Genomic DNA, 56,595 nt, shown 5'->3' with positions numbered 1-56,595 from the left:
ACCGGCGCGCGGCGCCTTCAGCGGCCGGCTCCAGGGAGAACTTCGCGCCCGGTGGCGCAGCCGGCTTCCACCGCCCCGGCTCGCTCTCTGCGCCGCCCGGCGTTACTTTTCCCCTTCACAGCCATTATCCAGTGTGGCTTGGCAAAGAGCTTAGCACAAACCAGGCGTCCCTGTCAAGACTGTTTTTGCGCCACCCTTGTGCCACCTCATAAACCCGCCCGGCTCCTCACCGCTCCCGGAGCGGCCCGGGGATATAACACGGCTTTGGTGTAACCTTGGATCCGCCTGTCGAACTTGCCTTCACTTCGCCCGGGACAGCAGGCGGGCCCTGGCATAGGTGCGCGTCAACTTGGTGATCTCCACCCGCACCGTCTCACCCACCAGCCGCGCGCCGTCCTCGATGTCGATGACAAAGCCCTCCACCCGGGCGATGCCGTCCCGCGGATTGGTAAGGTGCTGCTCCTCCACCTTAAGCGTGAGGACCTGGCCGCTGTGCACGGGAAGCGCCGCGGCCAGCATCGCGTCGCGCGAGCCAAAGGGTTTGAGGGTAAAAGCCGTGCTGTGCAGGGCCTCCACCCCGCGCACATGGATGGGAATCTTGAGCTCCCGTTCCAGGGCCTCCAGCCCCGCGCCGCCCGGACCGATGAGCACCGCCGCCACGCTGGGGTGCACCTCCACCAAAAGGGCTGCCACCGGCTGCTGGGCGAGGAGGCGGCGCGTTTCCCGCCGCACCTTCAGGCTCACGGTTTCCTCTGACGGTATCTTCCCCCGCCCCTCGCAGTACGGGCAGGGCTTAAGAAACACGCTGTCCAAGGCCTGGCGCATCTTTTTGCGGGTCATCTCCACCAGGCCGAGCTTGGTGAGCCCCAGCACATGGGCCTTTACCTTATCGCGTTTCAGGTGTTCCTCAAGCGCCGCCAGCACCCGGGCCTGGGCTTCCGGGTCCTCCATGTCGATGAAGTCAATGACGATGATGCCGCCGATGTTGCGCAGCCTAAGCTGCCGTGCTATTTCCTGGGCGGCCTCCAGGTTGGTCTTCAGCACCGTCTCCGCCAGGGAGGTTGACCCCACATATTTGCCCGTGTTGACATCGATGGCCGTCAGGGCCTCCGTCTGGTCGATGACTATGTAGCCGCCGCACTTCAGCCACACCTTGCGGCGGAAGGCCTTCTCCAGGTCGGCCTCCAGGCCGTAGACCTGCAGGATGTCGTTACGCGGGTCAAAGTAGGTTACCCGGTCCTTCAGCTCCGGGCTCATGAGCTCCAAAAGCTCCAGCGCACGCTCGTACACCTCGCGGCTGTCCACCACGAAACGGTCGACATCGGCCGTGAACAGGTCGCGCACGATGCGGTAGATGAGGTCCAGGTCCCGGTACACCACCGCCGGCGCACTACTCTTTTTGATCCGCCCCTCCACCTGGTGCCAGAGGCGGCGCAGGAAATCCAGATCCTGCACCAGGTCCTCCTCCGCCATACCCTCCGCCACCGTACGCACAATGAGTCCCATCCCCTCGGGCTTGAGGTGCCGGGCAGCGGCGCGCAGGCGCTCCCTTTCTTTTTCATCCTCAATGCGGCGCGACACGCCCACGTAGTCCACCTTTGGCATGAGCACCAGGTTGCGGCCGGGCAGGGTCAGGTGCGTGGTCACCCGCGCGCCCTTGCCGCCAATGGGTTCCTTAGTGACCTGCACCACCACCTCCTGACCCTCGCGCAACACATCTTGGATGCTGAGCCCGGCCACCGGCACCGGTTCCTCTTCCTCGCCGCCGTTCGGCTGGCGTTGCGGCACCGCGTCCGCCACGTAGAGAAAGGCGTTGCGCTCCAGGCCGATGTTGACGAAGGCGGCCTGCATCCCAGGGAGCACGTTTTCCACCCGGCCCTTGTAGATGTTACCCACCAGACGCCGGCCGGTCTCCTGTTCCACGTAGAGCTCCACCAGCACCTGGTCTTCCAGTACCGCCACCCAGGTCTCTTCGGCCGCCGCGTGCACCACGATCTCTTTTTTCACTCGCTCTCCCCCGCTTCTTCCGGAACCCGCGGTTCCACCAGGGGCGTCATCAGCTCGCCCCAGCGTTCAATGTAGAGCCCGGTCCGGTGTATTCTCTCTATCTTCCCTTCCCAGCCTGCGGCAGCGAAAAAAGCCGTCAGCACCTCTTCCGGGCGCAGGTTCCCGGAGCTCCCGGAACGTAGGAGTAAGTCCCAGGTACCGCCTTCGTCGCAAGGGACCAGACGGGCCTTAAGGATAAGCGGCCGGATGTCGAGGTCCCGGCGCTTGTGCTTGGTTTCCTTACAGATGTAAATCCGCTCCCGGGCGAGAAACTCCTCCCAGGCGCGCGCCACCTCAGCCGCCCGCCGTCCCGGCAGGCGCGCCGCCACCTCCCAACCGGCCGCGTCGATCTCGGCCATGAGCGCCGGTGCACCCGCCGCCACCTCCCGGGCGGCTAAAAGGCGCAGCCCCTCCGGCAGCTGCGCGCGCAGCCGCCGGACAAACTCCGCAATCGGAAGGCGCTCCCTTAATTCAAAGTCGGCGTACTCCGCCGTACTAGTAGCCCCGAGAGCCAGGGCGGAAGCAAAGGCGATCTTGGGTCGGGGCGTAAAGCCCTCGGAATAGGCGATGGGCAGGCCGGCGCGACGCACCGCCTTCTCCACCGCCCCCGCCAGGTCCAGGTGCGAGATAAAGCGGGCGGCCTCGTCCTTGGCCAGTTTGACGCGAATTCTCATTTTGTCTCACCCCGCCGCCGGATGGGAATGTCGAGGGCCGGGCAGACGCCGCAGGCGCTGCAACGCTCCCGGCTGCAGTCCGGGGTGCGCTCGCCGCTTAGAGCGCGCTCCCGTTCTTGGAGGAGAAACTCCTTGCTCACCCCCGGGTCCAGGTGATCCCAGGGGAGAGTCTCGCCGGCCGCCGGCTTCCGGTTGGCATAGAACGTCGGGTCGAGACCGGTCTCCTGAAAGGCCTGCTGCCAAAGGTCGAAGCGGAAGTGCTCGCTCCAGCCGTCTAAGCGGCAGCCTAGGCGCCAGGCGCGTTCCAGCGCCGCGGCAGTGCGCCGGTCACCCTTGGAAAAGACGGCCTCGAGGAAACTCTGCTCCGGCTCGTGCCAGCGGTGCTCCAGGCGCTTGCCCTTCAACCGTTCGTGCACGAGCAGCTGGCGCCGCCTCAGTTCCTCGCGCTCCACCTGTCCTTCCCACTGGAAGGGCGTGTGCGGCTTGGGCACGAAATTCGAGGTGGAAACCGTCACCCGCGTAATACGGCCTCCCTGGGGCTTAAGGTTCGCTACCTTCCTTGCCAGCTCGACGATGCCGAGAACGTCGTCGTCCGTCTCGGTGGGCAGCCCCAGCATAAAGTAGAGCTTAAAGGCGTTCCAGCCCGCCTCGGCCGCCGTTTCCACCGTCGCCAGGAGATCGCCTTCCGTGACGTTCTTGTTGATCACGTTGCGCAGGCGCTGGCTCCCCGCCTCAGGCGCAAAGGTGAGGCTGGAGCGGCGCACCTCGTGGACCTTGCGCGCCTGCTCCACGGCAAAGCTGTCGGCGCGCAGCGAGGGCAGGGAAACCCGCACCCCCTCCGTGCCGTACTGGTTCACCAGGGCATCGATCAGCTCTGCGATGTGGGAGTAGTCCAGGCTGGAAAGCGAGGCGAGCGAGATCTCGCCGTACCCCGTATTCTTAAGCAGCTTTTCAGCCTGGGCCAGGAGCGTCGCCATGTCCTTCTCGCGCACCGGGCGGTAGATCATGCCGGCCTGGCAGAAGCGGCAGCCGCGGGCGCAGCCGCGGAAAAGCTCCAGCATCACCCGGTCGTGCACCACATCGAGAAAGGGCACCACCGGGCGCTCGGGAAAGGTCACCTTATCGAAGTCGCGCACCACCCGCTTGCGTACCCGCTCCGGCACCCCCGGGCGGTTCGGGCGCACCGCCGCCACCGTGCCGTCCAGCCGGTAGGCCACGTCGTAAAAGGCCGGGACGTACACCCCTGGAACAGCAGCCACCGCCGTAAGAAAATCCGCGCGCGCGCCCCGGCGCGCCTTCCAGTCCCGGGCCAGGTCCAGGATCTCTCCCAGGACCTCCTCGCCCTCACCCAGCACCACAAAGTCCAAAAAGGGCGCCAGCGGCTCCGGGTTAAAGGCGCAAGGGCCCCCGGCAAGCACAAAGGGATCCCCCTCGCCGCGCTCGGCGGCGCGGAGCGGGATGCCCGCCAGGTCCAGCATGTTGAGAACGTTGGTGTACGTCATCTCGTACTGCAGGGTGAAGCCCACCAGGTCAAACCCGGCCAGGGGCGTCTTGGTCTCCAGGCTGAAGAGCGGGAGGTCCGCCGCCCGCAGCTCCTTTTCCATATCCACCCAAGGAGCGTATACGCGCTCCATGAGGGCGTCGGACCGCGCGTTCACCACGTGGTAGAGGATCTTGGAACCGAGGTGCGACATCCCCACCTCGTAAATATCGGGAAAACACAGGGCCATGTGTATCGGGACCGCCTGCCAGTCCTTTTTAACCTGGTTCCACTCACCGCCCCAGTAACGAGCCGGTTTTTCCACCCGGGGCAGGATTTCCTCCAGGGTCTTCAGCAGCTGAGCCATGCCACGCCTTCATCTCCTTGTCCGGCCGGGCGGCAGAGCCGGGCAGCCGCCCTCCGCAAACCGCCGGCCGGGCCTCGTGGTTGTATTATAAAGAAATCGGGGCGGAAACATACTCCGCGTTCCCGCCCGGTAGACTTCTCCATCCGCCCGAAAAAATCCTCTTTGAGGCGCCCTTGAGGCCGCTCACTTGCGCCGCTCGAGCGCTTCCCCCAACGTCGCCGCAGGGCCCAAGTGCAAAAAGGCGGCGACAAACTCTTCCTCGCCTAAAAGGCCGCGCAGCCTGTGCCCTTCGCCCACCACCCAGATAAGCTGGTAGCGGCCGGCGGCGAAGGCGCGCACCACCTCCTTAAGGCGCGTGTCGGTCGTCGCCACCAGGGGCTGCCCGGCCAGCACCTCACCGGTGGCGAGGCGCGAGCGTTGCCGGGCCAGGTAGCGCAGCAGCGCCAGGCCGGCCCAGCGCCGCTCCTCGCCCGCCGCCGCCAAAAGAAAACCGCCCAAGAGGGCGGTGGTAAGCGCCGCCATCCTTTCGCGGTAGAACGCCGCGCCCAGGCACACGAGCAGCGCGCCCAGGGCCTGCCCCAGGCGCGCCGTGAGGTCGGTGGCCTGGCGCCAGGGCAGGTGGCGGCTGAGAAGGGCGCGCAACACCCGCCCCCCGTCCAGGGGCAGGCCGGGCAGGAGATTAAACAGCGCCAGCGACAGGTTGGCCCGCAGGAAAAGGCCGGCCGAGGAGAGATCCCACACCCCGTAACCGGCCAGCAGCCAGGCCGCCCCGGCCAGAATAACGTTCTCAGCCGGCCCGGCCAGCGCCACCGCCGTCTCCGTCTCCGGGTCCAGGCCGGCCAGGTCCAGGTCCTCGATGCGCGCCACCCCGCCGAAGGGCAGAAGTTCCATCTCCCGCACCGTCAGGCCGTAGGCGCGCGCCACCACCATATGGGCCAGCTCATGCAGCAGAGCCGCCCCGAACAACGTTAACACCTCCGGCAGGAGCCCCAGCCAGGCGTAAGCCAGCAGCGCCAGGAAGAAAAAGTTGTTGAGGACAATCCGGACGCCTAGGATGCGCCCTACTCTCAACCCCCTGCCCCCTTCGGCGCGCCCGGCGTCCGGCGCACCGTCGGGCCGGGCGAGGCTTTGTCTTCAGGGTCGGAGGTGGGCGCATCGTCGACGGGGGCCGGCGCCGGCGCCGCCGGCTCTTCCAGCACGCCCAGCTTAATGGCCGGGTCCACGTTCACCCCGCGCTCCTTGATCTCCAGGTGCAGGTGGGGGCCAGCGGTGACGCCGCTCGCCCCTACCTTGGCGATAACCTCGCCCGTGCGGACCACCTGCTTTTCCTTTACCAGGATCTCGCCCAGGTGGCCGTACAGGCTGGTTATACCGGTGCCGTGGTTGATCTCCACCACCTGCCCTAAGAGTTCGTCTTCCGCCACCCGGCTGACATAGCCTCCGTAAATGGCTTTCACCGGCGTCCCGCTGGGCGCCGCAATATCAATCCCCTGGTGAAAACGCTTGTCGCCGTAAACCGGGTGGAGGCGCCAGCCGTAACGGGACACAACCTTCCCGCCCTCCGTGGGAAAGACGTAACCGTTCAATGCCGCCGCCGGAGCCGTCTCCTCGCCGGTCCCCTTGAAGGTTGGCAGGGCCGGCAGGCGCCAGCCCTCCTGACTGTACGTGCGCAGCTTCTCCCAGTTTACCTTCGGCCGGTACTCGGCCACTGACCAGTGCACCAGCCGCACCACGCTGTTGGTAAACGGCAGGTTGACCTGCACCAGCCCCCAGACGGCAAAGTACAAAGCGGCGGCCGCCACAAGCTGCCGGACCAGAAGCGACTCCCCCACCTGCGCCGTTAGGCGCCGCCGCAGGCTGTGCCAGCGGTAGCCAAGTCCCACAGCCTTCCCCTCCCCGGAGCTTTGTCCCTAAATTATATGCCGGGTGCTCCGGAATATGAGAAGGGTTGTGAGAAAAACGGGCTCAGGTCTGACTTCTTTCCTCACTTGCGTAGGTAGGTGAAAAGCAGGTACGCCGAGGCCAGGATGAGGGTGAGGCCGCTCAGCGGGATCAGCACGTTGAAAACGCCCCTCCGCTTGGGCCAGGCCTTCTGGCCCAAGAGCAGCAGGTTGTTCAGCCCTACCAGGAACCAAATCAGCGTAAAAGCATCACGCCAGCCGTGCGCCCAGTTCCACAGCGACGTCCCCACCAGGATGAGGCCGACGGGCAGAAGAAAGAGCTTGTCGAGTGCGGTCAAGCCTTGCGGTAGCTGCATCTCATCCCTTCTTCCCAGCCGTTTTTTCATGACTTACGCCGTACAGGGAACGGCTCTGCGGCCCCTGCCGTTTCCTTGCACCTTACGCTTTCCGGCCTTTACTTATCGGCGTACAGCTTGCCGGCGTGGGCGAAGTTCTCTCGCGCCATGTCGCGCAGGATAATGCGCACGGCGTCCGGGGACACGCCCAGACTTGAGGTGACGGCCTCCGTCACCTTGGCCACGAGCGCCCGCTTTTGCTCGATGGTCCGTCCCTCCAGAAGCTCAATCTGTACGATGGGCAATGTCAACCCTCCTTCTTATGCTTTGCGGCCCCTGAAGCCGCTTTCTTTCCCCTATTCTCCGCCTGCGGTCCATTTCCTGCTCCTACCATTCACAGCGCGCAATATTACACACTCCGCTTATGCCGGTGGAGGATGAAGTTACCCGGGGTACGCGGCTTTTGCTCCCAGAGTGCGCCGCCCTGGGACACGGCGGCAGGCTTCAGTACCTTAGCACTTTATCTTAGTTGGTTGAATTTGTGCAAGTTGATACCTGACCCCGGGCCGGATGGCGGGGAAGTCTTCCACCTCGAGGCGGAAGATGGCCTCCGGCCCCAGGTCCGGGTAGGCCACCACCTCGGCCCGCTTGATGCGGTCGGCCAGGAGCACCCCCAGGCCGCCGTAGGTCACCAGGTAAAGCGCCCGGTACTTCTCCAGAGCGGCCAGCACCTCCGGGCTGCGCCGACCCTTGCCCACCGTGGCCTTGAGACCGCGGGCCAGAAGAAGCGGTGTGTACGGGTCCATGCGCCCGCTGGTGGTCGGCCCGGCGGGGCCGATCACCTCGCCGGGAGCCGCCGGGCAGGGGCCGGTGTAGTAGAGGATTTGTCCTGCCAGGTTCACCGGCCACGGCTCACCGCGCTCGGCCGCCTCCACCAGGCGCCGGTGGGCGGCATCGCGTGCCGTGTACATCACCCCGGAAATGAGCACCTCTTCCCCCTCCGCCACCGCGAGAACATCCGCCTCGGTCAGCGGGGCCTTCAGCACCCTCATGCTTCCACCTCCCAGCCCCGGCCCGGCCGCCACACGGCCGCAGCATGCCGGGCAGCGTGGCATTGCAGGTTCACCGCCACCGGCAGGCCCCCAATGTGGGTCGGGAAGGCCTCGACGGAAACTCCCAGGGCGGTTGTCCGCCCGCCCAGCCCCTCCGGCCCGATGCCAAGGTCGTTCACGCGCCGCAGCAGCTCCGCCTCCAGTTCACGCAGGTGCGGCTTGGGGTTCGGCTCATCCAACCGGCGCAGCAGGGCCTTCTTGGCCAGGTAGGCCGCACGTTCCATGGTGCCGCCCAGGCCCACCCCCACCACCAGCGGCGGACAGGCGTTGGGGCCGGCCTGGACCACCGTCTCCAGTACGAAGCGGATGACGCCCTCGCGCCCGTCGGCGGGTTTCAGCATGGCCAGCCGGCTCATGTTCTCGCTGCCGATTCCCTTGGGCGCCACGGTGAGCTTCACCGCGTCCCCCGGCACCAGTTCCACATGGAGGATGGCCGGGGTGTTGTCCCCCGTGTTCTCCCGGATCAGCGGGTCGCCCACCACCGAGCGACGCAGGCGGCCGTTCACGTACGCGCGCCGCACCCCTTCGTTCACCGCCTGCACCAGATCCCCCGCCAGGCACACCTCCTGCCCCAGCTCCACAAAGACCACCGCCAGGCCCGTGTCCTGGCAGAGCGGCCGCCCGCGCTCCGCCGCCAGGCGCGCGTTCTCCAAGATGAGCCCCAATGTCCGCCGCGCCACGGCGTCCTTCTCCCGCTCCTCGGCCGCCGCCAGCGCCTGCCGCACATCCTGCGGCAGCCGGCTCACCGCCTTAAGGCACAGCTCCTCCACCACCCCGGGGTCAGGTATCAACTTTTTGCTGTTTTTCGCAGCTCTGCGAACGTCTGCCTCTGCGTGCATCGCCGTATTCCCTCCCGTTCTCCCTCCCGCTTTTTCCATTTTACCTTGCCCTGCCTTTTACTACAAGAAAAAGCCGGGGAAATCCCCGGCTGCAGCAGCGTACGTCGCGCATTTTTCCCGGATCTCCACGAACCGTGGAGAGAAATACTCCTACCGCCCGCGGGCATCCCGTTGCGGCGTCAGTCGTGCTTCAGTTCCTCTTTCATCCGCTGGTAGTCTTCGCTGGAAATCTCGCCGGCGGCGTAGCGGCGGCGCAGGATCTCGAGCGGCGTCTCCACCCGCTCGGGCGCGGGCCCCATGCCCGAGTGCCTGAGAGCGCGGGCCACCAGGTAAACGCCCAGGGCGACAATGCCCACCCATAACACGGCATGAACCAGCATTAATACCCAGCCCCACACGCCAAAGCTGCCACCGTACCAATAGGGCCACATCACATTGGTTTCCTCCCTTGCTGTGCGTGCTCTCTAGAATTAGCTTTTCCCGTATCCAGCGTTTTTCTGCGTCTCAGGCCGCCCGGCCGGCCAGAGGCCGGTAGCGCCAGCGCCGCAGCCGCAGGGCGTTGGTGACCACGGACACGGAGCTGAAGGCCATGGCCGCTCCGGCGATGACCGGAGAAAGCAGCCCGGCCGCCGCCACCGGAATACCCAGACTGTTATAGGCCAGGGCCCAGAAGAGGTTCTCCTTGATGTTGCGCATGGTGGCGCGGCTGAGCTCGATGGCGGCGGCAATACCGCGCAGGTCGCCACGCATCAGGGTTATATCCGCCGCCTCTATGGCTACGTCGGTGCCGGTGCCGATGGCGAAGCCAACGTCAGCCACGGCCAGCGCCGGGGCGTCGTTGATGCCGTCCCCCACCATGCCCACTGTAAGTCCTTGCCGTTTGAGTTCTTCCACTTTACGGGCCTTGTCCTCGGGCAGCACCTCCGCCAGCACGTCGTCGATCCCTACCTGCCGCGCAATGGCTTGGGCGGTGCGCCGGTTGTCGCCGGTGAGCATGTAGACCTTGAGCCCCAGCCGCCTTAGTTCCGCAATGCCTTCGAAGGCGTTCTCTTTAACCGTGTCCGCCACCGCCACCACGCCCGCCAAGGCACCGTCCACAAGGAGCAGCATCGCCGTTTTACCGTCGTTTTCCAGTGCCGCGATCTCCTTTTCGTACTGCGTGAGGTCAAGGCCGCCCTCCTCCAGGAGACGGCGGTTGCCCAGCCGTACCTTCTTGCCGGCAACATCCGCCGCGATCCCTTTACCGGGGACGGCCTGGAAGTTCCGCGGCTCGGCCGGCGTCACGCCCGCTGCCTCCGCCCCCGCCACAATGGCCTGGCCCAGCGGGTGTTCCGAGGCGCGCTCGGCGCTGGCGCTCAGAAAGAGCACTTCCTCGCGCGTGAAGCCGTTCAAGGGTAGCACATCGGTAAGCTCGGGTTCGCCGCGCGTGATGGTCCCCGTCTTGTCGAGTACGATGGCCTGGAGCTTGTGCGCCTTCTCCAGGTACTCGCCGCCCTTAATGAGGATGCCGTTCTCAGCCCCTTTGCCGGTCCCCACCATGATCGAGGTGGGTGTGGCCAGGCCCAGGGCGCAGGGGCAGGCGATCACCAGCACCGCCGTAAAGTTGATGAGAGCGCGGGTGAAGTCCCCAGGGGCGAGGAGGAAGTACCAGAGGAGGAAGGTTACCACCGCAATGCCAACCACCGCCGGTACGAAGTAGCCGGAGATCAAGTCGGCCAAGCGCTGGATAGGCGCCTTGGAACCCTGCGCCTCCTCCACCACCCGGATGATCTGGGCCAGGACCGTGTCGCGTCCCACCTTCTCGGCCCGGAACTTGAAGCTGCCGTGTTTATTGATGGTAGCGCCTACCACGCTGTCGCCGACGCCTTTGTCCACCGGCAGGCTCTCACCGGTGAGCATGGACTCGTCCACTGCCGAGGCGCCCTCAATGATGGTGCCGTCCACGGGGATCTTCTCGCCCGGGCGCACCACCACCACATCGCCCACCTGCACCGCGGCCACGGGGATGTCCACTTCCCGTTCGCCGCGCACCACGCGGGCCGTCTTGGGTGCCAGGCCCATCAGCTGCTTGATGGCCTCGGAAGTACGGCCCTTGGCAATGGCCTCAAGGAACCGGCCCAGGATGATGAGAGCAATGATGAGCGCCCCCGTCTCGAAGTAGACGTCGGAGCGTCCCAGACGCGCACCGAAGAAAGTGACCACGGTGCTGTACCCGTAGGCGGCCGTGGTGCCCAGGGCGATGAGTACCGACATGTTGGCACCGCCGCTTCTTAAGGTGTGATAAGCATCACGGTAAAACTGCCAGCCGGCGATGAACTGCACCGGTGTCGCCAGTGCAAACTGGAAGTAGGGACTGAAGATGAAACGCGGCAGCCACATCCAGTGCAGCATCTCGCCGAACATGTAGACAAGAAGCGGCAGAGAAAAGAGCGCCGCAAAGATGAAGAGCCGCTTTTGCCGGCCGATCTCTGCTTCCCGTTCGGCCCGCTCACGGTCCCCGGCCGCTTCGTCGCTGGCCAGGAAGGCGCGGTAACCAAGGTCGGTCACGGCCCGGATCATGTCCTGGGGCGCAAGGTTGGTCCCGTCGTAGTCCACGCTGGCCCTCGCAGCGGCGAAGTTCACCGCCGCCCGCGCCACCCCTGGCAAGGAAGCCAACTTCTTTTCAATGCGCTGGGCGCAGGCGGCGCAGCTCATCCCTCCCAGGCCGAGTTCCACGTGATCCAGCACCACGTCGTAACCCAAGTCCCGCACCTTTTTTATCACCCGGTCCAGCCCGGCGGCGCCCGGCTCAAGTTCAAGCGCGGCTTGGGCGGTGGCGTAGTTAACGCGGGCTTCTTTAACACCGTCCACCTGCTTCAGGCCCTTCTCGATGCGCTGGGCGCAGGCGGCGCAGCTCATCCCGCTGATGCGGACGTGTACCATGATTTACACTCCCTTTCACCCCACCATACCCCGGTGGGGTACCTTTCGGCTCTATTGTACGCCCTCCCGGCAGCGTTGTCAAGACGGAATTTCGCCGGCACGCCGCCTGGGCAAGGGCCGCCAAAAGAGCACAAAAGAGGGCAGCGCGCCCGCTGCCCCGCTCCTACTTGATGAACTTCTGCACCACATCCATAAGTTCTTGAATCGCCGCATCACCGTGGTTCTCGCGGATGGCCCGCACCACACAGCCGCGGGTGTGACCCTCCAGGAGCATCAGGCCCACCTTATCCAGCGCCGCACGCACCGCCGCCACCTGCGTCAGGATGTCGACGCAGTAGCGGTCTTCCTCCACCATCCGCTGGATACCGCGGACCTGCCCTTCCACCTTGCGCAGCCGCTCCAGAATGCCGTCTTTATCCCGCTCGTAATGGGTGCCATGCCCATGCTGCCCTTCCAAGGTACCCCCTCCCTCCCTACCAGGTAAATCCGAGTTTTCGGGTAAAGCCTGCTACCCTTACCGGGTAATTACTACGCTTATTATACCACGGCCGGAAGGGAAGGCAAGGGGCCCGCCGGCGCATTTTAGCCCGGCCGCTCGCGTTTCTCTTGAGGGCGCTTGGTCGTTTTAGCCGGCAGGTCGTTGAGGAGGGAAATCCCGTAACCCTGGGTTTCCCCCGCTTCCCCAGGCAGTTTCCCCGCTTCTTTAGGCTTCTGGGGCTGTTTTCCCCTAGCTATTCCCGCGACCCCCTTTTCTTCAGGTGGGCCTAGTCTACCCCACGACAGCAGCGATTATAGCTGTGTATAGGCCTTAACTTGGGCGGCGGGGTGGTAAGTGCCGTAGCCTGGGTGCTGAAGACGCCGGCTACGCGCGTCGCCTGCAGCCGGTGGAGTACCGCGTGCAGGCCGCGCGCCGCGAGCGGCCGGCCCACGTACCGGAGGCCGGCCGGCGGGGATGGGGCTCTGGAAAAAGCGCGCAGGGTATGCGTCACCGCACGCAGCAACCAGGTCCCCACGTAGCATCATATGTCCCAGGCTGTCTTTTGGTCCACCATCCGGAGGCGGCCCATCCTCACCATCCCTTGCTTTTCCGTAGGCTGCATGGTACAATGTGGGGGTGAACATACGAGCCCGGCCGTGGCCAAGGGGGTGAAAAGTGAGTGGCTAACATTAAATCAGCCCTTAAGCGGATTAAGGTGGCGGAAAAACGGCGCCTGCACAATGCGGCCGTCAAATCGCGCGTGCGCACCGCTATCCGCCGTTTCAACGAAGCTCTGGACAAAGCCGAACCAAACGTGGTAAAAGAGACCTTGGCCAAAGCCTTCAGCGTCATCGACAAGGCTGCTGCAAAGGGCGTACTGCATAAGAACAACGCTGCCCGGAAAAAGTCACAGCTCAGCCGCAAGCTGGCGCAGTTCAAAGAACGAAAAGAACAGGTCGGTTAAGAAAAGGCGTGCATGCGCACGCTTTTTCTGTTACTCATTCCCCTTTGCCAAACCGAGGAGCACCTGCTCTAAAATAAGCTGGTGGTTCAGCCCGGTAGTCTTCATTTCCTGGTCCGCTGCTGCCAGGCTCTGGATCAAGCGGTACAGCCCGCTCCACGTGAAGCGCCGGCTCTGAGCTGCAACCTTGTGGGCCACAAAGGGATGAAGCTTCAATTTGACTGCTAGGGCATCCGGGCGGGTGCCCTTTTCTAGTTCCTCTTTCGCCAGTACAATTAAGCGTACCTGCCGGGCGAGCAGTGCCGTAAGGCCAATGGCCGTCTCCCCCTGCTCCAGGAGGTGCGCCAATACCTTGAGGGCCTTTTCCTCCTCCCCCGCTAGGGCGGCATCGATGAGGTCGAACACCCGGACGGCACTCGTCGCCGGAACCAGGAGTTCGATTTCCTGGCGCCCGACCCGCCCGCCCTGGCCGGCGTACGTCGCCAGTTTCCGAAGCTCCTGCTCCAGCTGCCGTAGGCCCTCCCCGGTACGCGCGGCCAAAAGCTGCACTGCCCCCTTTTCCCACTTTATCCCCAGCTCCACACCCCGCGCCTTTATCCACGCTTCAAGCTCCCGACCCCGCAGCCGGGGGAACTCCTCCACCACACCGATCTTAGCCACCGCCTTTACCACACGCCGCCGGCCGCCCACCGCCCCGGTCGCTGCCAGGACCAGGCAGGTGCTCGCCGGCAGGTGCGGCACCAGGTCGGCCAGCTCCTGCTCGAGACCGGCCGCCGTCCCGGTCGCCGGCTCCCCTTCTTCTCCGGCCCCGCTGTCGGTATCACTCTCTTTGCCCCTGCCGGAGAGGTTGAGTCCCGTCAGCACCACCAGACGCCGCCGGGCCAACCAAGGCAGGGCCTGCACCGCCGCCGCAAGGCGCGCCCCAGTTGTGGCCGCCGCCTCCAAACGCTCGTAATTGAGCTCGCGCAAGCCGCCCAGCTCCAGAGCGGCCTCGATCTTGGCTACCGTGGCGGCAATCAGGTACTCCTCCTCGCCGAAGAGGAGGTAAACCGGGGCCACCTCCTTGTGCTCCAGCCGTTCCCAAAGCTCCTGCCAGCTCACGGCTTGTCCTCTCCTCCCTCGCGCCGGGTAAACACCCGGAGTCTCTTGCCGTCGGCCAGGACGCGCACCTGGCCTACTTGGTCCGTGCGCAGCACTGTAGTGCCCGCAGCCGTAAGGCGCGCCAGGGTAGCCGGGCTGGGGTGACCGAAGTTGTTCTTACCCACGGAGATTACCGCCAGCTCCGGGTGTACCTTGTGCAGGAATGCTTCGCCCGTGCCGGTGTCGGCCCCGTGGTGGGCTACCTTGAGCACGTCGACGGGAGCCGGCAGCCCTTCCTCCATAAGCGCCTCTTCGGCGGCCGCGCCGGCGTCGCCCATGAAAAGAAACCCCGTATTGCCGTAGCGGAGGTAAAGGACCAAGGAGTTGTCGTTGTCCGGGCTTTCCGAAGCCAACGGCACCCCGGGCGGACCGTACACGGTGAGCTCCACCCCCGCACCCAGGTTTACCTTAAGGCCGCGCGTGCCGGCGTAGAGCGGCACCCCCTGGTCGTTAAGGCGGCTCAGAACCGGCGGCGGCCCCGCCTGAGCAAAGCCCGGCGGGGCGATAACGGCGCCCACCGGCAGGCCCGCCAAAATGGCAGGCGCGCCGCCGGCGTGGTCGGCATCGCCGTGGGTAAGGAAAAGCACCTCCAGCCGGTGCACGCCCTGCGCCCGCAGGTAGGGTAACACAACGCTTTCGCCCGCATCCCACACACGCCCTTCGTAAGCCTGGCGCGGTCCCGCATCGATCAGGGCTGCCTCACCCGAGGGAGAACGGATGAGGATGGCGTCACCCTGGCCCACATCTAAGAAATCTACACTCAGCGGCGCCGGGCCCGGTCCTGCCCCGCGCCAGGCCAGAAAGAGGAGCAGGCAGGCCACTCCCAACGCTCCTACCTGGCGCCACCGTGGCCAGCTCTGCCGGTGCTGCAGCACCCAGGGAAGTGCAAAAAGCAGCAGGTAGTAAAGCGTCAGAAAAGGCAGGGGCGGCTGTTTCAGGTACACGTAGGCCAGCGGCAGGCGCGCGAAGGTTTGTGCCACCGTCGTCAGCAGGGCCAAAGCCAGACCGGCAGCACCGAGGACCACCTTCCCCGCCGGCAGGTAAACGGCACCGCCCAGAAGCCCGGCCAAGCCCAGGCCCAAAGCGAGGCCCGCCAGCGGTACGGCCACCAGGCCGGCCAGGAACCCCACCAGCGAGACACCGCTGAAGTAATAAGCCGTAAGCGGCCACACTGCCAGCTGCGCCGCCAAGGAAACGGCGAGCGGTGCCGCCGCCCAGACCGGTACCTGGCGGCGCGCCGCCAGGAGGGGCGGCGTAAGCCAGATGATGCCGCCGGCCGCGGCAAAGGAGAGCTGAAAGCCGATATCAAAGAGCAGCAAAGGATTAACCAGGAGGATGATGAGCGCCGCCGCCGTAAGCGCCAGCAGGCCGTTCCGGGGACGACCGGAGAGCAGGCCCAAGAAGCCGAGGAGAAACATCAGGCCGGCGCGCAGCGCCGAAGCCGGAAGGCCGGTCCAGAAGGCGTAGAGGCCGACGACAAGTGCAGACAGCAGGCCCTGCAGGACCGGCGGCAGGCGCAACAGGCGGGCCGCTCCCAGCGCCAGGCCGGCCACCAGCGCCACGTGTGTGCCCGACACGGCCAGGAGGTGTACCGTACCGCTCGCCGTAAAAAGGTCGGTGACCTCCGGGGCAAGCCCGCGGCGCTCGCCCAGAGCAATTCCCAAAAGGAGCGCCTTCTCCCGGGGCCCCAGGAGAGAAGCCACCTGTGTGAAACGCTCCCGCCAGGCGTAAAGCCCGGCCGCCAGCGGGTTGCCGGCGCCGGCGGCCACGCGCGTGATTGCCTGCGGTTCGTAGAGCGGGAGCGTGTAGGCGATGCCCCTTTGCTCCAGGTAGGCGCGGTAATCGAACTGGCCGAAATTGCCCGCCGGGCGCGGCCGGGCCAAAACCCCCTTCACCCGCAGGACGTCGCCATAGGCATAGACCGGACGCCCCGGCGGGCGCAGGTCACGCACCAGCACCAGGCCCCGGGCGGGCGCGAGGGCCTCCCCTGCCCCGGCCAGGCGCACGGCCAGGACGTAATTCGTCCCCGCCTGGCCCTGCTCTGCCGGCCGGACCACCACCCCTTCCAAGGTAACGTGACTTCCGGCCAGCGGCGCCAGGGAGCGCTCCGGAAGCAGAGCCAGGCTTGTCCGTACGCCCCCGGAAAAAAAAGCCAGGAGCAGCAGCGCAATGAGAGCGCTGCAGCGCCTTTCCCGGGTGAGGAAGAACAGGCCCAGGACCAGGGCCAGAGCCGCCGCCCCCAGCCACACGGCCGACGGGAACGGCAGCTTTACCCGGGCCACGGTCCCGGCGATGAAGAGCAGGGTGAGCGTAACTAAAGGTGGCATAATGTCGCTCCTCAACTGATTAGGGCAGTCCTACTTTCTATGTTATTTCGACCCGCCCTGCCAATTCCCTTTCTCTGCGCCGAGAAACGCCGCTTTATTCCAGAATCTGCGCGGCGAGCTCACCCGGGCTGAGCTCTCCCTTCCAGAACTGCTGCAAAAGCGGCGCCAGGCGCGCCCGGCGTTCAGCAGCCGCCTCAGGCTCCACTTCCGCCGGCGCCGTGCCCCTTTCCAGCTGCGTCAGGAGAACCTTTCCCTCCCCCACCGCCCACTTCTTCGCCCACTCGGCTTGTGCCGGCCGGTACGTCGGCACCAGGTCCAGCCGGGCCGCCAGCCGCGCCGAGCTGCGGCTCAAGTGGCGGGCCAGCTCCATGGCCAGGCGGGTGTGATCATCGCCCTGGTAGCGGCGTTGCCGGAAAACATAGATTTGCTCTACCCGCCGTACCACTACGCCGCTTTCCCCCGGGCCGGGCGGCGGCAAAAGCGCCAGGGGAAAAGGCCGGGCCGCCCCCGGCTCCAAGCCGCCCCGGATGACGCGCTCCGCCCGCTCCGCCGCCGCCCGGAAGAACCAAGGGTGCACCGGGCCAAGAACAGCCGCCTGCCCGGTGAAAAAATCCTCGAGGGCGCTGTAGCCTTCCCTGCCGATGCTCCGCGGAACAGCGCCGTTTTCCCGAAAGGCCGCGGCGCGTTCGGCTGCAGCCCGCACGTTTTCCGGCGACCAGGGGGAACCGGACGCCGAGGCAGCGGCACCGCCCCGGCCCAGCTCGCCCCAGAGGCTGACCAGGTCAAAGCTGGTGAAGAGCGCCGGGCCCCCGGGGAGTGCCCGGACGCGCGCGGCCGCCCGGCTCAACTCTTCCCAGTTCCAGCCTGTGGCCTGAATCGCTTCCACCGGTACCCCGGCCGCCGCCAGCAGCGCCTTATTGCCCGCCCAGCAGGCCGGCTCCAACCAGCGCGGCCAGGCGACCAGCCCGCCTTTCCCGGTCCCACCCGTCCACCCCGGCACCAGGTACTCGTCCGCTTCACCGGGAGCCAGGTAAGGCCCACACGGCACCACGAGCGACCCCCAAGCACCGCCGGTAAGGGGCCCGGTAGCCAAAACGTCGGGCGGCGCACCCTGTTTCAGGGCCGTCGCCAGACGCTCGGCACCCTCTTCCTCAGACCAGGGAAGGAGCTCGATCGTGACAGTGGCATTGGGGTAACGCGTGCGGAAGGACTCGAGCGCTGCGCTCAGCTCAGCTTGGTAGGAAGCGCCCTCGCCGCCCAGGGGGCGTTCGAAGTCCCAGAGGGTGAGGGTATAGTGCCTGCCGGGATCGATTTCGGCCTGGGGATTGATCCGGCTGGGGGCGGGAATAAAACTGAGCCGCAGCCAGACCCCGCCGGCAAAGGCCGAAAGGAGGAGCAAGAAGAGGAGAAAATTAAGCCCCAGCCGCCTACCCACCGCACACTTCCCCTCCCATTACTTTCTGACGTTCCTCCGGGCTCACCATAAGCCCAGGAGATAAAGCACATTCCGGTCGGCTTTCCCCGTGACCGGCAGGCCCCGGTAGCGCTGCCAGGCCGCCAGGGCGCTTTGTGTGGCTTCGCCGCACACGCCGTCCGCCCGCCCGGGGTCAAAGCCCAGCTCCCGGAGGCGCCACTGCAGAAACACCACGTCCTGCCCGACGGCGCCCTGGTCGATCAGCGGCCGCACCGGCCCGTACGGACCGCGGCCCTTAAGAGTAACCTGCGTCCCTATTTCTATCCAATCGTAAAGCTCAATCACGTCATGGTTAAACATGCGTACGCAGCCAGCGCTGACCATCTGTCCGATGGAGCCTGGATTATTGGTGCCGTGAATACCGTAGCTCCCCCAGGGGTTGGAGAGGCGCATCCAGCGCACACCGGTGGCCCCGTGCCAGCCCGCGATCTTTTCCGTGATCACCCACTCCCCCATTGGGGTAGGCGAGCTCGCCTTCCCTACCGCCACCGGGTAGAGCTTGTAGGGCTCGCCATCAGTATAGACGATGAGCGTCTGGGCGTCGATGTCCACCAGGATGCTGATCTTACCCTCCGGCGGCGGGCTCTTAACCGCCGGCTTGGCTTCGTAGAAGGCTAGGGTCTCCCAGGTGCGGTTATCCACCACCCCGCTGCGCGTAAGACCGAGAAACTCCTGCAACCGCGCGACGGCCCCGGCCGTCTCCCGGTCATACACACCGGATATCGGGCCGTCGTAAAAGCCCAGCTTGACCAGGCGCTGCTGCAGCCCCGCCACATCAGACCCGCGCACCGGCGGCGTTGCCACCTGCAGCACGCGCACCGGTTCACAGCCGCAGGGTGAGGCAGGTGCCGTCGGCGCGCCCGCCGCCCCTTGGCCCGGCAGGGCGAGGAAAGCCGCCACCAGCACAGCCCCCACCGCTCGCTTCACCCCGGCAGGCCTCCTCTCTTCCTCTGTTGAGCCAAGCACGCCTCCTACCATCGCCACCTGCGATGCTCTATAGAATTTATGCCGCTCGCCTGCACGTTATGAGCAAGGCGGCGGCCATATGGGCCACCGCCTTGGGGAACAGCAGATATCCGCCATCCCAAAACTACTCCTGGGCCAGCAGTTCCTCCGGCTGGAAGAAGAGGCCCAGTTCCCGCGCCGCGCTCACCGGCGAGTCCGAGGCGTGCACCACGTTCGCCGTCACCGAAGTGGCAAAGTCGCCCCGGATGCTGCCCGGCGCCGCCGCCCGGGTATCGCCCACGAGCCGCCGCACCCGCGCGACGGCATCCTCGCCGGCCACCGCCGCGGCCACCACCGGTCCGGAGGTGATAAAAGCGACGAGCTCCCCGTAAAACGGTTTACCCCGATGCACCGCGTAGTGCGCCGCTGCCAGCTCGGGGCTCAACTTAAGGAGCTTCAGGCCGATAAGTTTCAGTTCCTGGCACTCCAGGCGGCGGAGCACCTCGCCCACGAGCCCCCGGCGCACGCCGTCCGGTTTTATCAGCACCAACGTCCTTTCCACTACCTGCCACCCCTTTCCCGTGCCGCCGCCACCTCGTCCGGCGCAAGGAAACCCAGGTAGACGCTGCGCTCCAGTTTGCGGTCCGCCGCCGTCCAGCCCTCCTCGTTCACCCCGGCCTGGAGCACCCCCTGGAAGTGGTTCAGCTCGGCACTCAAAAAATCGGCGTGGTGAAGAGCAAAGGCCGTGATGGTTTTCGGGGGCTGGGGTGATCCCCACTCCTGCGAACCGTGGTGGGCCAGGATCACGTGGAGCAGCTCTTCTTTAAGAGCCGCGGGAAAATCGTTGCGCGGCGCCAGGCGCTCTTCCACCATGCGAGCGCCCAGCACCAAGTGCCCGAAGAGGCGGCCGGCGGCGGTGAGGGTAAAACCGAGCCCCTCCACTCGATACTCCTCAACCTTGCCGCAGTCGTGGAGCAGCGCCCCGGTAAGGAGTAGGTCGCGATTGATGTACTCCGGGTAGCGCTGAGCGATGGCGCGGGCGAAGTAGACCGTTTCCAGGGTGTGTTCCAAGAGGCCGCCGATGTAGGCGTGGTGAATGTTTTTGGCGGCAGGGGCGCGTGCGAACGCGTTATAAAACGCCGGATCGGCGAAGAAGGCACTGAGCAGCCAGCGCAGCGGCTCGTTTTCAATGGCGGCGAGACACGCCGCCAGCTCCTTTTCCATCTCCGGGCGCGGGCGCGGAGAGGAAGGCAAGAAGTTGCCCGGGTCAAGCTCCTCTCTTGCCGGCTCCAGGGCTTCCACTACCACCTGCAGCTCCCCCTGGTAAGTGCCCACGCTCCCGCGCACTTTAACCACCGGGTTGCCCCTAAGGCGCGGGTAAACGGCCTCAGCGCCCTCCCACAGCACCGCCGGGAGCGACCCCTCCCGGTCCCGGAGCGTAAGCTTAAGGAAGCTGCCGCTGCGCCCGCCACCGTTGCGGAAGGAGCGCAGTGCCGGTTCGCAGGCGACAAAATAGTCGTCGACCCGCTCGCCCGGCTGCAGGCGGGCGGTAAATTGCTGTTTAAGCGGTTTCTCCTCCATTGGTTCCCCTCATTTCTCCTCACCTATGTTATGGTTATTCGCTGCTCCTCCTCTTAACCCCTGCCGCCCGCCAGGCCAGCGGCAAAAGGTGCGACAGGTGTTGGAGCGACCAGCGCGCCAGGTCGCGGTAACTCAGCCGCCCGCAGGCAACCTCCAGGGCCTGACGAAACCAGACGGGACTGGCAAAAAACGCCTGTTGCCACAGGCCCGGCCAGCGCCGCGCCAGGCGGTTCAGCGCCAGTGCCCAGGCCAGGTCGCGCCCAAAGGTCGCCGCACAGGCACCTTCGTAACGGCTCAGGTGAGCGGCGGTGAAAGGCAGGCCACGCGCTTTCAGGGCCAGCACCGTCTCAGCCGCCAGGTGCGCCGAACACAGGGCGTAGAGTATGCCTTCACCCGTCACCGGATCGGCGTAACCGGCCGCATCGCCCACCAAAAGAACGTGGTCGCCTACGCGCCGCCGGCGTTGCCCGCCCAGCGGCACCAGGTGGCCGCGCGCCGGGGTGGGCGTGAGGCCCAGGGAGGCGAGGAACCGTGGCCAGAGCGCTTTGAGGTTTTCTTTGCCGCCGTCCCAGCTACCCAGGCCCACCGACAAGTGGTCGCCCTTGGGGAAAACCCAGGCGTAGCCCCAGTTGAAGTAGCCCCAGTGCGTCTCCAGTGTTCCCTGCCAGCGTTCCCGGCTGCGCAGCCCTGGCGGCAGCGGTACATCGGCGCTCAGGCAGGGTGCCGCGGCCAGACGGCCCCGGGCGCCCAGTGCCGCCGCCACCCGGCTGGGAATGCCATCCGCCCCTATGACGAGGGGTGCCGTGAGCACCCGTTTGTCGCTGCGCAACACTGCCTGCCCCGCAGTAAGTTCCACGCTCCGCACCGCCTCGCCCGGGCAAAAGCAGGCGCCCTCTTCTTGGGCCGCCGCAATGAGCGCACTGTCGAAATCGGCGCGATCTACAGTGACAGCGTACGGTTCGGGGAACACTACTTCTTGGACGCGCTCGCCGAGCACCGCCCGGAAGGCCCGGCAACGCTCCCGTACCACACCCGGTGGCAGCGTAAGGTCCAGGTTCGCCAGCGTCCGAGCCGTAAGGCCGCCCGCACACGGTTTCGAGCGGGGGAACTCATCCTTGTCCAGCAGCAAAACCGCCAACCCCCCGGCTGCCAGGTCGCGCGCCACCGTCGCGCCCGCCGGACCGGCTCCCACCACAATGACGTCGGGCTCCTCCAGCAGCCCTGACATCCTACCACCTCCTGGGCCGTGCGCAGCCCGTGAGAGTACGTGCTAGTTTTCCCGGCCGCCCGCTCCCGGCATACAGGGCCAGGGTACATATTCGGCGGTTGGCAGGTTGTTCCTCCTTTCCCTTTCCTTGATCAAGAGCTATAATATATAGAAGTTTAACTTCGGGCACAAAGGGTGGTTTGATGACTGTGAACGACAAGCCGGTAATCGTGCAGCGCGACGGCAGCATCCTGCTCGAGGTGGGCGGGCCCCGCTACGAAGAGGCGCGCGACACCCTGGCGCGCTTCGCGGAGCTCGTGAAAAGCCCCGAGTACGTCCATACCTACCGCCTCTCGCCCCTCTCCCTCTGGAACGCGGCCGCCAGCGGTCTTAGCGCCGCTGCCGTTAAAGAAGGTCTCAGCGCGTACTCGCGCTACCCAGTACCCGATAACATCATGCGCGACATCGATGACTACCTGGCCCGCTACGGCAAGCTGAAGCTTGTCCGGCAGGGTGAGGGGCTTGTGCTCATTTCCGAAGACCCGCTCCTCATTACGGAAATCGCCAACAGCAAGGGCTTGGGCCGCCACCTGGACGGCTGGGCAGGGCCGAACCGCCTCCGAGTCGCCCCCGGCCACCGCGGCTATCTCAAACAGGCCCTGATTAAACTCGGGTGGCCGGTCGAAGATCTGGCGGGTTATACGCCCGGCGCCCCGCTGGCCGTCGACCTGCGCACCGTCACCCCCGGCGGGGCCCCCTTCGGCCTACGCTCCTACCAGGAAGAAGCCGTGGCCGCCTTTTGGGCCAGCGGCTCCGAACGGGGCGGGAGCGGCGTGATCGTGCTACCCTGCGGCGCCGGGAAAACAGTGGTAGGCCTGGGCGTCATGGCGCGCGCCCGCTGCCACACCCTGATCGTCGTCACCAGCACCACCGCCGTGCACCAGTGGCGCGACGAACTCCTGGACAAGACTACCCTCCGTCCCGACGCCATCGGCGAGTACACCGGCGACCTGAAGGACGTCCGCCCCGTAACCATCGCCACCTACCAGGTCCTCACCTGGCGGCCCCGCAAGACAGACGAGTTTCCCCACCTGGCCGTCTTCAACGCCCGGGACTGGGGCCTTATCATCTACGACGAGGTCCACCTGCTGCCGGCCCCGGTCTTTCGCATCACGGCCGACCTGCAGGCGCGGCGCCGCTTGGGCCTCACCGCTACCTTGGTGCGTGAAGACGGGCGGGAGGAGGATGTCTTCACCCTGGTGGGCCCCAAGCGCTACGATGTTCCCTGGAAGGTATTGGAAAAACAGGGCTGGATCGCCACTGCCGCCTGTACCGAGATACGCCTCCCCCTGCCCCAGGAGAAGCGCCTGGAGTACTCTCTGGCCCGCGATCCGCATACCCGCTACCGCATCGCCGCTGAAAACCCGGCCAAGCTCCCTCTGGTACGCCAGTTGATCGCCCGCCACCCTAACGAGCAGGTGCTGGTGATCGGCCAGTACCTTGACCAGCTGGCCGCGCTGGCGGCCGAACTCAAGGCGCCGCTTATCACCGGCCAAACCTCCACCGCCGAGCGCGAGGCCCTCTACCGGGCCTTCCGCGAAGGGCGCATCAAGGTGCTGGTGGTGTCGCGCGTGGCCAACTTCTCCATCGACCTTCCGGATGCCAGCGTGGCCATCCAGGTGTCCGGCACCTTCGGCTCGCGCCAGGAAGAAGCGCAACGCCTGGGACGGATCCTCCGGCCGAAGGCGGAGCGCAACCAGGCGCACTTCTACACCCTGACCACCCGGGACACCAAGGACCAGGAGTATGCCGCCAAGCGCCAGCTCTTCCTCACCGAGCAGGGCTACCGCTACACCATTTTGGACGCGAGTGAAATGGCGACCGGGGAAAGGAGCCGGCAGGTATGAAGTACCAGGAACTCTTCGCCCACACCACCGACAGCCAGGCCCTCTCGTACCTGGGCCGGCTCCACGGCCTGGATCTCAGCCCGCGCACCGCACCGGCCAAGCTGCAGGCGGCCGTGATAAAACGCCTCAGCGATACCGCTTATCTGGAAGCCTACCTTGCCCGGCTGCCGGCCGAGGAACGGCTGGGGCTCGAGGTGGCGGTGTTCGGCAGCCAGAGTTTTCTCCCGACGCCGGACAGTGTGCACCGCCGTCTCAATGAACTGAACAACAAGAACGGACGCCGCGGCGGTAAGATCATCGCCGCCCTGGTGAACAGAGGGCTGGTTTTCGCCGCCACCGACCGCCATTACCGCAGCGTGTACCTGGTACCGGAGGAAGTACGGGCCGCGGTGTTCGCCCTTACCGCGCGCCGCCTGGCCGGTGACGTGCCGGGCCTGCCCGCGCAGCCCGGCAGCGGCTTCGACCTACTCGCCCTCTTAAACGACCTGCACCTTTTCCTCGCCTGGCTCGGGCGCACTCCCATGCGCCTTACCCAGGCCGGGCTGATCTACCGGCGCGACCAACAACGCCTACTGGAAAACTTCAACCCGCCGGAGGAACTGCCCCCCACCTCCGGGCACGCCGCCTATCCGCCCCGCCTCAACTTTTTTCTCAACTTCTGCGAGAAACACGACCTGATCGCCCCGACTGTGACTGCCGACGGCTGGCCCCACCTGGCGTTGGCACCTGAGGCGGGTGAATGGATGCTCCAAAGCCTTGATCACCAGCTGCAGGAGCTTTTCACCTACCTGAAACAGTACCTGGAACACCCCGAAGGGACGCTCGGCATGCTCCTTGCCCTGCTCAGCAACGTGCCGGAAGCTGAGTGGCTGGACCTGGAAGCGTTGCTCGCGCACCTGGCAACCTGCGCGGCCGACCCCTGGTACCATCCGGGGCAAGAAGTTACGGCGGCTCTGGGCAAGCTGCTGAGCTTCCGGCTGGTCGAGGTCGGCGCCTGCGCCGGCAAACGGTATGTCCGCCTCACAGCGGGCGGGCGTAAGTTCCGCCTGGGCATTCTCCCGTCGGTTGAGGAGGAGGACACCTTTTTGGTACAACCCAACTACGAGGTTCTGGTCCCGCAGGAGCTCAAGCCGGCCCTGCGCTGGCAGCTCGAGCCCTTCACCGAGCTGGTGAAGAACGACCGCATGGTGGTGCTGCGCCTCAGCGCCGACAGCGTGTACCAGGCCTTCAAACGTGGGAAAGACCCGGGTGAGCTCCTTCCCTTCCTACGCCGACACTCCCGGACGCCCCTGCCGGAGAACGTGGCCTACTCCCTGGAGGATTGGTGTGGGCGCTGCGGGGCCCTTTACCTGGAGCAACCGCTGCTCCTCACCTGCCGCAGCGAGGAACTGGCCGACGAGGTGGCCGCCGACCCGCGCCTCAAGCGCTACCTGCGCGGCCGCTTCACGCCCCGCCACCTCCTGGTGGACCCCGATAAGTACAGTGAACTCTTGGCGGCCCTGGAAAAGGCCGGCTACTGGCCCCACCCCGGCGTGGCCCAAGAGGCGGAGCTCGAGGTTAAGGCGCAGGCCCGCCTCCGCGACCAGCTGGACGCTCTGCGCGACCTGATGTCTGCGCTGATCAAGGAAGCCGGCAGGAAGTAACTCCCCCCTCTGGTATTCCCCTTTACTTCACCTCGGCCGGGCCGGCCGCCGCAATAGCGGCAAAACCCCTGAACCGCTGGTCAGGGGTTTTGCCTGCTCCGCACGGGTAGTAGCCCGGCTGGTTGTACGCTCGGCTAGTCGAGGTCGCTCAGCACCGCACTCACGGCCTGGTCCATGCCCTGGGGTTTGTCTTTGCGCTCGTCGATGGTGATGTTGGTGACCACCCGCTGCGCGCCGGCCCGGAAGGGCAGCTGGTGCATCTCCTGCGCCACCTGGATGAGCTGGGGCAGATCCCCCTCGATGACCGTCGCCGTCGGCGTTACCTGGTACTCCAGGCCCCGGGCCTCCACCGCCTGACAGGCCTTGGTGATAAAGCTCGAGATGCTGGCACTGGTGGTTCCCACCGGGACAACGCTGATCTCTAAAAGCGCCACACAAACACCCTCCTCCGAGTGGTTTTCGGCGCTATTGTCTCCGGCCGGCGCCCTCCCTATGCGCCCACGCCTTGTTCGACTGCGGCTTCCCGGCGGCTGAAGCTCCCCCGGTAGATGAACAGCGCTCCCCAAGCGGCTGGAGCCTGCAAAACAGGACGTAGTACAGGTAAGCCTCCACCACCGGGACCGGGGCCGAGAGAGCCTCCGACGGAGTCGGCCCTGGCCCGGCCAGTGCTTCCTCGCTCACGCCCGCCGCCGCAGGGCCGCGCAGGAGCCGGGCCGGAATAACCGGGTTCAGCTGCGCTCCGGCGAAAGGATGCGGGGCAAAGCCGCTGCAATGCCGGGGGTTCCGGTGAGGATCATCGCCACCTTGAGTTCCGCGATCAGCTTCTCCACAGCCAGCTTGACGCCTTCGGCGCCTCCGCCCACCGCCGCCACCAGGAGCGGCCGGCCCACCAACACCTGGTCCGCCCCCAGAGCGAGGAGCTTAAGGACATCCGTGCCCGTGCGCACGCCGCCGTCCACCATAATCACCACCCGGCCCTTCACCCGGGCCGCGATGGCCGGCAGCACCTCCGCCGTGCCCGGCGTGTGGTCGAGCACCCGGCCGCCGTGGTTGGAAACCACAATGGCCTGGGCCCCGGCCTCCGCCGCCAGCTCCGCTTCATCCGGGGTCATGATCCCCTTGACGATAAAGGGCAGGCTCAGCTTCGCCGTGAGTTCACGCAGTTTGTCCAACGGTTTCGGCTCCACGTACATGCCCAGAAGGCGCATGTTAATAAGGCCCGCGCCATCGACATCGATGCCGAAGGCCCGCGCCCCCGCCTGAGCCGCTGCGTCGCCCCAGCGGATGATCTTCTCCTGCTCCCGGGGCTTGAAGATGAACACGCCCCGGCCGTCTTCCTCCCTCAAAACCTGCACCGCATCCTTGCCCGTGTCCCCGGCCATGCCCAGCGTGCCTGCCAGTCGGCAGCCTTGGACGATGGCCTTGGTCAGTTCGTAATCCGAGATCACGCCGCCCAGGTTGGGTTTAGTCCCCGCCATGGGCGCACCCAGGATGGGCGCCGCCAGCTTTTCCCCGAAAAGCATGGTTGTGGTGTCCGGTTCCGTCACCGCGTGCAGGGTGCGCAGGTTGAGGCGCCACTTCTTGAGCGCCGCCACATTATTCTGGAAAGACGCCCCGGTACCTATCCCGCCGAAACCCGGCACCTCGCCGGCACAGGCCCGCCCGTCACACACCGGGCAGAGGCGACAGCGCCCCTTAAGGAGCTCCTTCGCCTTAGCCCGCACTTCCTCCAACTTCACGCCCTTTGCCCCCCAATTTCCTCATGGCGCGCACAACTCACCGCGTCCGCGGCAGCGCAGCGCCTTTTCCGCCAATTGAAACGGCGGTTCTTCTACTCATTCGGCGCCACGTGAGGTTTTTCCTGCACACCCCGTCAAGTCGAAGGGCGGAATAAAGGCGGCGTCGGCGGCGGAAAGCTCCTGCGCCCAACCGTTCTCCAGGCCCAGGTCGAAGAAAGCAGCCAGGGCCAGGTTGTACTCGTCGGCCGTCAGGCGGCGGTTGAGAGGCGGGAAGCGCCGCGCCCGGTGGCAGGGCAGGTACTGGGCCATGAGGCTCACCGGTACGCTGTGGGGCAGGTTGTCCTTGATCCAGGAGAGCACGCGGTGCGTTTCCGGGAGGTGGCCGGGGAGCACCAGGTGGCGGACGATGAGCCCGCGCCGGATAAGCCCCGCACTATCAAAAACCGGCTCGCCCCCCACCTGCCGCAGCATCTCCTGGATGGCCGCCGCAGCCACCGGGAAGTAGTCCGGCGCGCCTGAGAGGCGCCCGGCCACCTCAGGGGTGGCATACTTAAGATCGGGCAGGTAGACGTCCACGTAGCCCGCGAGGAGCTGCAGGGTTTCCACCTCTTCGTAGGCGCTCGTGTTGTAGACCACCGGCAGGCGCAGTCCCTCCGCCCGGGCCCTGTCCAGGGCTTCCACCACCAAGGGCACGTAAGGGGCGGCCGTCACGAGGTTGATGTTGTGCGCCCCCGCTTCCTGCAGGCGCAGCAGCCCCGCCGCCAGCTCCACCGGCGTCATTTCCGTCCCGAAGCCCTCCCAGCTGATCTGGGCGTTCTGGCAGTAGATGCAGCGCAGGTTGCAGCCGCTGAAAAAGACCGCGCCCGAGCCGCGCGTGCCGCTGATGCAGGGCTCTTCCCAGGCGTGGAGCGCCAGGCGGGCCACCTTAATCCGGTCACCCGCACCGCAGACACCCTTGTCGCCCTCGCTCCGGCGTGCGCCGCACGCCCGCGGGCAAAGAAAGCAGGGAGAAAGGCTCGCCTTCATTGCCATCCTTCTTTCTCCCCTGATTGTAACGGTTTTTACGCGGCGGGGCAATCCCTTCAGCGGCCCGATCCGGCCCCAACATCTCGGGCGTCGACTTAAGCCCTGTTGCCCGGTCCGGCTTGGGGGCACAGCCCCGTCACCAATTCCCGCCGCAGCGGCCGCCTCTTCCTTCTACTGCTTCGCCCCTGCCCGGCGCTCGGCCAAAAGGCCGAGGAGAGCCCGGGCAGGCGCCTCTGACCCCTTGCGCTCGTAGCCCGGTACCCCTAGGCTGTCGAGGAATTTTCAAGGAACAATTGGTTCAACTCCCCCTTGGAAACGACGCGTGCGCTCTTCAGCATGGTATAATTGATGAGTGATACCCCCTGGGAGGTGGCGGTGTGAAAAACGGAAAAAACATCCCCGGTGGCGGCGCGGCCGCTCTGTTGGCCATTGCTCTGCCGCTTTTGATTCTCCTTTTGTCCTTGGAAAGCGTCGCTTTCTCGCCCCGTTTTTACCGCGAGCAGTTTCGCGCCCTCGGCCGGCCGGCGGCAACCGGCTTCACAGAAGAGGAACTCCTGCAGGCCAGCGAGGCCCTTTGGTCGTACTTTCGTGGAGAGCGGCCGACGCCGCAGCTTGAGTTCTCCCGGGACGGCCGCCTTACGGCCCTCTATGACGAACGCGAGCTGGCCCACCTGGCCGACGTGCGCAGCCTGTTCCGCCGTGGTTTTGCCCTGCGCACGGCTGCGGCCTGGACCTCCGGCCTTACGGCCCTTTATCTGGTCCGCCGTTACCAGAAGGCGGCCTTGCGCTGCCTGGCCCGAGCCGCCCTGGCCGGCAGCACCCTTACCCTCCTGCTGCTTGCTCTGGCCTCATTTCTTCTTCGCACGGACTTCAATCGCTGGTTTACCCTCTTTCACCAGCTCTCCTTCAGCAACAACCTCTGGCAGCTGGATCCCGCGCGGGAGAACCTCATTCGCATCTTCCCCGAGGAATTCTTTCTAGCTGCCGCCCGCACCGCCCTCGCCCGAACGGCGGCGGCGCTCCTGGCCCTGGTGGCCGCCGCCCGGATCTTCCTCCGGCGTAGCCGGCATCCAGCCGCTTAGCCCCCTCGCCAAGAAAGCCGTACGGTTCTCCCGTACGGCTTTCTTCTCGCCCGAGCCCACCGCTGCTCAGCTGCTGCGCCGTGGCGGCAACCAAGCTCCGCCGCTGCCGAAGCGGGTGTCCAGCACCGCCCCCAGGCCGATGATAGCCACCACCAAGCCGACCAACCAGCCCACCAAGGGAACGAAGCGAATGACAAACAGCACGAGGACCCCGAAAAGCAGTTCGGCAAATGGGCTCACCGAGTGGGTGATGAGGCGCTCGAGCAACTGACGCCCGACGAAGAGGCTCACCACCGTATAGGCCAGGAAACGCGCCGCCACCAGGGCCAGGGCGAGCAACAGGGCCAAAGGAATGCCGATGATGGTGATGGCCACCATGGCGATGAGAGGTATCGCCACCAGGTAGCCCAGAAAGCCGATCAGCGCAAAGCGGCCCCAGTTGTCCGGAAGGGCACCCACCATGTGTTCAACGTTGTTCGAAAGAAGTGCCAGGATGATCACGCCCAGGGCCAGACTGGACAAGAGTCCGGTAAACTGCCGCCCCCACCACCAAAACCACGGTCCAAAAGGAACCATAAGCCCCGGCCAGCGGTGGAAATCGGGCAGCCAGCGGAGGTTGCGCAGGCTACTGAGCCCTGGTACACCCATACTGGTAATCTGGCCATCCACCCGGGCACCCTCCGCCCGCTGCACACTGCCACCGATGGCCACGGCGTCGCCGTGCACCACCGCTCCCGGTGCCAGCACCACGGTACCGCCGATGGCCACCGCATCCTGACCCACAGTGCCGCTGACGTAGACATCACCCCCGATGGCCACCGCCGACCCTTCCACCCTGCCTTCCACGCGCACGGAACCGCCGAAGGCCACCGCTTCCTTGCTCACCGTGTTTGCCGGGACAACGGTATCCCGTCCGGCCCGGTCCATGAGCCCGCTCTCGCCCGGCGGGTTCGCCATTGCCGAAGCCGCGCCGGCAACAAACAGGGCCAGCGTTAAAGTCAGCAGCACAACCCCTGCACCCTTGGTTCCCTTTCCGGGCCACTTCATCATCCTGCACTCCTTTCCCTTTCGGGCGAGACGCTCCGAGGATGGCTTCTTCTAGTAGCCCAGATCCGGGTCCACGGGAGTGCTTAGGGGCTGACCGGCTAGAAAGAGCTTTAGATTGGTGCGGAATACCTCCAGACAATTGTCGTTGTAATCGGCCGCCCAACCGGCGATGTGCGGGGTGATGAAGACGTTGGGCAGGTCCCAGAGGGGGCTGTCCGCCGGAAGCGGCTCCGGAGTAAAAACATCCAGGCCGGCGCCGGCCAGGCGGCCCTCCCGTAGAGCAGCGATCAAAGCCTCCTGATCCACCACCGGACCGCGGGCGATGTTGATGAAGAAGGCGCTCGGCTTTAAGGCGGCTAATTCCGCAGCACCGATCAGCCTGTGTGTAGCTGGGGTGAGCGGCACCACCACCACTATAAAATCGCCCTCCGCCAGGGCCTCCCTGCGGCGGCTCGTAGGATACATCACCTCAAAGTACTCCGCCGGCCGCCCATCGCTGTTTACGCCCACCGTGCGCATGCCGAAGGCCTGGCCCAACCGGCCGATCTCCTGGCCGATATGACCTGCCCCTACCACCACCAAGGTCTTTCCCTTAAGCTCGGTGAAGGCGAAAAACCCCTTCGGGCGCTGCCACTCACGGCGCTTTTGGGCCTCCAGGAATTCCCGGGTCCGGCGGACAAAATTCAGCATGTACGCGAAGGCCTGCTCGGTCATAGACGTCTTGTGAATGCCGCTCACGTTGCTGATGAGAATGCCGCGGCGCTTGAGCTCCGCAAAGGGAAGCCGGTCGGCCCCGGCAGCGAAGAGCTGCACCCAGCGCAGCCGCCCGGCCGCCGCCAAAAACTCAGGGGTAAGCTCGTCGCCGACGAAGGTAACGAGCGCCTCGATCCCGCCCCAACGGTCGCGCAGCGCGCTCAGGTCCTCGCTGACGGCAATCTCCACACCCGGGAACTCCTTCTTCAGCGCTTCCAGCTTGTCTGGTTTAATCTTGACGGTGGACGCAACTAGCAAGGGAAAAGCCTCCTTCAAACTCGGTGTTATCAACTGCGGCCCTTCGAGGACGCAAACCTGCCTCGAAGGAGCGCCCTGGGTTGCCCGGGGACAAATCGCGCAAAAGAATCTTTTCCAGGACCGCGGCTCAGTTGTACGTGCCACTGAAGTCGGAGCACTTCCTGCCTGTTGCCAGCCAACCGATCTGACCCCTCTCTACTTTTCCCGGCCATAGGGGAAGGGCACGTACTCCACCGAGGGACGGCGCTGCGCCGGCTGCGGGTAGAGGTCCATCAAGGCGTAAATTTCCGGCGGCAGGCCCACCTTCACCGGCAGGCCCAGGCCTTCCAACCGCTCCGGCCCGAGGGGATAGTCGTGGGTCCAGCGGCCCTCGCTGAAAAAGCGCGCCACCTCACGCGCCTGTTCCGGTGGCATGCGTTCCTGGAGAAGGCAGGTCACGTAGTCCTGGACCTGGTTCATGGCCTTCTGGGCGATGTCGGCCAGGATGAGAGTTTTGTCGTCGATCTCGTCTTTGCTCTTTTCCGCCACCACCTTCAGGATGGAGGCCGCCGGCCACTCGCCCAACTGCGGGTCCACAGGGCCGAGCACGGCGTTTTCGTCCATCACAATCTCGTCGGCGGCCAGCGCAATGAGTGTCCCACCCGACATGGCATAGTGCGGCACAAACACGGTCACCTTGGCCTTGTGCTTGCAAAGAGCGGAGGCGATCTGCTCCGCGGCCAAAACCAGCCCGCCGGGGGTGTGAAGTACGATGTCGAGGGGCATGTCGTCGGGCGTCAGGCGAATGGCCCGCAGTACCTGCTCCGAGTCTTCCACGTTGATGTAACGGCTGATGGGGATACCGAGGAGGGTGAGGGACTCCTGGCGGTGAATCAGGGTGATCAGCCGGCTGCTGCGGCTTCGTTCCAGGCGCCGGATCAGGCGCACCCGCTCCTGCTCGATGCGCCGTTGTTTCAGAAGGGGCATGAAGCTTGAAATGAGAAGGAAGAGCCAGAAGAAATCAAAAAGAGAAAAGTTCACAACGTTACCTCCCCTCGTCGTTTCTCCTTCCAGTCTATTATTCCCCCGGCAGCGGTGTTTCCCCTGACTAGTTGTCTTTTCCATTATAGCAAGTCCTGCCAAGAGGAAAAAGAGGCAGGCCGCAAGTTTTACCCTGTTTTAACCGGGAGATACTACAGGAAGCAGGCAGGCTATACGCTTACCAAGCCCTGCAGCCTGCCGCGCCGCCGATTACAACGGAAAGCAAGGAGGCCGTCGTGTATGGACTTCAAGTTGAGCGAAGAGCAGGAGCTGCTGAGGAAAACGGTGCGCGAGTTCGCCGAAAAAGAGCTGGCGCCCCGCGACGCGGCCATGGACCGGGCCAACGAGCTGCCCCTGGACATAGTGCAGAAGCTGGTGGACGCCGGCCTCTTCGGGGTGTACTTCCCCGAGGAGTACGGCGGCGCCGGTGCCGACTCCGTCTCAGCCGTCATCGTCATGGAAGAGCTGGCCAAAGGAAGCGCCAGCATCGCCCTCACGCTGGACGCCCACTGGCTGGCGGTGGATCCTATCCTGCACTTCGGCACTCCTGAACAGAAAAAACGCTTTCTGCCGGACCTGGTAAGCGGTAACAAGCTGGCCGCCTTCGCCCTCACCGAGCCGGCGGCCGGCTCCGACGCCGCCGGCATCCAGAGCAGGGCGGTGAAGGACGGCGCTTCCTGGGTGCTCAACGGCACCAAGGCCTTCATCACCAACGCCGGCCCGGCCGAGGTGTACGTGGCGGCGGTCAAGACCGACCCGGAAAAAGGTGCCCGCGGCATCTCCACCTTTATCGTGGAAAAGGGTACGCCCGGCTTTACCATCGGCAAGAAGGAGGACAAGATGGGCTGCCGCGGCTCCGCCACCGCCGAACTCGGCTTCAGCGACTGCCGGATTCCGGCCGAGAACCTCCTGGGCGAGGAAAACAACGGCTTTCGCGTCGCCATGTCCACCCTGGACTTCGGCCGTACCTGCGTGGCCGCCATGGGAGCGGGCCTGGCCGGCGCCGCCCTGAAGGTGGCCGCCAAGTACGCCCAAGAGCGGCAGGCCTTCGGCCAACCCATCGCCCGCTTCCAGGCCATCCAGTTCATGATCGCCGACATGGCCATCGGCATCGAGGCGGCGCGCCTCCTGGCCTACGAGGCCGCCTGGCGCCGGGACGCCGGCCTCCCCTACTCCAAGCAGGCCGCCATGGCCAAGGTGCTGGCGGCGGACGTGGCCATGAAAACCTGCCGCGACGCCATCCAGGTGCTGGGCGGCTACGGCTACACCCGCGACTACCCGCCCGAGCGTTACCTGCGGGATGCTAAACTCCTTGAGATCGGCGAGGGCACCTCCGAGATCCTGCGCATGGTCATCGGCACCAGCACCATCAAGGAACTGGGGTGAGAAGGTGCAGGTCATCGTCTGCATCAAACAGGTGCCCGCCTCGCTGGACGTGCGGGTGGACCCCAAGACGCACAACCTCATCCGGGAAGGGGTGGAGAGCGTCATCAACCCCTTCGACGAGAACGCCATCGAGGCGGCGCTCGAGCTTAAGGGGAGCCACGGCGCTCTGGTGAGCCTCCTCAGCATGGGCCCGCCCCAGGTGAAGGAGGCGCTGCGCAAGGGCCTGGCCATGGGCGCAGACCAGGCCTACCTGATTTCCGACCGCGCCCTGGGCGGCGCCGACACCCTGGCCACCTCCTACACGCTGGCCCAGGCGATCAAGAAGATGGGAAGCTACGACCTTATCCTTTGCGGGCGGCACGCCGTGGACGCCGACACCGGGCAGGTGGGGCCGGAACTGGCCGAGCGCCTTAATCTGCCGCAGATTACGTATGTGAGCAAAATCGAGGCGAGCGGCAATAGGGTGCGGGCCGAACGGCTGCTGGAGGAAACGCGCGAGGTGGTGGAGGTGCCGCTCCCGGCTCTTTTGACGGTAACCAAGGAACTCAACACCCCGCGCTACGCCACCCCGCTGGGCATCATGAAGGCCGCCAAGAAACCCCTCACCGTCTGGACGGCCGCCGACATCGCCGCCGAAGCGAATAAGATCGGCCTGGCCGGCTCCCCCACCCGGGTGACCGATGTCTTCGCGCCGCCGGGGCGCGGGCGCGGCGAAATGCTGACCGGCAAACCGGAAGAGATCGCCGCCGCCCTGGCCGAGCGCCTGCAGGCGGCCAAAATCCTCTAGGAGGTGAGCGCATGGCCGAGGAGGAGATCTGGGTGTTCGCCGAGCAAAGGGACGGCCGCCTCCAGCGCGTGGCCCTGGAGCTCGTGGGCAAAGCCCGCGCCATGGCGGGCGGAAGCCGGCCGGTGGTGGCGGTGCTCCTGGGGAGCGGCGTGGAGGGACTGGCCGGCGACCTTTTCGCCGCCGGCGCCGAAGAGGTGCTGCTCGCCGATCACCCCGTGCTCAAGTTTTACCGGACCCGGCCCTACGCCGATGTGCTTGTCCCCGTGCTTCAGGAGCGGCAGCCGGACATCGTGCTCTTCGGAGCGACCGCGCTCGGGCGCGACCTGGCCCCGCGGCTGGCCGCCCGCCTGGGCACGGGCCTCACCGCCGACTGCCTGGACCTCGCCCTGGACCCGCAGGGCCTCCTGGTGCAAACCAAGCCCTCTTACGGCGGTAACGTCCTGGTGCACATCACCATCCCCCGGCACCGCCCCCAGATGACCACCGTGCGCCCGCGCGTTTTTCCTCTCCCGCCGCTCGAGCGCGCGCGGCAGGGCAAGCTCACGCGCCTTACGGTTGACCTGGTCGAGGACCAAATCCCCCTGAAGGTGCTCGAGGTTGTCCCCCTGCCTCAGCCCGCCGTTCGTCTCGAGGACGCGGCGGTGGTAGTGGCCGGCGGGCGCGGCATGGGTTCCAAGGAAAACTTCCAGCTGTTGGAAGAACTCGCCCGGGTGCTGGGCGGTGTGGTGGGGGCCACGCGGCCACCGGTGGACGAAGGCTGGATCGGCGCCGACCGCCAGATCGGCCAGAGCGGCAAGACCGTCGCCCCCCGCCTCTACATCGCCTGCGGCCTCTCCGGCGTGGTGCAGCACACCGTGGGCATGCAAAAGGCCGACGTGGTGGTGGCCATCAACAAGGACCCCCACGCCCCCATCTTCGACCTCGCCACCTACGGCATCGTCGGCGACGTAAAAGACATCCTCCCCGCCCTCACCGCGCGCTTTCGGGAGTTTAAGGCCAAGGGGGCCTGAGCACTACGAGGTCTGTCCCTGCGGTTGGGAAAAGACAAGGCTGTCGGTCGTAAGCGGCCGACAGCCTTTTGTGGCGCCCGGGAAAGGAAGTTGGACATCGGTGAAAGAAGATGGCCGCCTCGTGGCCAGGACGATGCTTTTGCTCGGCACTTAGCGGATCCGCCGCATTCTCTAAGCCGGCGAGGCAGCAACGGTGCTTTGCGGGGCGAGGCAGGCGAGGACACGTTCGGGATGTCCCATGGGAAAGAAGTGGATGCCGGCGCCCAGGGGAGCCAGGTCGGCGAAAAGCCGGCGCGCCAGGGACGGGCCGCAGGTGGGGTCTGCGTCCAGGTGCGCTAACACCTCATTGGGGATGCTGATGCCGGGGACGCGCACCACCAGGTTCCGGGCCATGGCCGCGCCGGTAAGCGGGAGGAACCCGAAGAGCACCGGGACGTGCCACGGCTCGACGGCGTGCGCGAAAGACTCCGCTACGCCCACTTCAAAGACAGGTTGGGTTTGGATAAAGTGTGCCCCGGCGGCCAGTTTCTCCTCCAGGCGCTTGAGCTCGCGCGCGCGGTCGCCTGCCCCCGGATTGGCCACCACGCCGATGAGAAAGCCTGTGCCCGGCAGTTCCCGCCCGGCCAGGCTCCGCCCGGCGTTAAGGCCGGCCGCTATGCGCACCAGGCCGGTGGAGTCTACATCGTAAACGCCGGTCGCCTGAGGGTGATCGCCCCGGGCCGGCTCATCGCCGGTTAAAGCCAGGATGTTGCGTACCCCCAGGCCCCACGCGCCTAAAAGTTCCGCCTGGAGGCCCAGCAGGTTGCGGTCGCGGCAGGTAAGGTGAAAGATGGTCTCAAGCCCGAGCTCCCGCTGCACCAGCGCCGCCACGGCAATGGGGCTCATCTTGAGGCGCGCCATGGGGCAGTCGGCGATGTTCACGGCATCCACCCGCCCGGCCAGCTCCCGGGCCTGTGCCAGGACGGGCGCCGGGTCGGCCCCGCGCGGCGGGTCGAGTTCCAGCGTTACCACAAACTGGCCGCGGGCGAGTTTTTCTTTAAGCGTGGGCATCTGTTTCAACCTCCTTACTTTGTTGCGCCCGGGCGATGAGCTGCCGCGCTAATGCCACCGCTCCCACCCCGTCAGCTGCATAGCCGTCCGCCCCGATACTCCTGGCATACTCTTCCGTCACCACCGCCCCGCCCACCATCACCGGCAGGTGCGGAGCGGCTCTTTTGACCGCCTGTACCGTTTGCTCGAGACTCGGCAGTGTTGTGGTCATGAGGGCGCTTAACCCCACCGCGTCGACACCGCCCGCAACCGCGGCCACCACCTCCTCCGGCGGCACGTCCCGCCCCAGGTCCACCACCTGAAAGCCGTTCGCCCTAAGCAGCGCCGCCACGATGTTCTTCCCGATGTCGTGGATGTCGCCGGCCACGGTGGCCAGGGCTACACGGCCGGCGCGGGCTACGCCGGCGGTGCCGATCGCCCGCTCGAGCAGCCCAAGAGCCGCTTCCATGGCTTCGGCGCTCAAAAGGAGCTGGGGAAGGAAGTACTCACCCCGGGCGTACATTTCACCTACCTGGCCCAGGGCCGGGAGGAGATCCGTGTTGAGCAGTTCCAAGGGATCGCGCCCGGCAGCCAGTTCCTCTTGTACACCCCTCACCAGAGCGTCTTTCTCACCCCGGCGCAGGGCCTGCCCCAGGTTTGCCCCTTTGCTGCGGTTCACTTCCCCTTCCCGGGCCACCTCCCCACCCTTTGGAGCGGCCGGCGCTTTTCCGGCCACGGTCTCAATGTACCTTTTTGCTCCCGGGTCACGCCCCGTCAGCGCCGCACCGGCGAGAAGGGTTTCCTTGATGCGGGTGCTGGCCGGGTCGGCGATCACGGCATCGAGGCCGGCCGCCAGGGCCATGGCCAGGAAGGTGCTGTTCAGAGTCTCCCGCCCGGGAAGGCCGTGGGAGACGTTGCTCACGCCGAGCAGCGTGCTGAGGCCGAGGTCTTTGGCCAGGCGTACAGCCCGCAGGGTCTCCCGGGGACCGGCCTCGGCCGCCCCGGCCGTCAGGGTAAGGCAGTCCACCAGCACGTCCTGGCGCGCAAGGCCCGCCTGCTCCGCCGCGGCCACTATTCGCCGGGCCACGGCCACCCTTTCCTCCGCCCGGGGCGGTATCCCCTGTTCATTCAGGGTGAGGGCCACCACCGCCGCCCCGTACTTTTTTGCCAGCGGCAGGACCGCCGCCAGGCTCTCCGGCCGACCGCTCACGCTGTTGATGAGGGCGCGCCCCGGATACTCCGGTAGAGCCGCCGCCAGGGCCTGTGGGTTGGCGCTATCTAGAACGAGCGGGCTCCCCAGTTGTGCGCCCAGCGCGCGCACGGCGTCCCGGAGGAGTTCGGGCTCCGGCCCGCCGGGAAGGCCGACGTTCACGTCCAGTGCCCCGGCCCCTTCTTCTTCCTGGCTGCGCCCCAGGGCCACCACCTCGTCCCAGGCGCGGGCCTTAAGGGCCGTGGCCAGGGCTTTTTTGCCGGTGGGGTTGATGCGCTCCCCGATGAGAAGCGGCGGGCATCCGCTCCCCACGAAGACGGTGCGGCTCCGCGAGCTCAGAGCCGCTCCGGGGATAACTGAACGCGCGGGTACGGCGCGCCCCTTCACTGCGGCTGTAAGTGCCGCAATGTGCGCCGGCGTGGTGCCGCAGCAGCCGCCGAGGAGCGCCACGCCCAGGTCGAGGAAGCGCTTCCCCCAGGCGGCGAACTCCTCCGGTCCCACGGGAAAGACGCTTTGCCCGCCTTCCGGCCGGGGCAGGCCGGCGTTGGGCTGCACCACCAGGGGAAGGGCTGTCGCCCGGGCCATCTCTGCCAAAACCGGCCAGAGTTCCTGCGCGCCACCCGAGCAGTTGGCCCCCACTGCCGCCGCTCCCAGGTGTGTGAGCACCACCGCCGCCGTGACCGGGTCCGTACCGGTAAGAGTGCGGGCGCCATTGCTGAACGTAAGGGTTACCACCACCGGGAGCCCCGTTTCCCGCGCCGCCAGGAGCGCCGCCCGCGCCTCCCCCAGCTCGCCCATGGTCTCGACCCACAGGATGTCCGCCCCCGCCGCAGCGCAGGCTTCAGCCTGCTCGGCAAAGACGGCGTATGCCTCCTCAAAAGTAAGGTCCCCCCAGGGCGCAAAGAGCCGCCCGGTGGGGCCGATGGAGGCGGCCGCCAGCGCCCGCCCCCCGGCCGCCTCCCGTGCTAAGCGCACGCCCGCCGCGTTAATCTCCCGCACCTTGGCCGCAAGGCCGTAGGCGGCCAGCTTCACCCGGTTGGCACCGAAGGTGTTGGTTTCGATGATCTGGGCACCGGCGGCCAGGTAAGCCGCATGCACCGCCTGCACGCGTTCGGGGTAGAGAAGGTTCCAACCCTCCGGGCATTCGCCCCGTGCCAGCCCCTGGGCCTGTAAGAGTGTTCCCATCGCCCCATCCACGATCACGGCTTTTCCCTCAACCAGTAAGTCAGCCAGATTCACTGCTCCTCCTCCCTCCGGTAGCGACAGCTCGTGCGCGGGCAGGCACGGCAACCACCGTTCACCGCCACGGGCTCCTTCATCCAGGCGATCACCGCCGTAACCGATTTTCGCGGTATTAGAAGGAGCGCCGCACTGAGGCTGATGCCGAGCCCCTCCGCCCCCGCCGCCTCAAGGAGCCGCGGCTGCACCGCCAGGTCCCAGTCGGCGTAGCCTGGACTCACCCGGGGAAGGAGGCAATACCCCCTCGCCCGCGCCTCAGCCGCCACCGAGTCGTTCACCTCGTCGGCCAGGGCCTCGGCCGCCGCCGAACCGGCCGCATCCAAGATGGCGCCTCGGGCGTACTCGCCGCGGGCAAAGGCCACCGCAGCCGCCTCCTCCAGCGCCGGCCCACACGTCACAGCGAGCGCCGTCAGGTGCTCCGCCCCGGCCAGGCGCCGCACCATGCGCGGCCCACTCACGGTAAGGTCCGTCCCGGCAAGGGTAATCTCGCCCTCCCCCACCTGCACCACCGGGTACGTCCGCCAGGAAAAGGCCGGCGTAAGGAGCTCTTCCGCTTCCGCCACCACCTCTTCAACACGCTCCGCCCACCGCACGTCTAGTTCCCGGCCACCCTTCAGGCCCAGGTAACGTGTAACCTCACGCCTGTCAATCCGCATCTTTCCTTCCTCCCCGGCGCTAAAAAAGGCCCCTTCCCAAAAGGAAGAGGCCTCTTGTGCGCTCCTCTTATCTTTCAGGAATCCTCCTGCTGGAATTGGCACCGGATCGGGCGCTCCCGATTGGTTGCCGGGCTTCATGGGGCCAGTCCCTCCGCCACTCTGGATAAGAGCATTTTTCAGTTGTGGTTAGCCATATTCTAGCCGCTGAAGCGGGCACTGTCAAGGGGGATGTCGTTTCGAACTACGGTTTTTGAGAAGGATTATCCGGCCGGTCGCCGAAGTTTTTACTATCCGTGGCCCAGCACAGCCGCTTGCCGTCCCGCAGGGCTTCATGCTCCTGGAAGCGCTGAACATCCTGAGCCATGGGACCCAAGCAGCCTCGACCCTCCCGGCCCGGAAAGCGTGCACTCCGCTGATTATGGCCGACCCCGAGACGACCCCTCAGGGGCGGGTCGGATCGCCGGGTGGAAGAACCGGCGCTCGGGTTCCGGCTACCTTCGCCGGTTGGTTGGGACAAGGCGGCGCGGAGCTGGCATAGATTTGCTTCCTATGTTATCCTATAGATAATCTGGCTTATTAAGGTAGGAGAGGGATGGTTTTGGGATGCAGGCGGGGGAGAGAGCGGGGAAGGCCCCGCTGAGCCGGTACGGGGAAAAGCAGGATAAAGGTAAGGCGTTCTTGCCTCCCACGCCGCTGCGCCTCTTTTGGTCTTTTTTCACCATTGGCGCGTTCACTTTCGGCGGTGGCTACGCCATGCTGCCCCTCATCCGTAAGTCTATTGTGGAGCGATCGGGCTGGATGGAAGATGAGGAGTTTGTGGACGCCATAGCCGTGGCCCAGAGCTCACCGGGCTCCATCGCCGTGAACATCGCGGCTTTAACAGGTTACAAGCTGAGCGGCCTGTCCGGCGCACTGCTCTCGGTGGCGGGGGCTGCCCTGCCCTCTTTCATCACCATTCTAGTGGTCGCATCTATCTTTCTGGGCGTCCAGCACAACCCCTATGTGCGCGCCGCCATGGCGGGAATGCGCCCGGCCGTGGTCGCGCTCATGGCCGCCGCCGTCTTCGACGTGGGTAAGACAGCCATCAAAAGCCGCTTCGGCGGCGCCCTCGCGCTGCTTGCCCTGCTGGCTCTCATCGGCTTCAACGTACACCCGGTGTTCGTCATCATTGCGGCAGCCACCGCCGGCGTAGCCGCCTGCCGCCTTGAGGTGGTTAAAGCGGAAAACGGTGCCGCTCAGGAAGAAAAAAAGGACAAGGAGGCCAGGTAAGACGTGATACTGCTTAAGCTTTTTGCCACCTTCTTCAAGATCGGCCTCTTTAGCTTCGGCGGCGGCTACGCCATGATCCCGCTGATCCAGCGGGAGGTCGTCACCCTGCACCAGTGGCTGACCCTGTCCCAGTTTATCGACGTGATTGCCATCTCGCAGGTGACGCCCGGGCCTATTGCCATCAATGCCGCTACCTTCGTGGGCTACAAGGCGGCCGGTGTTTGGGGTTCGGCTGCCGCCACCACCGGTGTGGTTATGCCCTCTGTGCTCGTGATCCTCGCCCTAACCTGGGTTTTCCTCCGCTACCGCTCGCTGGCGGCTGTGAAGGCCATGTTCACCGGCATCCGGCCGGCCGTGGTGGCCTTGATCGTGGCGGCCACCTGGAGCATAATCCCATCCTCCATCACGAATGTGAGCGGTGTGATCATTGCGGTAGTCGCGTTCTTCGCCATCCGCCGCCTTAAGCTCGATCCCATCTTGGTCCTGGTTCTGGCCGCTGTGCTGGGTGTGCTGATCTTCCAGTAGCCTCCTACCGCTTCTGGCGCACCGCGAGCCGGCGCAGGCGGTTGATAGCGGCGGCCAGTTCGTGGGGGCGCGGCGCGGCCAGTTCTCCAGGGTGCTGGCCGCGCCAGGGGGAAACCACCTCCAGGCCAGCCTGGGCGCAGTCGCTGAAGACAGCCGTCACCACCTCGCGCAGCGTCCGGTGCCGGTCTATGTAGTGGCGCGCTGCGTAGCGCAGCATCGCAGCGATGGCGTTCGCCTGCGCCGGGTCCACCAGTTGCTCCACGCTCGCCAGGTCCAGTTCCTCATGGCCGAGGAGGACGGTATCCGTCCCCTTGGCCTTCACTTTATCCCGGGCGCCGATGGCAAAGCTCTCCGGGAGCGGGATGCGCTCGGTTACGCTGGTAAGCGGCATTCCGGGTTCGGGCCGGCGGCCACTGGGGCGCGCCGCGGCGATGGCCCGCGCTTGGCCTGTCACCTCGGCCGGCAGGTAGTTTTGCATGCGAATTACCCGGTCGGCCACGTCCAGGTAGTCCCCGGCCCCACCCACCACCAGGATGGTGGACACGCCGAAGCGTTCGTAAAGCTCGCGCACGCGGTCGATGAAGGGTGTGATGGGCTCACCGGCCTTGGGGATAAGCTCCTGCATGCGCGCGTCACGGATCATGAAGTTGGTGGCGCTGGTGTCTTCGTCAAGGAGCAGGAGACGCGTCCCCACCTCCAGCGCTTCTACAATATTGGCCGCCTGTGAGGTACTGCCGCTGGCGTTGGGCGTTGAGAAGTCGTGTGTGTCCTGCCCGAAGGGCAGGTCACCGATGAAAGGGCTGATGTCGACGCCGCTCACGCTGCGGCCGTCTTCGGCGCGAATCTTCACCGCATCCGCCACGGTCACCACCAGTTCGCGCCCGTCGCCGGGGATGTGGTTGTATACCCCGCGCTCGATGGCCCGCAGGAGCGTCGATTTACCGTGATACCCGCCGCCCACGATAAGAGTTACACCATGGGGAATGCCCAGGCCGCGCACGCGGCCGCGGTGGGGAAGATCCACCTCCACGGCCAGCTCCGGCGGCGTGCGGAAGGGTACCACCCGTCCTTCCTTGAGCGGCCGGTCGCTGGCGCCGCTTTCCCGCGGGAGTATGGCCCCGTCGGCCACAAAGGCCACCAGGCCGAGCTCGTCCAGGGCCTGCCGCAGTACGGCCTGATCCTCAGCCGTGTCCACGTGCAGCGCCAGGGCTTGGGCGTCTAGAGAGCGATGGCGTAAAGCCCGGTCGACAATAGCAGGAATTTCCTCGGCAAAAACAGCCAGCGCCTGGCGGGCGAGCACCCGCCGCCCCGCGGCCGGCAGGCCTACGCTCAGGCGGGCCTCCACGTACTCGGGAGTAACCACCACTGCCGTGCGCTCCAGGATCTCCTGGCCGGCCCGCTGCACGCCCACCAGCCCGCTTTTGCCCGTCCCGCGGTGACCGCGGGCCACGTCCTGGCAGGCCTGCGCGCAGGCACGGGTGAGAAAATCCTCCAGCCCCAGCCGGCGCTCTGAATTTTGCCAAAGGTGTGACGGGAAGGCAGCCACCTTTTGCGGCAGCCGTACCCGCACCCGGGAAGGTGGGGCGAACGGATCGCTCTGGGCATGATCCAGGTAAAGAGTAAAAAGGCCAAAGTCGTAGGCCCCCTCCAGCGTCTGGTAGGCCTTGTAACCATGGCCGTCAATGCTGGCTAAGCGGCGTTTGAGGTCTTCCAGTGTCGGCAAACTACCTTCCCCCCTACGTACAAACTTCCCTTTAATTCCTTTCGGCATACCTCCGTTACTTTCCTGCCAAAGTCTGAGCCGCCGAGATTTGTTAAAAAGGTGGCAGACCACGCGCGGAAGCGCTGCGCCAGGGGTTGCCAGGGGGGGAAGCGCCAAACATAAAAAGGCCGCCCCCGGCCAAGCGGTGGGGGCGGTGGAGGACGACTCTACGCGGAGAAAAGCTGTGCACGCAGGAGCTCGTGCACCAGGTGAGGCTCTATGGCCGGGCGCTATTGGGTTACAATCGGCCCCTCATACCAATCAGGTGTCAGGTAGAAGGGTGCCATTTTGGAGCGATACTTCTTCATCATCTCGGAGAGGAACCCTACCGGCGGGGCAACGGGTTTGCCCGCTTCTTTAAACATGATCTCCAGATAGGACTGGTAATCAGCCACGGCCGGATACTCTTTCTTCATCGCCTCAAAGTCGGCCTGAGGGCCTCCACCCGGTCGTCGGTGTCGCGGACAAAGTACCACACCGTGGCCCGGTCGGGCACCACGTTCGGCGCTTCGCCGCCTTCAACGATGACGTAGTGCATCCGGTGGGTAAAGTAGAAGTGTTCACGCAGGTAGTTGGTGGCCACGTTCATGAGCTCCACCGCGTCGAGCGCGCTGCGGCCGGTCCAGGGCGCGCCCGCCGAGTGCGCCGTTTTGCCGTTGAAGGTTACGGCAAAGGAAAAAAACACATCAGCCGCGAATACTTGCGCTGATGACTTGGGAAGCGCTGTGCGGTTTTCATTAAGAGCGTGCAGGCGGCAGCCGCCCTGCGGGTAAGGAGGACACAAATGGACGCGCACTGGCTGGAGTATATCCGCCGCAAGTTCACCGACACTCCCTTTTTTCGTTTCCTTGGAACCACTGTCGTCGACCTGACGGTAGGAGGGGCTGTTTTGAGCCTTCCCGTCACCGGTGACCTGCTTAACACTTACGGCACGTGCCACGGTGGGGTTCTCGCCGCCTTGGCCGACATGAGCATGGGGATAGCCCTGCGCACCTTAAAGGTAAGGGTGGTTACCGTGGAGCTGGCCGTGAATTATCTCCAGCCGGTGTTTCCCGGCACCACGCTTGCGGCTTCCGGGCGGGCTGTCTACCAGGGACATCGGTTGATCATGGCGGAAACCGAAATCAAGTGTGCAGGCGACTTGGTCGCCAAAGGCAAGGGCACCTTCATCGTCACGGGACCGGACAGCGAAGAGCCTGACCGGGGACCTGGAGCCCCAGGCGAGCATGACGCAGAGCAAAACAGTTCTTCAACAAGAAACCCGGGTGCTTGACCCGGGTTGTTTGCTGCATAACTATCGGCGCCGGCGGTCCCAGACCTCGGGGTTGTAGATGCGCGTGGGAAAATCGCCGCGCAAAACCTGTAAGATTCCTTCCGCCGCCCAGCTGGCCATGCGCCGCAGGGACTCCTCCGTGTGAGCGGCCATGTGTGGGGTAACGATGACGTTGGGCAGGGAAAAAAGGGGATTAGCTGCCGCCGGCGGTTCGGGATCGAAGACGTCGAGACCGGCTCCGGCGATCTTCCCGGCCTTGAGGGCCTCGTAGAGGGTTTTTTCGTCCACCAGCGGTCCGCGCGCCGTATTGATCAAAATGGCGTGCGGGCGCATTTTCGCCAACTGCTCCGCGCCGATCAGGTGATAGTTCTCCGCAATGGCCGGAGCGTGCAGGCTCACGACGTCCGCCTGCTCAAGAACCTCGTCCACGGAAGCCACAGGGGTGACGTTCATTGCCCTTGCGGCCTCCTCGTTGAGATAAGGATCGTACGCGATCACGCGCATCTCCAGCCCCAGGGCGCAGCGCTTGGCCACCGCTTGGCCGATCTTGCCGAACCCGATGAGGCCAAGGGTTTTCCCGTTGAGCTCGGCGCTGGGGACAGTAAACCGGGCGGCGAAGTTGTGCTTCTCCCTGAGCTCCCGGTCGGCTACGAACACGTTCTTGGCCAGGGCGAGCATCAGCATCACCGTATGCTCGGCCACCGCCAGGGTGTTGGAGCCGGGCGCATACACCACGGCTATGCCGAGCTCCGTAGCCGCCTTCACGTCGATGTTATCCACGCCCACGCCGTGGCGCCCTACGACTTTTAGTTTGGGCGCAGCCTCTAAGACCTGCCGTGTGATGGGGGTGGTACGCACCAGGATGGCATCCGCGTCGCCCACTTCTTGGGCCAGCTTCTCCGGCGCCGGGTCCTGTGCCAGCACCCACTCGGCTTCCTGGGCCAAGAGGTCCAGCCCTGCCTGGTGCACCTTCTGAACGACAACTACTTTCTTTCTCACTCAGGGTCTCCTTTCTAAGAGATTGCCTTCGGCGTCGAAGGGCAGCGCTTCGGGCCCGGCCACGATTTCCAGGTTGGGATCTCCCTCCACTTCCGGCAGCAAGGCCGCGGATGCTTGGAGTTCCTCGAGCTCCAGAGTGTTCTTGATCCGCACCACCCGCGCCTCCTCCGGCCTCAGGCCGGGAATGGAGGCAAGGGCGACCCGCAGCGCCTCACGGTCGCTCGCCACGCTCACCGGCGTGCGCCCGCGCTCGAGGACGCCGGCGGCGATGACGTTGGCATACGTGGCCTTGAGATCCACCTTAGCCAAGAAACGTCTGGTAATCACGTCGGCCAAACCCATGCCGAGGGCGTTCCCGTGGGAGGCCGCGGTGAGATCCAGCACCGCGATGCGCTTTATGTGCGGCCGCTCGGGCTCTGGTTCGCCCAGCTTATACATCCGCCCGATAACGTTCACATCCATCCCGGTACCGCTGATGTTCTTACCCATCTCATCCACGAGCAGCACGTCAACCGCAGCGAAGGGAAGCTGCGGCAGGTATGCCCTGGCCTTAACCAATAGCTCGGCGTCCACGGCAAAGAGCTCTTCGGCTCGAACCGCTCTGATCTCGGCCGTTTCTTCCCTGCTGTTCTCCACGATCCCTAACCCGCCGATGATGGGCGCCGCCTGCAGCGCCACGCGCGCGGCCGCCGGGATAGTCTCTGCCAGGCCGTTCTCGTGCATAGCGGTACAGCCTTTTTCCTTCCCCAGCCCCACAGCGATCATCTTTACCAGGCCGCTCTCGTTGGCCGCCCGAAAACCCGTGTGGGGCTTGACCCTGTTCACCACCAAGACGGCATCGGCCGACCAAGCGTTCTTGTCAAAATAGACGGGGACGCCCTTTTCCGTCCGTCCGATCTCCACAACCTCCATGGAAGAAAGGATCGGAGCACCCACGCTTTCCTCGGTGATTCCAAGGCTCGCCAGTATGGCCCGCTGCCCCTCTGCCGTCGCCCCGCCGTGGCTGCCCATGGCCGGTACCAGGAAGGGCTCGCCCCCGGCTGCGCGGACAGCCGCAGCGACCGTCTTTAGAATTAGCTGGATGTTGGCAACGCCGCGGCTGCCGGCGGTGATGGCCACCCGGGCCCCCGGCCGGATTCTGTCCTCCAGGGGCAGAGTAGCCAGGGCACTTAAGACGGCTTTTTTCACGTCTTTAATCACCGGGCACTCCAGCCTTTGCCTAATCCGGTAAAAGAGCGGAAACTCCATACACCGCCCTCCTATAGCGTCGGGCCGATGCGGGTTATGGCGAACTCATGATGGCCCAGTAGTTCGGCCTTGGTGAGCTTGCCTCCGGCCACAGCCAGCATGAGGTCGAAGATGCGCCGCCCGACCTTCTCGATGCTTTCCGTACCTTCGATGATTGTCCCGGCGTTCAGGTCGATGTTCTCCTCCATCATCTGGAAAGTGCGGCTGTTACCCGTAACCTTGATCACCGGGGCGATGGCACACCCGGCGGGGGTGCCTCGACCGGTGGTGAAAACAACGATCTGCGCTCCGCCGGCAACCATGCCGGTCACCGACTCTACGTCGTGGCCGGGTGTGTCCATCACCCAGAGACCGCGCCCCCGGGGTGCCTCGGCGTACTCAAGTACGCCCTGGACGGGAGCGGTACCCGCCTTATGGATGCAGCCCAGGGACTTTTCTTCAATTGTGGTGATCCCGCCGGCGATGTTGCCGGGTGCCGGCTGGGCACCGCGAATGTCAACGCCCATGCGGCGGGCGCCTTCCTCCACCCGGGCAACGATCTCACAGAGGCGCTCCGCAGCCCCCTCATTCACGGTGCGCCGGGCCAGCAGGTGCTCTGCTCCCATGATCTCAGGGGTTTCAGAAAGAATGGACGTGCCGCCTTCCGCCACCAGGAGGTCCGAAGCCACGCCCAGCGCCGGGTTGGCCGCCAGTCCAGAGGTGGCGTCCGAGCCGCCGCATTCCAGCCCCAGGATGAGTGAGCTCACCGGAACAGGCTCGGTCTTCACCCGCGCGGCCTCTTGGACCAGCCGGCGGGCCAGCTCCACACCCCTCTCCACCGCCCGGCGAGAGCCGCCTTCCTTTTGAATAACCACCAACTCCACCTTCTGGCCGCGGGCGGCCATCTCTGCGGCCACCTGCTCGGCCGCCACTTTTTCGCAGCCCAAGCCCACCACTACCACGGAGGCCACGTTGGGGTTGGCGCCGAAGCCAACCAACGTCCGTTTTGTCTGCTCAAAATCCGCGCCGATCTGCCCGCAACCGTGCTGGTGCTGCACCGCCACCGTGCCTGGCACAACACCGGCTATCCGCCGGGCAACTTCACTCGCGCAAACCACCGTCGGCAAAATGAGCACGTGATTACGGACTCCAATTCCGCCCCCGGGGCGTACATAGCCCGCGACTTCCACTACCGCTCACCGCCCTTCGCCGCCAGGTCGCCGCGCCCACGCCGGCTTTCCACGTTGTGCACATGCACGTGCTCGCCCGGTTCAATAGCGGCGGCGGCTTCACCCATGACCTCGCCGTACTTGATGATGTCGCCGCCCGCCGGAATCGGCTGCAGGGCAAACTTGTGCCCGAAAGGAATCGCGGCCCGTACCTGTACCTCGCGTTCCTCGCTCCCCACCCGCAGCTTCACCGTCGCCCCTGCCGGTATGTCCTCCAGGGCAGTGGCCACGTTGTCCTGCGCCGTTATCACTATAGCCCGCATCTTCTGTCCTCCCCGCGTACCTTGTGCTGGCCCAGGGACGGCCGGGAACACCCTTCTCTGCACGCCAATTCAGCGCCTGCCATGGTCAGCTTACAACAGGAATCGTTATAACGCCGTAGGGCAGCACCCACACGGTGGCCTCCGGCCCCCGCTTGGTGAACGCGCGTTCCAGGGCCTCTTCCATGGTCCCTACCGGAGTCAGAAGAAGCTCGCGCAGAGTCTGGTCCGGGATGGCCGAGCCTACAATCATGAGCTCAGCCTGTTGCAGGATGCGCGCGAGGACGAACACCTTGTGCTCGCCGGGGGCAAAGCCTTCGCTGCGGGCTTTCGCCGCCGCCTCGTCCGCCGAGTGAACGCTCTTCATCCAGGTGTGGTAGCCCTCGTGGCCGATGCCGTCCCGGCAGGGTGCAGGGATAATCAGAACCCCGCCTTTCCTTACCAGAGGCTTGGGGCCGTACACGCTGGTGTTGACCGCGCGGGTAGCCTGGTAAAGGTCGCGGTCCTTGGGGTAGCCGGGAGCGGCGATCACGATGTCGGCCGGCCGGCTTACCGGAACCTCGTAAACCAGGCGCGCCGCCCGCACCCCTTCGGCGTGGGCCGCCACCGGATCACCGGCCACCACCCGCACGAACTCCTTTTGTGGGTTAAGGACTACGTTGACGACGAAGTCGAGCTTCACGAAACCGGTCGCTTCTTCCAGGAATTGCCGGAAGACATTGCCTTCGATCACCCCCAGCCGCGTCCGTGGATCGTCCAGGATGTCCACGTTGTGCGTGGCGGCGATGGTCTCAGCGCCCGCCACCCCCACGGCTATGCTTTTGACTCCTCCGCTGTAGCCCGCAAAGAGGTGCGGCTCAATCACCCCGGTCGCGATCTTAAGGTCCGCTTCCGCCACGATGCGGTTGATCTTAACCGGAATCCCCCGGGACGGCGTTTTCCCAAGGTATTTAAGTTCTGACTCGTTGTAGGCTGAGTGGTTGACGATGCGCAGCCGGTCGACGACCTCCTGCCCATACATGGCCACGCACTCTTCCCGCGTGTTGGGCCGGTGCGTGCCGTTGGCGATCACCAGCGTAATGTCGCTGTCGGGTATCCCGGCGGCGTTCAGTTCTTCCAGAAGGAGGGGCAGGATGATCTCTTCGTGCAGGCTGCGGGTGATATCGGTAGGAACGATGACCACCTTTTGCCTGGGGCGGGCGACTTCCCTGAGCCGCGGCGAGCCTATCGGCCCGGCCAGCGCGGCGCGGACCGCCTCCTCCGGCTTCACCGTAGGAACCGCAGGCGGGACAACAACCCCGAGGAGGTTCTTATCGGGAACAGTGAACCCGAGCTTTTCCTTTCCGAAGGGCACCTCGATACGCAATCTTACGACCTCCCGCGCACAAAGTCGGGCAGCTGGGCAGCCGGGCGCCGATCCGCCCGCGGCCGCGTCTCTAAACGGAAGCAGCGACGGAGCGCGCCTTTTTCCTGCGCTGCCACAGGTAAATCACAAGTAAGAGCCCAATCCCGACGGAGTCGGTAAGAAGGCCGGGATCGATCAGCAGTAGGGCCGTCGCGAACAGGATCAGCCGTTGAATCTTGTTAAGGTTGTCGTACATGAACCCGATGACGGAGGCCCCCAGGCTGACGACACCCACCGAAGCGGTAAGGACCGACCAGAGCACCTGCAGGACAGTGGCGTTTTCCAGCAGCAGAACCGGTGAGTAGACAAAGATGAAAGGAATCAGGAAGCCGGCGATGCCGAGACGCGTCGCCGTCCAACCCACCTTGCTCGGGTTCGCCCCCGCGATGCCCGCGCCGGCGTAGGCCGCCAAGGCGACAGGCGGGGTGATGGCGGAGAGGCAGCCGAAGTAGAGGGCAAACAGGTGCGCCGCGATCGGCGCAACACCCATCTTCACAAGGGCCGGCACCGCCACCGTCGCGGTGACGATGTAGCACGCCGAGGTCGGCAGCCCCATGCCGAGGATGATCGAGGCAACCATCGTGAGCACCAGGGTAAAGAAGAGCACTCCACCCGCCAGGGTTATGATATAGTTGGCCGCCATAAGGCCCAGGCCGGTGAGCGAAATCACGCCCACTACAAAGCCCACCACGCCGCAGGCGATGGTCACACTGAGGGATCCGCGGGCGGCACCCTCCAGGGCCTTCAAGAATCCCTTCCAAGTGATGCGCGTTTCCCGGCGCAGGAAACTCACCGCGATCAGGGCGAAGATGCTGTAGTTGGCGGCGTAGATCGGCGTGTAGCCCCGGATGAGCATATACATGAGGAGAACGATCGGCACCAGCAGGTGCCCCCGCTCACGGAGAATCTTCCAGACATCAGGCAGGCGATCACGCGGCAGCCCCTGCAGGCCCAGCCGTCTCGCTTCCAGATGTACCATGACGAACACCGCCAGGTAGTAGAGAAAGGCGGGGATGGCTGCGGCCAGCATCACCTTGCCGTAAGGAATGTTCAGGAACTCGGCCATGATAAAGGCCGCCGCCCCCATGACAGGCGGCATGATCTGCCCGCCCGTAGAAGCCACCGCCTCCACGGCACCGGCAAAGTGGGGCTTGTAGCCTACGCTCTTCATCAGGGGGATGGTGAACGTGCCGGTGGTGACCACGTTGGCGGCCGCGCTTCCGTTGATCATGCCGAGAAGCCCGCTGGCCACGACGGCCACCTTCGCCGGCCCACCCGGACTGCCCCCGGCCAGGGCAATGGCCAGGTTGGTGAACATCTCGCCCAGGCCGGTCTCCTGCAAGAAAGAGCCGAAAAGAATGAACAAGAAGATGTAGGTGGCGGCCACGCCCAGAGGAATACCGAAGATACCCTCGGAAGAAATATACATGTGATCAATCAGGCGAGTGATCGGGTAGCCGCGGTGGGCCAGGAAGCTGGGCAGGTGGGGACCCAGGTAGGCATAGAGCATGAAAACGATTGCCATGATGGACAGCTCTTTGCCCACGATGCGGCGTCCGGCCTCCAAGAGCAGAATCATCGCCACGGCACCAACGACCTGGTCGGTGGTCGTACCAAAGCCACCCCGGGTGGCAATGGCGTTATAGTTGACGAAGAGGTAAAGAATTGAGGCCGAGCTGATAAGCGCCAGCAGCACATCCACCGGTCCGGCACCCTTTGTCTTGCTCGCTTTGCCGCTGGCAGGATACAGCATGAAAACCAGGAAGGTGCTAAGGCCCAGCGCGGCTGAACGCAGCTGGGTGGAGGGAACGTTACCGAAGTAGTTGGCGACAAAGAGGTATGCGGACAAGAGGATCGCCACTGCTGAGGCGACCTTTTCCTGCCACCCCGCCAGACTGCGGAACCTTGACTCGGTGTCGTATTTCTTAACGAGTTCGTCAAGGTTGATCGCGTTTTGCTCGGTCATGGACTCCACGCTGAACTTGTCGTGGTCGTTGGCCATACAAGTGCCTCCTTAACCTTTCCGCACGGAAGCTGGGCGGCCAATGCCGCCCAGCTTGATACTCGGCACGATTCGGCTCGCCCAGCCGGCCTATTTTAGGACGCCTTTTTCCTTGAAGTACTTCTCGGCGCCGGGATGGAGCGGAATTGTCTGTCCGTCGAGGGCGTTCTCGAGAGTGGTGTTTTGAGCCACCTTGTGGGCAGCAACCAGGTCGTCGTGGTTCTCGTACATGGCCTTTACGAAGTTGTAAACAACCTCATCCGGCACATCCGCACGGGTGAAGATCCAGTTGGCCACGGAAACGACAGGGACATCTTTGTCCAAACCGGGGTACGCACCGGCCGGCACCTTGTCAGCATAGTAGGCCGGGTTGATGTTGTGGAGTTTGTCAGCTATATCCGGTCCGATGGAGAGAAGAATGACTTCGCCGGCGCTGGTCAGGTCCATCATGGCGGCCGAGGGTACGGCGGCGACAAGGTTGGCTACGTCGGCCTGACCGTTCTTGAGAAGTTCCACCGACTGCGACTCGCTGGTGTACTCGGCCTTGAAGTCCTTACGGTTGATGTAGTCTAAGCCGTACTGTGCAAACAGATCGCGGGAGTTGAGTTCGGTAGCACTGCCGGCGGCGCCGACGCACACCGTCTTGCCCTTGACATCGGCCAAAGACTTGATACCGGACTTTTTCGTCGCCACCATCTGCAGCACGTTCGGATACATGTACATCACCGCGCGCAGGTACTCGGCTTTCGGCTTACCTGCGTAGGAGCCTACACCGTTATAAGCCTCATAGGCTACTCCGGCCTGCCCGAAAGCAAACTCAATCTGTTTTTCTCCCAGGAGCTTAATGTTGGTGGGGGTTCCAGGCGTGGACTGGGCCGAGGCCTTCCAGCCCTGTGATCCCAGCTTATCGTTTAGGATCTTGGCCATGGCATTGGCCAGGAGGAAATAGGTCCCGCCGCTGGTTGCGCCGGCGATGGTGACAAAGGTCTGTTTATCCCCGCCGCTGGACTGCTGCTCTGTGCTCGGCTTTTGCCCCTCGGGCTGCGCCGCCGGTTTGCCGGCGCAGCCGCCGATAAGACTGACCACGAGGACGAGGGCCAACGCGGCTATCCATGTCTTTCTCTTCATTGTTTTCCCTCCATCTTCTCTCTTCGGTACAACGATAGAACGCTCTCTTTATGCGGTTCTCCCCCGGCCATCACCTCGCTTTCGTTCTGCCCTGCAGCCTTTGGCCCAAGAGGCGCGGCACCTCTGCAATGGCTGTGGCTACAGCCGCCCCGGCCGCGCTCAGCGCCCGTGTCTTGTCTTGCACCGTACCCTGGCCGGCGCGGATGATTGCTCCCGCGTGCCCCATGCGCCGCCCGGGCGGCGCGGAACGGCCGGCGATGTAGGCGACCACCGGCTTCTGCATGCGGGCGATGAAGGGGGCCGCCTCTTCTTCCGCGCTCCCGCCGATTTCTCCCACAAGAACCACGGCGTCCGTTCCCGGGTCTTTCTCAAACGCCGCCAGGATATCCGGGATGTCCGGACCAATGACTGGATCGCCGCCGATGCCGAGGAGCGTGCTCTCGCCGTAGCCGGCCTCGTTGACGTAGCCGGCCACCTCGTAGGCCAGGGTGCCGGAACGCGAGATGATGCCGATCCGGCCGGGCTTAAACATGTTCCCCGGCATGATCCCCAGCTTGCCGATGCCGGGGCTGATGATGCCCGGTGTGTTGGGGCCCAGCAGCCAGACCCCGGCCTCCCGCGCCGCCCGCCGCATCGCCATGGCGTCGTGCACCGGTACGTGCTCCGGCACGGCCACGACCAGCCTTATGCCGGCCGCGATCGCCTCGAGCACCGCGTCCTTCGTGTAGGGCGCCGGCACGAAAAGCACGGTCGCGTCGGCGCCTTCCTTCTCCACCGCCTCGGCCACGTTGTCGTACACGGGCACGCCGTGCACGACCGCGCCACCCTGCCCAGGGGTTACGCCGGCGACAATGTTCGTCCCATACTCCAGCATCCAGCGCACCTGCACCTGGCCGATCCGCCCGGTCGCCCCCTGGACAATGGCCCGCGTCTCTTCCGTCAGGAGAATGCTCATGCGCTCTGTCCCTCCAATTGCCGCACCAGCTCGGCGACCGCGTCCTCGGTGCGGATCGATTTCACCACCGGAATACCGGCGGACTCGAGTACAGCATGGGCCTCACCCTGTTGGTTGCCCAGGGCCTTCACGACGACCGGCAGGCGTACAGGCAGGGCGCTGACGCCGTCCACCACGCCTTCCGCGGCGGCGACGAGCGGGTTGACGCCACCGTAGAGGTTGACGATAAGTCCACGCACCCCTTCGTGCCTGGCCACCAGCTGCACGGCGCGGCGCATGAGTTCGCGGGTGATGCCGCCGCCTGTCTCCAGGAAGTTGGCGGGGCGGTGCCCGGCCGCGAGGATGAGATCCATGGTGTTCATACCCAGCCCCGCGCCGCTCGCGATGATGCCGATGTCGCCGTCCAGCTTGATGTAGGTGACGCCGATCTCCCGGGCTTCACGCTCCAGGGGATCCTGGAGCTCGTCCTTTTCGCTCCCGAACTCTGGATGCCGGAACAGGCTGTTGTCGTCCACTTCCATCTTGCAGTCGGCCGCCACCACCTGTCCATCCGCCAGGATGCCCAGGGGGTTGATTTCGGCCACGACCAGATCATACCGGGAGAAGCACTGGTAGAGCTGGGCGGCCACCTGTGCCAGCCGCACCAGGGTCTTGCCCTGAAAGCCCGCCTTACGAATGAGCTGCCGGGCTTCGTAGTCCTTGAGCTCCGCACCGGCCGGAAGCTCGAGCTTGTACACCGATTCCGGATGGCTCTGGGCCACTTCTTCGATGTCCATCCCGCCGGAAGCGCAGAACATGAGGACGGCTGCGCCGCGGCGGTTGTCGATGGTGAGGCCGAGGTAGAGCTCCTCCCGGAGCGCCACCTTCTCCTCGACGAGGACGGTCTCGACGGGAAATCCCTTGATGGTGCTGCCCAGAAGCTCGGACGCGCGCTCCCCGGCCTGCACCGGGTCGGCGGCAGGCCGGATACCGCCGGCCTTGCCGCGGCCGCCGCTCGGTATCTGCACTTTCACGACCACAGGCCCGAGCTCGGCCGCCGCCTCCCGGGCCTCCGCGGGGGTCCGGGCGAGGCGGCCTTGGGGCGTGGCCACCCCGTGGCGCCGGAGTATCTCTTTGCCTTGGTACTCAAGCAGTCGCATCTGGTCTCTCCTCTCCCGGCCCTAGCCGAGGACTTTCTCGGCGGCGGCGAAGCCCGCCATGAGGGCTTTGCGGTTCAGTTCCTCGGTGCCTTTGGGAACACGCTTCAGGACGGCCTTCTCCGCAGCCTCCCGGCTGACCAGCCGGGTGAGCACCGCGATGGCCCCCACCGCCACGATGTTCGCCACCAGCTCGCGGCCCACCTCTTCCCGGGCTACCTGGGTGAGAGGAATCTTGACGACCTTGGCCGCTTTGCTCGCCGGGATGTTCTTGACAAAGAGCGGGTCGACAATGAGGGTGCCGCCGGCTTTAAGCTGGCCGCTGTACTTGTCGGCCGCCAGCTGCGTCATGGCCAGAAGGATGTCGGGGCTGGTGATTTCCGGAAAGTCGATGTCTTCATCGCTGATGATCACTTCCGATTTGCTGGCCCCGCCGCGGGCCTCCGGCCCGTAGGACTGGTTGTGAATGGCGTTGGCGCCGTCGTAGACGGCGGCCGCTTCCGCCAGGATGATCCCGGCCAGGATCAGCCCCTGGCCGCCGGAGCCGGTGAGGAGAATCTCCTGCCGTGCCATTACTCCCGCCCCCCTTCCTGACCGGCCTGAGCGATTACCTGCCGGTACATCTCGGTGTACTCGGGCCGGTCTTCGTGATGCAGCACGCCCGTGAGGAACTTGCCTGCGAGCTTCTCGGGGGGCAGTTTCTCGGCCGCCTCTACGGTCACGGCGTGATCGCGCTGCCATTTCATCATTTCGGCGGGACTCTTCATCCTGTTGCGGCGGCCGAAGCCGGTCGGGCACTGGGCCACAACCTCGACGAAGGAAAAGCCTTTGTGGGTGAGAGCCGCGCCGATGAGCTCCTCCAACTGGCGGACGTGGTAGACGGTGCCGCGGGCCACGAAGGAAGCCCCTGCTCCCTCGACGAGCCTGCAGACATCGAAGGCGGGCTCCACCATGCCGTACGGCGCGGTGGTGGCGAAGCTCCCCGTGGGCGTAAGCGGTGAGTACTGGCCGCCGGTCATGCCGTAGATGCTGTTGTTGACCAGGATGGTGGTGAGATCGACGTTGCGCCGGGCCGTGTGGATGAGATGGTTCCCGCCGATGCCGGCGCCGTCGCCGTCGCCGGTGACCACGACCACCTTAAGTTCGGGGCGGGCAAGCTTGAGCCCCGTGGCGAAGCCCAAGGCGCGCCCGTGGGTTGTCTGGAAGGTATTAAAGTCTATGATGGCGTTCGAACGAGCAGAACAGCCGATGCCGGTGACGACGACGGTTTCGTCTTTGCTCCAGCCCAGTTTGTCGATGGCGCGGACAAGAGCGCCGACGATGATACCGTCGCCGCAGCCCGGACACCAGATGTGGGGGAGCCTGTTTGGGCGCAGGTACTTGAACGTCGCGCTGGCCAAATCACATCACCTCTTTGATCTTGGCTAGGATCTGCTCGGGGCTGATCATCAGGCCGTCGTAGCGGTTAAGCGGCAGTACCTCCACCGGCAGCCGGCGCACGGCCCGCTCCACCTCGCCCACAAGCTGTCCCGTGTTCATCTCGGGCACGATGATGGCCTTCACGCGCTCGCCCAGGCGCTTCACTTGCGCCGCCGGGAACGGCCAGAGGGTCTTCGCCTTGAGAAGACCGGCCTTGATGCCCTGTCCGCGCGCCAGCTTGACCGCGGCTTTGCCGGAACGGGCGCTCGCGCCGTAGGCGAAGACGAGAACCTCTGCGTCTTGAGTGGCGATTTCGTCGGTCAGGACGATCTCATCCAGATGCTGATCGATCTTCTGGTGCAGGCGTTCCATCAGCTGCCGGGCGACGGCGTGGTTGTTGGTCGCGGGGAAGCCGCCTTCGTCGT

At 65.4% G+C, this 56,595-nt stretch carries 54 protein-coding genes and 1 riboswitch (1 of these 55 running past the window's edge); of the genes, 10 read left to right on the top strand and 44 right to left on the bottom strand.

Annotated elements, in window-relative coordinates:
- Positions 1–300 precede the first annotated feature (300 nt).
- The 13 genes from K5554_RS06720 to K5554_RS06660 form a co-directional block, all read right to left on the bottom strand.
- Complete coding sequence (locus tag K5554_RS06720) at positions 301–2,007, bottom strand: Rne/Rng family ribonuclease (protein ID WP_221040375.1); 1,707 nt, start codon at positions 2,005–2,007, stop codon at positions 301–303.
- Positions 2,004–2,720: a TIGR03936 family radical SAM-associated protein gene (locus tag K5554_RS06715; protein ID WP_221040374.1), complete on the bottom strand. Its 717-nt coding sequence runs from the start codon at positions 2,718–2,720 to the stop codon at positions 2,004–2,006. The genes K5554_RS06720 and K5554_RS06715 overlap by 4 nt, the downstream gene beginning before the upstream one ends.
- Positions 2,717–4,567, bottom strand: a complete 1,851-nt coding sequence (locus tag K5554_RS06710; protein ID WP_221040373.1) for a TIGR03960 family B12-binding radical SAM protein — start codon at positions 4,565–4,567, stop codon at positions 2,717–2,719. Before K5554_RS06710 ends, K5554_RS06715 begins: the two co-directional genes overlap by 4 nt.
- 183 nt (positions 4,568–4,750) lie before the next feature.
- A complete protein-coding gene (locus K5554_RS06705) occupies positions 4,751–5,638 on the bottom strand; it encodes a M50 family metallopeptidase (protein WP_221040372.1) in 888 nt (295 codons plus the stop codon).
- Entirely contained in the window at positions 5,635–6,450 is an 816-nt protein-coding gene (locus tag K5554_RS06700; protein WP_221040371.1) for a M23 family metallopeptidase, read from the bottom strand. The genes K5554_RS06705 and K5554_RS06700 overlap by 4 nt, the downstream gene beginning before the upstream one ends.
- A gap of 101 nt (positions 6,451–6,551) precedes the next feature.
- Positions 6,552–6,824 (bottom strand): hypothetical protein, encoded by a 273-nt coding sequence (locus K5554_RS06695; protein WP_221040370.1) that lies wholly within the window; start codon positions 6,822–6,824, stop codon positions 6,552–6,554.
- Between the two features lie 98 nt (positions 6,825–6,922).
- Entirely contained in the window at positions 6,923–7,108 is a 186-nt protein-coding gene (locus K5554_RS06690; RefSeq protein WP_221040369.1) for a 4-oxalocrotonate tautomerase, read from the bottom strand.
- Positions 7,109–7,315: 207 nt separating this feature from the next.
- The gene (locus K5554_RS06685; RefSeq protein WP_221040368.1) at positions 7,316–7,855 is read right to left on the bottom strand and encodes a FumA C-terminus/TtdB family hydratase beta subunit; all 540 of its coding nucleotides are present in this window, start codon (positions 7,853–7,855) and stop codon (positions 7,316–7,318) included.
- Positions 7,852–8,754, bottom strand: a complete 903-nt coding sequence (locus tag K5554_RS06680) for a fumarate hydratase (protein WP_221040367.1) — start codon at positions 8,752–8,754, stop codon at positions 7,852–7,854. Before K5554_RS06680 ends, K5554_RS06685 begins: the two co-directional genes overlap by 4 nt.
- A 179-nt stretch (positions 8,755–8,933) precedes the next feature.
- The gene (locus K5554_RS06675; RefSeq protein WP_255565594.1) at positions 8,934–9,185 is read right to left on the bottom strand and encodes an SHOCT domain-containing protein; all 252 of its coding nucleotides are present in this window, start codon (positions 9,183–9,185) and stop codon (positions 8,934–8,936) included.
- Between the two features lie 73 nt (positions 9,186–9,258).
- On the bottom strand, positions 9,259–11,676 hold the full coding sequence (locus tag K5554_RS06670) for a copper-translocating P-type ATPase (RefSeq protein ID WP_221040365.1): 2,418 nt from the start codon (positions 11,674–11,676) through the stop codon (positions 9,259–9,261).
- 163 nt (positions 11,677–11,839) lie between these two features.
- Positions 11,840–12,133, bottom strand: a complete 294-nt coding sequence (locus K5554_RS06665; RefSeq protein WP_221040364.1) for a metal-sensitive transcriptional regulator — start codon at positions 12,131–12,133, stop codon at positions 11,840–11,842.
- A 307-nt stretch (positions 12,134–12,440) separates the two neighbouring features.
- Positions 12,441–12,677 carry a hypothetical protein gene (locus tag K5554_RS06660; protein WP_221040363.1) on the bottom strand — a complete coding sequence of 79 codons (237 nt, stop codon included), beginning with the start codon at positions 12,675–12,677 and terminating at the stop codon, positions 12,441–12,443.
- A gap of 156 nt (positions 12,678–12,833) precedes the next feature.
- Here K5554_RS06660 and rpsT point away from each other — a divergent pair, with 156 nt between their 5' ends.
- Positions 12,834–13,118 carry a 30S ribosomal protein S20 gene (gene rpsT, locus K5554_RS06655; RefSeq protein ID WP_221040362.1) on the top strand — a complete coding sequence of 95 codons (285 nt, stop codon included), beginning with the start codon at positions 12,834–12,836 and terminating at the stop codon, positions 13,116–13,118.
- 30 nt (positions 13,119–13,148) lie between these two features.
- Here rpsT and holA read toward each other — a convergent pair whose 3' ends face one another.
- From holA to K5554_RS06620, 7 genes are all read right to left on the bottom strand, one after another.
- Positions 13,149–14,216 (bottom strand): DNA polymerase III subunit delta, encoded by a 1,068-nt coding sequence (gene holA / locus K5554_RS06650; protein WP_221040361.1) that lies wholly within the window; start codon positions 14,214–14,216, stop codon positions 13,149–13,151.
- Positions 14,213–16,582 (bottom strand): DNA internalization-related competence protein ComEC/Rec2, encoded by a 2,370-nt coding sequence (locus tag K5554_RS06645; RefSeq protein ID WP_221040360.1) that lies wholly within the window; start codon positions 16,580–16,582, stop codon positions 14,213–14,215. The genes holA and K5554_RS06645 overlap by 4 nt, the downstream gene beginning before the upstream one ends.
- 94 nt (positions 16,583–16,676) lie before the next feature.
- A complete protein-coding gene (locus K5554_RS14570) occupies positions 16,677–18,017 on the bottom strand; it encodes an extracellular solute-binding protein (RefSeq protein WP_221040359.1) in 1,341 nt (446 codons plus the stop codon).
- A gap of 42 nt (positions 18,018–18,059) precedes the next feature.
- A complete protein-coding gene (locus tag K5554_RS06635; RefSeq protein WP_221040358.1) occupies positions 18,060–18,983 on the bottom strand; it encodes a peptidoglycan-binding protein in 924 nt (307 codons plus the stop codon).
- A gap of 163 nt (positions 18,984–19,146) precedes the next feature.
- Positions 19,147–19,563: a nucleoside-diphosphate kinase gene (ndk, locus tag K5554_RS06630; RefSeq protein ID WP_221040357.1), complete on the bottom strand. Its 417-nt coding sequence runs from the start codon at positions 19,561–19,563 to the stop codon at positions 19,147–19,149.
- Positions 19,563–20,582, bottom strand: coding sequence for a 3'-5' exoribonuclease YhaM family protein (locus K5554_RS06625; RefSeq protein WP_221040356.1), 1,020 nt, complete (start codon positions 20,580–20,582; stop codon positions 19,563–19,565). The genes ndk and K5554_RS06625 overlap by 1 nt, the downstream gene beginning before the upstream one ends.
- A gap of 34 nt (positions 20,583–20,616) precedes the next feature.
- Entirely contained in the window at positions 20,617–21,810 is a 1,194-nt protein-coding gene (locus K5554_RS06620; RefSeq protein WP_221040355.1) for an NAD(P)/FAD-dependent oxidoreductase, read from the bottom strand.
- A 182-nt stretch (positions 21,811–21,992) separates the two neighbouring features.
- Here K5554_RS06620 and K5554_RS06615 point away from each other — a divergent pair, with 182 nt between their 5' ends.
- Together K5554_RS06615 and K5554_RS06610 are read left to right on the top strand one after the other, a co-directional pair.
- A complete protein-coding gene (locus K5554_RS06615) occupies positions 21,993–23,696 on the top strand; it encodes a DNA repair helicase XPB (RefSeq protein WP_255565545.1) in 1,704 nt (567 codons plus the stop codon).
- Positions 23,693–25,339: a helicase-associated domain-containing protein gene (locus K5554_RS06610; protein WP_221040353.1), complete on the top strand. Its 1,647-nt coding sequence runs from the start codon at positions 23,693–23,695 to the stop codon at positions 25,337–25,339. The genes K5554_RS06615 and K5554_RS06610 overlap by 4 nt, the downstream gene beginning before the upstream one ends.
- A 134-nt stretch (positions 25,340–25,473) precedes the next feature.
- Here K5554_RS06610 and K5554_RS06605 read toward each other — a convergent pair whose 3' ends face one another.
- From K5554_RS06605 to K5554_RS06595, 3 genes are all read right to left on the bottom strand, one after another.
- Positions 25,474–25,773, bottom strand: coding sequence for an MTH1187 family thiamine-binding protein (locus tag K5554_RS06605; RefSeq protein WP_221040352.1), 300 nt, complete (start codon positions 25,771–25,773; stop codon positions 25,474–25,476).
- Positions 25,774–26,067: 294 nt separating this feature from the next.
- On the bottom strand, positions 26,068–27,078 hold the full coding sequence (locus tag K5554_RS06600; RefSeq protein ID WP_221040351.1) for an alpha-hydroxy-acid oxidizing protein: 1,011 nt from the start codon (positions 27,076–27,078) through the stop codon (positions 26,068–26,070).
- A 96-nt stretch (positions 27,079–27,174) separates the two neighbouring features.
- Entirely contained in the window at positions 27,175–28,104 is a 930-nt protein-coding gene (locus K5554_RS06595; RefSeq protein WP_221040537.1) for a radical SAM protein, read from the bottom strand.
- Between the two features lie 377 nt (positions 28,105–28,481).
- Between K5554_RS06595 and K5554_RS06590 the strand changes: the two genes are divergently transcribed.
- Positions 28,482–29,186 (top strand): TIGR01906 family membrane protein, encoded by a 705-nt coding sequence (locus K5554_RS06590; protein ID WP_221040350.1) that lies wholly within the window; start codon positions 28,482–28,484, stop codon positions 29,184–29,186.
- Positions 29,187–29,252: 66 nt separating this feature from the next.
- On the opposite strand, the gene K5554_RS06585 is transcribed toward K5554_RS06590, so the two are convergent.
- The 3 genes from K5554_RS06585 to K5554_RS06575 all read right to left on the bottom strand — a co-directional run bounded on the left by K5554_RS06585 (position 29,253) and on the right by K5554_RS06575 (position 32,264).
- The gene (locus tag K5554_RS06585; RefSeq protein WP_221040349.1) at positions 29,253–30,233 is read right to left on the bottom strand and encodes a polymer-forming cytoskeletal protein; all 981 of its coding nucleotides are present in this window, start codon (positions 30,231–30,233) and stop codon (positions 29,253–29,255) included.
- A gap of 51 nt (positions 30,234–30,284) precedes the next feature.
- Positions 30,285–31,244 (bottom strand): D-2-hydroxyacid dehydrogenase, encoded by a 960-nt coding sequence (locus tag K5554_RS06580; RefSeq protein WP_221040348.1) that lies wholly within the window; start codon positions 31,242–31,244, stop codon positions 30,285–30,287.
- A 195-nt stretch (positions 31,245–31,439) separates the two neighbouring features.
- Positions 31,440–32,264, bottom strand: coding sequence for a hypothetical protein (locus K5554_RS06575; RefSeq protein WP_255565543.1), 825 nt, complete (start codon positions 32,262–32,264; stop codon positions 31,440–31,442).
- A gap of 240 nt (positions 32,265–32,504) precedes the next feature.
- Between K5554_RS06575 and K5554_RS06570 the strand changes: the two genes are divergently transcribed.
- Genes K5554_RS06570 through K5554_RS06560 form a run of 3 tightly spaced genes read left to right on the top strand, consistent with a single transcriptional unit; the run spans position 32,505 to position 35,447 of the window.
- Complete coding sequence (locus K5554_RS06570) at positions 32,505–33,650, top strand: acyl-CoA dehydrogenase family protein (protein WP_221040346.1); 1,146 nt, start codon at positions 32,505–32,507, stop codon at positions 33,648–33,650.
- A gap of 4 nt (positions 33,651–33,654) precedes the next feature.
- Positions 33,655–34,437 (top strand): electron transfer flavoprotein subunit beta/FixA family protein, encoded by a 783-nt coding sequence (locus K5554_RS06565; RefSeq protein WP_221040345.1) that lies wholly within the window; start codon positions 33,655–33,657, stop codon positions 34,435–34,437.
- An 11-nt stretch (positions 34,438–34,448) separates the two neighbouring features.
- Entirely contained in the window at positions 34,449–35,447 is a 999-nt protein-coding gene (locus tag K5554_RS06560) for an electron transfer flavoprotein subunit alpha/FixB family protein (RefSeq protein ID WP_221040344.1), read from the top strand.
- A 171-nt stretch (positions 35,448–35,618) separates the two neighbouring features.
- Here K5554_RS06560 and K5554_RS06555 read toward each other — a convergent pair whose 3' ends face one another.
- From K5554_RS06555 to K5554_RS06545, 3 genes are read right to left on the bottom strand one after another with little or no spacing between them, the layout of a single operon-like run.
- Positions 35,619–36,497 carry a methylenetetrahydrofolate reductase gene (locus K5554_RS06555; protein ID WP_221040343.1) on the bottom strand — a complete coding sequence of 293 codons (879 nt, stop codon included), beginning with the start codon at positions 36,495–36,497 and terminating at the stop codon, positions 35,619–35,621.
- The gene (locus K5554_RS06550; RefSeq protein WP_221040342.1) at positions 36,484–38,925 is read right to left on the bottom strand and encodes a homocysteine S-methyltransferase family protein; all 2,442 of its coding nucleotides are present in this window, start codon (positions 38,923–38,925) and stop codon (positions 36,484–36,486) included. The genes K5554_RS06555 and K5554_RS06550 overlap by 14 nt, the downstream gene beginning before the upstream one ends.
- Positions 38,922–39,581 (bottom strand): hypothetical protein, encoded by a 660-nt coding sequence (locus tag K5554_RS06545; protein ID WP_221040341.1) that lies wholly within the window; start codon positions 39,579–39,581, stop codon positions 38,922–38,924. Before K5554_RS06545 ends, K5554_RS06550 begins: the two co-directional genes overlap by 4 nt.
- A gap of 64 nt (positions 39,582–39,645) precedes the next feature.
- A riboswitch (SAM riboswitch) is annotated at positions 39,646–39,751 on the bottom strand.
- Between the two features lie 433 nt (positions 39,752–40,184).
- Here K5554_RS06545 and K5554_RS06540 point away from each other — a divergent pair.
- Positions 40,185–40,850 carry a chromate transporter gene (locus K5554_RS06540; protein WP_221040340.1) on the top strand — a complete coding sequence of 222 codons (666 nt, stop codon included), beginning with the start codon at positions 40,185–40,187 and terminating at the stop codon, positions 40,848–40,850.
- Between the two features lie 3 nt (positions 40,851–40,853).
- Entirely contained in the window at positions 40,854–41,375 is a 522-nt protein-coding gene (locus tag K5554_RS06535) for a chromate transporter (protein ID WP_221040339.1), read from the top strand.
- Positions 41,376–41,379: 4 nt separating this feature from the next.
- Here the strand turns inward: K5554_RS06535 and K5554_RS06530 are convergent, their stop codons facing one another.
- The 3 genes from K5554_RS06530 to K5554_RS06520 all read right to left on the bottom strand — a co-directional run bounded on the left by K5554_RS06530 (position 41,380) and on the right by K5554_RS06520 (position 43,822).
- Positions 41,380–43,146 carry an ABC-ATPase domain-containing protein gene (locus K5554_RS06530; RefSeq protein WP_221040338.1) on the bottom strand — a complete coding sequence of 589 codons (1,767 nt, stop codon included), beginning with the start codon at positions 43,144–43,146 and terminating at the stop codon, positions 41,380–41,382.
- Positions 43,147–43,367: 221 nt separating this feature from the next.
- Positions 43,368–43,532, bottom strand: coding sequence for a hypothetical protein (locus tag K5554_RS06525; protein WP_221040337.1), 165 nt, complete (start codon positions 43,530–43,532; stop codon positions 43,368–43,370).
- 17 nt (positions 43,533–43,549) lie between these two features.
- Positions 43,550–43,822 (bottom strand): peptidase dimerization domain-containing protein, encoded by a 273-nt coding sequence (locus K5554_RS06520; RefSeq protein ID WP_221040336.1) that lies wholly within the window; start codon positions 43,820–43,822, stop codon positions 43,550–43,552.
- A gap of 99 nt (positions 43,823–43,921) precedes the next feature.
- On the opposite strand from K5554_RS06520, the gene K5554_RS06515 reads away from it, so the two are divergent.
- A complete protein-coding gene (locus tag K5554_RS06515; protein WP_221040335.1) occupies positions 43,922–44,410 on the top strand; it encodes a PaaI family thioesterase in 489 nt (162 codons plus the stop codon).
- Between the two features lie 21 nt (positions 44,411–44,431).
- Here the strand turns inward: K5554_RS06515 and K5554_RS06510 are convergent, their stop codons facing one another.
- The 12 genes from K5554_RS06510 to K5554_RS06455 all read right to left on the bottom strand — a co-directional run.
- Complete coding sequence (locus tag K5554_RS06510) at positions 44,432–45,409, bottom strand: hydroxyacid dehydrogenase (RefSeq protein ID WP_221040334.1); 978 nt, start codon at positions 45,407–45,409, stop codon at positions 44,432–44,434.
- Positions 45,410–46,657 carry a lactate racemase domain-containing protein gene (locus tag K5554_RS06505; protein ID WP_221040333.1) on the bottom strand — a complete coding sequence of 416 codons (1,248 nt, stop codon included), beginning with the start codon at positions 46,655–46,657 and terminating at the stop codon, positions 45,410–45,412.
- Positions 46,658–46,668: 11 nt separating this feature from the next.
- Positions 46,669–47,826 (bottom strand): UxaA family hydrolase, encoded by a 1,158-nt coding sequence (locus K5554_RS06500; protein WP_221040332.1) that lies wholly within the window; start codon positions 47,824–47,826, stop codon positions 46,669–46,671.
- A complete protein-coding gene (locus K5554_RS06495) occupies positions 47,826–48,128 on the bottom strand; it encodes a UxaA family hydrolase (protein WP_221040331.1) in 303 nt (100 codons plus the stop codon). The genes K5554_RS06500 and K5554_RS06495 overlap by 1 nt, the downstream gene beginning before the upstream one ends.
- 85 nt (positions 48,129–48,213) lie before the next feature.
- Positions 48,214–49,491 (bottom strand): nickel-dependent lactate racemase, encoded by a 1,278-nt coding sequence (larA, locus tag K5554_RS06490; RefSeq protein WP_221040330.1) that lies wholly within the window; start codon positions 49,489–49,491, stop codon positions 48,214–48,216.
- A gap of 70 nt (positions 49,492–49,561) precedes the next feature.
- Positions 49,562–51,532, bottom strand: a complete 1,971-nt coding sequence (locus K5554_RS06485; protein ID WP_221040329.1) for a TRAP transporter permease — start codon at positions 51,530–51,532, stop codon at positions 49,562–49,564.
- Positions 51,533–51,622: 90 nt separating this feature from the next.
- A complete protein-coding gene (locus K5554_RS06480; RefSeq protein ID WP_221040328.1) occupies positions 51,623–52,660 on the bottom strand; it encodes a TAXI family TRAP transporter solute-binding subunit in 1,038 nt (345 codons plus the stop codon).
- A 70-nt stretch (positions 52,661–52,730) separates the two neighbouring features.
- Entirely contained in the window at positions 52,731–53,615 is an 885-nt protein-coding gene (gene sucD, locus K5554_RS06475; RefSeq protein ID WP_221040327.1) for a succinate--CoA ligase subunit alpha, read from the bottom strand.
- Positions 53,612–54,754: an ADP-forming succinate--CoA ligase subunit beta gene (gene sucC, locus K5554_RS06470; RefSeq protein WP_221040326.1), complete on the bottom strand. Its 1,143-nt coding sequence runs from the start codon at positions 54,752–54,754 to the stop codon at positions 53,612–53,614. Before sucC ends, sucD begins: the two co-directional genes overlap by 4 nt.
- A 21-nt stretch (positions 54,755–54,775) precedes the next feature.
- Positions 54,776–55,324: a 2-oxoacid:acceptor oxidoreductase family protein gene (locus K5554_RS06465; protein ID WP_221040325.1), complete on the bottom strand. Its 549-nt coding sequence runs from the start codon at positions 55,322–55,324 to the stop codon at positions 54,776–54,778.
- Entirely contained in the window at positions 55,324–56,151 is an 828-nt protein-coding gene (locus K5554_RS06460) for a 2-oxoacid:ferredoxin oxidoreductase subunit beta (RefSeq protein WP_221040324.1), read from the bottom strand. The genes K5554_RS06465 and K5554_RS06460 overlap by 1 nt, the downstream gene beginning before the upstream one ends.
- A gap of 1 nt (position 56,152) precedes the next feature.
- On the bottom strand, positions 56,153–56,595 hold the end of the coding sequence (locus K5554_RS06455) for a 2-oxoacid:acceptor oxidoreductase subunit alpha (protein ID WP_221040323.1). The gene runs 703 nt beyond the window's last position; the window shows 443 of its 1,146 coding nt (coding positions 704–1,146); the start codon falls outside the window, past its right edge — the gene reads right to left on this strand; the stop codon is at positions 56,153–56,155.

Origin of the sequence: Gelria sp. Kuro-4 (assembly GCF_019668485.1) — a bacterium.
Lineage (GTDB): Bacteria > Bacillota > DTU030 > DUMP01 > DUMP01 > DUMP01.
Note: the sequence above shows the minus strand (reverse complement) of the source record. Positions and strands in the feature narration are given on the sequence as shown.

Excerpts from the sequence above, each read along its gene's own strand:
- K5554_RS06715 (WP_221040374.1), bottom strand. The coding sequence starts at position 2,720 with ATGAGAATTCGCGTCAAACTGGCCAAGGACGAGGCCGCCCGCTTTATC.
- K5554_RS06710 (WP_221040373.1), bottom strand. The coding sequence starts at position 4,567 with ATGGCTCAGCTGCTGAAGACCCTGGAGGAAATCCTGCCCCGGGTGGAA.
- K5554_RS06695 (WP_221040370.1), bottom strand. The coding sequence starts at position 6,824 with ATGCAGCTACCGCAAGGCTTGACCGCACTCGACAAGCTCTTTCTTCTG.
- K5554_RS06685 (WP_221040368.1), bottom strand. The coding sequence starts at position 7,855 with ATGAGGGTGCTGAAGGCCCCGCTGACCGAGGCGGATGTTCTCGCGGTG.
- K5554_RS06680 (WP_221040367.1), bottom strand. The coding sequence starts at position 8,754 with ATGCACGCAGAGGCAGACGTTCGCAGAGCTGCGAAAAACAGCAAAAAG.
- K5554_RS06675 (WP_255565594.1), bottom strand. The coding sequence starts at position 9,185 with ATGTGGCCCTATTGGTACGGTGGCAGCTTTGGCGTGTGGGGCTGGGTA.
- K5554_RS06670 (WP_221040365.1), bottom strand. The coding sequence starts at position 11,676 with ATGGTACACGTCCGCATCAGCGGGATGAGCTGCGCCGCCTGCGCCCAG.
- K5554_RS06645 (WP_221040360.1), bottom strand. The coding sequence starts at position 16,582 with ATGCCACCTTTAGTTACGCTCACCCTGCTCTTCATCGCCGGGACCGTG.
- K5554_RS06625 (WP_221040356.1), bottom strand. The coding sequence starts at position 20,582 with ATGGAGGAGAAACCGCTTAAACAGCAATTTACCGCCCGCCTGCAGCCG.
- K5554_RS06620 (WP_221040355.1), bottom strand. The coding sequence starts at position 21,810 with ATGTCAGGGCTGCTGGAGGAGCCCGACGTCATTGTGGTGGGAGCCGGT.
- K5554_RS06615 (WP_255565545.1), top strand. The coding sequence starts at position 21,993 with ATGACTGTGAACGACAAGCCGGTAATCGTGCAGCGCGACGGCAGCATC.
- K5554_RS06610 (WP_221040353.1), top strand. The coding sequence starts at position 23,693 with ATGAAGTACCAGGAACTCTTCGCCCACACCACCGACAGCCAGGCCCTC.
- K5554_RS06595 (WP_221040537.1), bottom strand. The coding sequence starts at position 28,104 with ATGAAGGCGAGCCTTTCTCCCTGCTTTCTTTGCCCGCGGGCGTGCGGC.
- K5554_RS06585 (WP_221040349.1), bottom strand. The coding sequence starts at position 30,233 with ATGAAGTGGCCCGGAAAGGGAACCAAGGGTGCAGGGGTTGTGCTGCTG.
- K5554_RS06570 (WP_221040346.1), top strand. The coding sequence starts at position 32,505 with ATGGACTTCAAGTTGAGCGAAGAGCAGGAGCTGCTGAGGAAAACGGTG.
- K5554_RS06560 (WP_221040344.1), top strand. The coding sequence starts at position 34,449 with ATGGCCGAGGAGGAGATCTGGGTGTTCGCCGAGCAAAGGGACGGCCGC.
- K5554_RS06555 (WP_221040343.1), bottom strand. The coding sequence starts at position 36,497 with ATGCCCACGCTTAAAGAAAAACTCGCCCGCGGCCAGTTTGTGGTAACG.
- K5554_RS06545 (WP_221040341.1), bottom strand. The coding sequence starts at position 39,581 with ATGCGGATTGACAGGCGTGAGGTTACACGTTACCTGGGCCTGAAGGGT.
- K5554_RS06540 (WP_221040340.1), top strand. The coding sequence starts at position 40,185 with ATGCAGGCGGGGGAGAGAGCGGGGAAGGCCCCGCTGAGCCGGTACGGG.
- K5554_RS06530 (WP_221040338.1), bottom strand. The coding sequence starts at position 43,146 with ATGCCGAAAGGAATTAAAGGGAAGTTTGTACGTAGGGGGGAAGGTAGT.
- K5554_RS06515 (WP_221040335.1), top strand. The coding sequence starts at position 43,922 with ATGGACGCGCACTGGCTGGAGTATATCCGCCGCAAGTTCACCGACACT.
- K5554_RS06505 (WP_221040333.1), bottom strand. The coding sequence starts at position 46,657 with ATGGAGTTTCCGCTCTTTTACCGGATTAGGCAAAGGCTGGAGTGCCCG.
- K5554_RS06495 (WP_221040331.1), bottom strand. The coding sequence starts at position 48,128 with ATGCGGGCTATAGTGATAACGGCGCAGGACAACGTGGCCACTGCCCTG.
- K5554_RS06485 (WP_221040329.1), bottom strand. The coding sequence starts at position 51,532 with ATGGCCAACGACCACGACAAGTTCAGCGTGGAGTCCATGACCGAGCAA.
- K5554_RS06480 (WP_221040328.1), bottom strand. The coding sequence starts at position 52,660 with ATGAAGAGAAAGACATGGATAGCCGCGTTGGCCCTCGTCCTCGTGGTC.
- sucD (WP_221040327.1), bottom strand. The coding sequence starts at position 53,615 with ATGAGCATTCTCCTGACGGAAGAGACGCGGGCCATTGTCCAGGGGGCG.
- sucC (WP_221040326.1), bottom strand. The coding sequence starts at position 54,754 with ATGCGACTGCTTGAGTACCAAGGCAAAGAGATACTCCGGCGCCACGGG.
- K5554_RS06465 (WP_221040325.1), bottom strand. The coding sequence starts at position 55,324 with ATGGCACGGCAGGAGATTCTCCTCACCGGCTCCGGCGGCCAGGGGCTG.